The sequence below is a fragment of the Bifidobacterium callimiconis genome, assembly GCF_003952005.1.
GTDB classification, from domain to species: domain Bacteria; phylum Actinomycetota; class Actinomycetes; order Actinomycetales; family Bifidobacteriaceae; genus Galliscardovia; species Galliscardovia callimiconis.
The window spans coordinates 1-57671 of record NZ_QXGJ01000013.1; the positions used below are offsets into that span (position 1 = coordinate 1).

Below are 57671 nucleotides of genomic sequence, written 5' to 3' on the forward strand. Positions count from 1 at the left end.
CCCCCACCCCCACCCCGACACCGTCGTCGGGAAATCATCCCGGGGAACTATGGGGGTGTCGTGTCGAATCGCGATACGCTGAAAACAGTGTCGTCATGCTGCGCGAAATCGTCCGACTCACTCGCCTTGCCGTATCTGACACGGCAGGGGTTGAACTTCGGAGGAGCCCATACGATCCTTGATCGTGCAGCGGCGATCGGCGATGGCTGAACGCCGTCGAGGAAGAGACGATCCGTCGACCGCCATCAACGCCAAGGTGCGTACGGTCGGTGGCAAAGGAGGTGAGCCATGGGCGGATCCGATCACGGACCATCCCGACCCATCATCGAAGTGCGGAACCTGCGCAAGGAATATCCGGTCGGCGACGAGGTCGTCGTGGCGCTCGAACGCGTGAATCTGCGCATACCCAAAGGACAGATCTGCTGCATCTTCGGCGAATCCGGATCCGGCAAAAGCACGCTGCTCAACCAGCTCGCCGGCATGGAGAAACCCACGCGCGGCGGCGTGATGATCGGCGGAGTGCCCATCTCCAAACTCGAGGAGCACGAACTGGCCGAATTCCGCCAGAAGCATCTCGGATTCGTGTTCCAGTCCTACAATCTGCTGCCCAACCTCACCGCCGTGGAGAACGTGGCCATGCCGCTCATGTTCCGCGGAGTCCCCAAGGCGCAGCGCGAGGCCGCGGCCCGGGCCATGCTCAAACGCGTCGGCCTCGAACGCCGCATGAAGCACTTCCCGTACCAGATGTCGGGCGGACAGCAGCAGCGCGTAGGCATCGCCCGCGCGTTCGTGGCCAAGCCGCAGGTGGTGTTTGCCGACGAGCCGACCGGCAACCTCGATTCCAAAACCAAAACCGACGTAATGGAGATGATGTGCTCGTTCGCGCGACGGCTCGACCAGACGATCGTGCTGGTTTCGCACGACGGCAACATGGCCTCCTACGCCGACCGCATCGTCACCCTGCTCGACGGTCGCATCATCGCCGACACCATGAACGCCTGAACCAACTCCGCCCACCCCTGACGCACGATGAAAACCGCACGATGAAACCGGCAGCCGCGGGAAGCCTGAATCGTCTCACATCGGCTTCCCCTTGAGGGGAAGCTGGCAGCCGCAGGCTGACTGATGAGGTGAAAACAGAACACAGCCGCCGAAGGCGACCCAATCCACCATCCGGTAAACGGCGAAGCGGAATCAGCCGATGACGGGTACATGCACGTTGCGACTGGTCGCGGCGTCACCTCATCCGTCGGCTTTGCCGACACCTTCCCCTCAAGGGGAAGGAAATGGTTCATACTGCGCTTCGCGTCAGGCGTGTTCTTCAAACCTTCCCCTCAGGGGGAAGGAGGGAGAGAGGCCGGCCGAACTTGACATCGTACTTGACAACAACGGAACTAGAAGAAGGAAACCCTATGAACGTCATATCCACCAGCCAGGCATCGGCCGCGGCAACGCCGGTGCGCCGACTGCTCGGCATGCTGCTTGCGGTCATGATGAGCCTGATGCTCGGACTGGCCGTCAGCGCGCCTCCCGCGCTCGCCGACGACAACACCGGCGCATCCGCCGCGAACGGCACCGTCGCGACCGCCACGGACAACGGCTCCGGTTCCACGCAGACCGTGATCGCCGGACCCGTGCCGAACATCATCGTCACCGGCTACACGTACGGCGGCAACACCGTGGCCGCGGGCGCCACGTTCCCGCTCAACTTCACGTTCCAGAACAAGGGCAAGGTACGCGTGGAGAACATGGTCGTCACCGTGGACGGAGGCGAGAACTTCACCATCGCCGGCGGCACGAACACGTTCTACTTCGACCGTCTGTCCGCGGGCGGCAGCCTGAGCCAGGAGGTGCAGATGCAGGCGGTGACCGGCGCCAAAAGCGGCGCACAGGGCATCACCGTGAGCTTCCGCTACGAGTACGTGGATCAGGACCAGCGCGGCTCGAACAACACCGACATCAAACTGTCCGTGCCGGTGAGTCAGCCCGACCGCTTCCAGGTGAACGACCCGCAGATCCCCGAGACCGTCAACTCGGGTGAGGAGACCACCGTCACCATGGAATACGTGAACAAGGGCAAGGGCGACATCGCCAACGTGGAGGCCACGGTGGATGGCGACGGCATTGAGGCGGTGACTAAGACCCAGTATCTCGGCAACGTGGCGTCCGGCGCGTCCGGTTCGATCGGATTCGCGTTCACGCCCACCACCACGGGCGAGGTGAACGCCAAGTTCACCGTCACCTACGAGGATTCCGACGGCCATCCGCAGACCAAGGAGTTCCCGGTCACGCTCAACGTGCAGGAGCCGCCGACCCCGGTCGAGTCCGACGCAGCCGCCGACGCGACCGTGCAGGAGCAGCAGGGCGTGCCGTGGTGGGCGTACGCCATCGTCGCAGTCGCTGTGGTGCTGCTGATCGTCGTGATCGTGGTGGTGCGTCGCAGGAGGAAGCGCAAGAAGAAGGCCAGCGTCGACGAGGCTTGGGATGACTGGGAGAAGGGCGCCGACAGCACCTCGGCCACCGGAGAGTCCACCGCCGGCGCGGGTGCGGGCACGGCAGCCGCGGACGGCGCCGCCACCACGGTCATCACGCCCAACGACGACACGATGGACATGCCTGCCGTCGCATCCGTCTCCGACATGCCCGGCACCGGTCTGTCCGGTACGAGCGCGCACGACGCACCGAACGGCGCCCGCCGTCGCGGCCGCTAGACGGGACCTGCCATGCGTTTCGACGATATCCTGCGCCTGTGCGCGCAGAACATGTTCCGACGCAAATCGCGAACGATCCTCACCGTGCTCGGCGTGATCGTCGGCTGCTGTTCGATCGTGCTGATGATCTCGCTCGGCGCGGGCGTGAGCGAGCAGAACCAAGCCATGCTCAAGCAGATGGGCGATCTCAACGTCATCACCGTGTACAAGCCCGGCTCCGGTTACGGCACCGCGTCGAGCACGTCCACGAGCTCGTCCGGCACCGGGGCGGACGGCGAGGTGAAGCTCGACGACGACGCCATCGCGTCGATGAAGGAGATTCCCGGCGTGGTGGGCGCCACCGGGCAGATGACGATCGACTATCCGCTGACGGTCAGCACCGACAATGGGCGCTACTACACGACCTACGTCATGATCGACGCGATCGACATGTCCGAATTCTCGACACTGGGATTGGAACTCACACAGGGCGAGGCACCCAAACGCGCCGACGAAGTGCTCGTCGGACAGTACTTCGCCTACCAGTTCATGGACAAGTACCGGCCCGAAGGCAGCAACATGCGCAATCAGCCGTACGACGCCGGCGACGGTCAGGTGACGCAGTGCGACAACACCGGCAACTGCGAGACCGTGCCCGCGGACGAGGCACAGAAGCCGTTCTTCGACCCGGTCACGTCCACGATCACCGTCACGTTCGGCTCACAGGACGGTTCGTCTTCGGGAGTCGTCGGTTCGGCGTCCGGCACGACGGGCACGACCGACGGCACGAGTACCGGCGACGGCTCGTCCGGTTCGGGGTCGTCCTCGGCGAACACGTTCAAGTTCAAGCCGACCGGCATCCTCAAGGAGGACTACAACAAGGGGCAGGCCACGTCCACCGGCATGCTGCTGGACATCACGCAGGTCAGGGCCATGCTCGCCAAGCTCGACAAGTCGACGGCGCTGAAGGGCACGTCGTACAACCAGGCGATGGTCAAGGTGAGCGACATCTCGCAGGTGCCGGACGTGGAGCAGCAGATCCGTGACATGGGATTCGGCACCACGTCGTACGAGCAGATGCGCAAGGATCTGGAGCAGCAGTCGCGGTTCATCCAGCTCATGCTCGGCGGCATCGGCGCGGTGTCGCTGCTCGTGGCGGCGATCGGCATCACGAACACGATGGTCATGTCCGTGACCGAACGCACGCGCGAGATCGGCATCATGAAGGCGCTCGGTTGCTACGTGCGCGACATCCGCATGATGTTCCTCGGCGAGGCCGGCGCGATCGGATTCATGGGAGGTGTGATCGGCTGCATACTGAGCGGCGTGATTTCGCTGGGCCTCAATCTGCTCGTGCTCGGCGGATTCAGTTGGGAGCATGTGCGGCAGGCGATCATGGGCGGCGACGACGTGACCAGACTGTCGGTGATCCCGCCGTGGCTGTTCGTGTTCGCGATCCTGTTCTCCATGGCGATCGGTCTGATCTCCGGCTTCGGCCCGTCCAACAAGGCCGTGAAGATTCCCGCCCTCGACGCGATCAAGAACGAGCAGTAGGTGCGTGGGAGCGGTTTGTGGAATTGGTGTGTTGGATCGGCCGATGGGGTCGGTGTTCGGTATCGACCTGTTGGATCGGCTGGTGGGATTGGTGTGGGGGAGCGGCTGGTGGAATCGACCTGCGGTCGATATTTCGTTGATGCGGCTTCGCCGCGTCACCTCATCCGTCCGGCTAGCGCCGGCCACCTTCCCCTCAAGGGGAAGGCGGGTGAACCCCGTGAGCCGTACTCGGAAAAGCACAAGCTAATCCATATTCCAGTAAGCGCAAAATGCAAACCAGCCCTTCCTTCCCCTTGAGGGGAAGGTGTCGGCGCAGCTGACGGATGAGGTGACGCCGTTGAGAGGAAGGCGGATAAACCCTGTTTGTCGTACAGGGGTAAGTTTGTCTGCGTTGTGGCGAGAACGGAATACAGACAAACCCCTCCTTCCCCTTGAGGGGAAGGTGTCGGCGCCAGCCGACGGATGAGGTGATGCGGCAAAGCCGCAACAATGCAGTATCGGTCGTAGACCGATACCACTCCTATGAGCGGCCGTCCATCTCTGTTTTTACTAGTTATGCCGAACCTCCGGAAAGCATCTCTCACAGCGCCGCGAGCGCGCGTTCGGCGATGTGCTTCGGCGTCAGTCCGTAGCGTTCGCGCAGCGCGGGCAGTGGCACGCGGTCGGTGACCTCCTTGCGCGCACCGAAGTTGAGCACGCGCATCGGAGTGGTCGGGGTCGCCGACTGAGACGGGGTCGCCGACTGAGACGTCGAAGCCGTCTGGCCAACCCGGCCGTAGTACGAGGCGATCTTCTCGCCCCAGCCGCCTTCAAGCTGACCGTCTTCGATGGTCACGGCCACCGTGTGATCGGCGCGCAGCGCGTCGAGCGTGACGACGTCGATCGTGGAGAACTGATGCGGGTCGATCACCGTGGCTGTAACGCCATGCGCGTCGAGCTCGCGGGCGGTGGCCTCCGCGGTCGGGTAGGCGTCGCCGAGGCCGATCAGCGCGATCCGCGACCCCGAACGCGTGACGGTGTAATGAGCCCACGGGTTGCCGGCGGTCGGCGTGACGGTGATGTCGTGTTCATCATGAGCGCCAACACCGTCGGCACTAGCGGCACTGTCGATGCCAACACTGCCATCGCCGATTGTCGCGCCGATTGTCGTCGTCTCGTCGAACGCCGGATATCCGCCCGACCGTTCGGCGGCAAGTATGTCGTTGCCGGGCATGCGGATCGCCACGGGGCGTGCGGCCGGTCCGGTCGACCAGGCGAGCATGTCGAGCAGTTCGCGACCGCTCGTCGGTGCCAGGCAGGTCAGGCCGGGCACGTTGCCGAACATCATGATGTCGCCCGCACCGGAATGCGTGTTGTCGGTGCCGGAGATGCCGCCGCCGAAGATCAGCAGCGTGCCGGGCGCTTGGTTGAGCGCGAACTCCTGATGGATCTGGTCGTACGCGCGCTGGAAGAACGTGGCGCTCGTGGCGAGCACCGGCGTGCCGCCCGCCCGCGCGACGCCCGCGGCGAACGCGACGGCGTGCTCCTCGGTGATGCCCGTGTCAAGATAGTGCGTTCCGGCCGCGGCGCGCCATTCGCGGGTGATGCCGTTCGAGCCGGGCGTGGCGGGGGAGATGACCAGCAGACCGGGCTCACGGTCGAATCGTGCGGCCAGCGCGTCCATGGCCATCATGCCGTACGTCTTGCGTGCATTAAGGGGGGATCCCGCCGCGGAATCGGGGTTATGCCAGTGGTTGCTCTCCACCGACCCCTCCTCGCTGCCGAGTCCCTTGCCCTTGAGCGTGTGAATGTGCACCACGATCGGATGGTCGATGTCCTTTACGTCGGCGAACGCGCGGACCAGCGTGGCCACGTCGTTGCCGTCCTCCACGTACCGATAGTCAAGTCCCATCGAACGGAACAGATTGCGCTGCGCACGGCCCTTCGACACGCGCAGTTCCGCCAGATCGTCGTACATGCCGCCATGATCCTCGGCGATCGACATCTCGTTGTCGTTGAGCACAATGATCAGATTGGAACGCAGTTCGCCGGCCTCGTTCAGTCCTTCGAACGCCACCGCGCTGCTGAGCGCGCCGTCGCCGATCAGCGCGATCACGTTGCCGTCGCCGCCCATGAGATCGCGCGCCTTCGCCATGCCGCACGCCAGCGAGATCGACGTGCCCGTATGGCCCAAAACGAACGGATCGTGCGCGCTTTCCAACGGATTCGTAAACCCGGTCACATCGCCGAACTTCGACGGATCGGTGAATGCCTCACGGCGTCCGGTAAGCATCTTGTGCACATAACTCTGGTGGGAGACGTCGAAAATGATGCGGTCGCGCGGCGAATCGAACACGTAGTGCAGGGCGATCGTGGCTTCCACCAAGCCAAGATTCGAACCGATGTGCCCGCCATGGGCGTGCGAATACGTGAGGAGCGCGCGGCGGATCTCGTCCGCCAGATCAGGCAGCTGATCCACGGCAAGATGCTTCAGATCGCTCGGACCGTTGATCCCCGCCAGAAAATCGCTCATCCCTGCTCCTTCGCTGCTCGCGCGTCGCTCGTCTTCCAAAGGCGAAAGCATAGCCGAAACCATGCGACCGATGCATCCACTTCGTACGATACCCCCAACATCTCCGTATCACGGGTGTTTCCGGTCATGGGCGTTTGCGGGGCGCGCATGGGCGTGTCTGGCACGGTTTGCCGTGGGCCGGCGTCACAATGAATACGACGACATGCCGAGCGAAAGGGAATGCCAATGAAGGCCGTATACGCGAACGATGTGAACTACGACGATCCGCTGTCCGTACTGGAAGTGGGGGAGAGGCCCGAGCCGACGCCCCGCGAATACTGGTCCACGATCAGCGTGAAATCCGCCACCGTGAACCACCACGACCTGTGGTCGCTGCAGGGCGTGGGACTGTCCGCCGCGCAGACGCCGATGATCCTCGGCACCGACGCCGCCGGCATCCTCGACGACGACATCCCCGTGCGTAAGGGACTCAAGGCCGGCAGCGAAGTCGTGCTGTACACGTTCGTCGGCACCGACGGCAACGGCGTGGCACCGGGCGAGCGCCGCACCATCCTGTCCGAAAAATACGCCGGCACGCTCGCCGAGAAGACCCAGGTGCCCAGCGCCAACGTGTTCGCCAAGCCCACGAACCTCAGCTTCGACGAGGCCGCGGCGCTCGGCACCAGCTGGCTGACCGCCTACTCGCTCGTATTCAGCGCCGCCGGCGTGAAGCCCGGCGACACGATCCTCGTGCAGGGCGCGGGCGGCGGCGTGTCCACCGCGGCCATCCAGCTCGCCCATGCGGCTGGACTCGAAGTGTTCGTCACCTCCCGCAGCGAAGCTAAGCGCGACCGTGCCGTCGCCCTGGGTGCCGACGCCGCATTCGAACCGGGCGTCCGACTGCCGCGCAAGGTGGACGCCGTGATCGAATCCGTGGGCGCGGCCACCTGGTCGCACTCCGTCAAGTCCGTGCGCCCCGGCGGCACGATCGCCGTCTGCGGCGCTACCACCGGCGACCAGCCCGGCGCCGAACTGACCCGCGTGTTCTTCCAGGACATTCGCGTGCAGGGCGTGACCATGGGATCGCGCGACGACTTCGCTCGACTGCTGCGCTTCGTCGAGCACGCCGACATCCACCCCGTCATCGACTCCACGTACGCGCTCGCCGACGCTCCCGCCGCCTTCCGCAAGGTTCTCGACGGCGACGTCTTCGGCAAGGTTGTGCTGCGCGTGTGAGCGTGAGCGTGCGGGCGGCGGCATCGCCTTGCGGCGATACGGTGGTTGTTTTCACTGCGTGAAAACGGGTCACCTCATCAGTCTCGCTTCGCTCGACAGCTTCCCCTTGAGGGGAAGGTGTCGGCGTAGCCGACGGATGAGGTGATCCTCCCTACGCAGCAAGCACACGTTTGCACAGCGAATACACGGCGCCGCATCGTCGCCCCGTCCGCTGCCGGACCTGCTGTTCGTGCCTGCTGCCGGCGTTCGTCGCCCGCGTTCGCTGCCGAATCTGTCGCCGCGTCTACCACCCGCGTCCGCCTCTGCGAACCGCTCTTCATGGCCGGATGACCCGTCATCGGACCGTCGATTACGAATATTTGATCGGTTTCCACAAACGGCGTTTATACCGATCCGGGAGGAAGTCGGGAAATCCTTGCAATCGCAACGGTCATCCATGCAACGTCCAGCGAACTTTCCGGTATCTTCCCGCGACATCCCGCGCGTGCGGCTGGAAACCGGGGACGAAGTTCACTACGATCGCAATCAGCAAACGTGTGTGAAACAAGCTGGACGACGCCTGTATGGCAGGCGACGGCATGACGGGCGATGCCGGATCATGCCAAGCGAAGGCCAGCGATGGACGTCGGTAATGACGGAATGGAAGGGGAACTCCCGATGGTCGATGCGATAGTCTTCTCCTCGGTAACCAAGACGGTGCTGACCGCGGACGGTCCCAAGTCGTTGATCAAGGACGTGAATCTCAACTTTGAGGCCGGCGGCATCTACGGCATCATCGGACTGGGCGGCGCCGGCAAATCCACGCTGCTCAAGCTCGTCGACCACACGCTCACCCCCACCTCCGGCACGATCAGCGTGCTCGGGCAGGACCTCGGCGCGCTCGACGCCACCGGCCTGGCCGCCGTCAAGGCGCAGATCAGCAAGGTGGGCGTGTTCCCCGACTTCGATCCTGACCGCACCATCCTCGAATCCGTGGCCATCGCCGCAGGCGAGGACCCCGAGGCACGCGAACCCGACGAGAAGGCGCGTGCCAAGGCGTTCCGACTGCTGCGGGAAGTGAGCCTGCGCTCGCAGAAGGACACCTACCCGTCGCAGCTGTCCGGCGGCGAACTGCAGCGTGCCGCCGTGGCGCGCGCGTTCGCGTCCAGCCCGCGCATCGTGCTGCTCGACGAGGTGACCGCCGCGCAGGATCATCTCGAAAGCCTCGACATTCTGCGACTCGTTCAGCAGTTCGCCCACGAATCCGAGGCGACCGTGCTGCTCGCCACGCATGAGATCTCCGCGGTCAAGGAGATCTGCGACCACATCGTGGTGCTCGACCGCGGTCTGGTGGTGGAGGAGGGTGCCACGCATGCCGTGCTCGCCGACCCGCAGGCCGCGCAGACGCGCATCTTCACCCAGTCGGCGTCCAGCCTCGGCAAGGTGCAGACCCTGCTCGACGGCCATGATCCGGTGGTGGATCTGCGCCCCGGACAGAAGCTCATCTCCCTGCGCTACGTGCACGAGGACGTCTCCGAGCCGCTGGTCTCGCTGGTCACGCGCAAGTTCGGCATCGACGTGAACATCATGCTCGCCGACGTGCAGATCGTGGGCAAGCATCCGATCGGCGGCATTGTGGCGGTGTTCGAAGGCCCCGAACGCAACATTCGCGACGCGATCACCTTCCTGCGTTCCAAGAAGGTCCGCGTGGAGGTCCTCGCCGAGAACTGATTCGGCGTCGGCCCGCATGCGTTCAGGACCATCGTGCTCCCTAAGCCGTCGGGGCTGCATGTTCGCAGGACGACCAATGTGCGTGTGCTCCCTCCATGGGAGGGAGCTGTCATGCAGGGCATGACTGAGGGAGGGCTACTGGGCGCGCCGACCGTGCCCCTCCCCAATACCCCGTCCCCGTTTTCCCCCGCCGTGCGTACAGTGGTGTCTGTTCTTATGGGTCCTTGAACGGGAGGTTCGACATGGCCGAAAACACGCCGCTGGTAGCGGTCGTTATGGGTTCTTCCAGCGATTGGGAGACGATGAAGCATGCTTGCGAAATGCTCGATCAGTTCGGTGTTCCGTACCACAAGCAGGTGATCTCCGCCCACCGTACGCCGGAGCTCATGGCCGACTTTGCCCACTCCGCGCGTGAGAAGGGCTTCCACGTGATCATCGCCGGCGCAGGCGGCGCCGCCCATCTGCCGGGCATGATCGCCGCGCAGACCACGCTGCCGGTCATCGGTGTGCCGGTGCGTTCCCACGCCCTGTCCGGCTGGGATTCGCTGCTGTCCATCGTGCAGATGCCCGGCGGCATCCCCGTGGCTACCACGGCCGTGGGCAACTCCGGCGCCACGAACGCCGGTCTGCTGGCCGTGAGCATCCTGTCGACCACCGACGAGCGTCTGGCCAAGGAGCTGCAGGAGTACCGCGACGGTCTGAAGAAGAAGGTGGAGGAATCGAATGCCCAGCTTGTCTGAGGAGACCAACGGCGCGGTCAAGATGCTGCAGCCCGGCGCCACCATCGGCATCGTCGGCGGCGGCCAGCTCGGCCGCATGATGGCCATCGTGGCCAAGTACCGCGGCTTCCGCATCGGCGTGCTCGACCCGACCCCCGACTGCCCGACCGCACAGGTGGCCGACTTCCAGGTCGTCGGTGAATACGACGACAAGACCGCCATCCACGACCTGGCCGAGAAGTCCGACGTGCTCACCTACGAGTTCGAGAACGTGGACGCCGACGCCATCGACGAGGTGCGCCACCTGGTCGCCGCCCCGCAGGGCACCGACCTGCTGCGCGTAACGCAGGACCGCATCAACGAGAAGACGTTCATCAACGAGCATGGCATCGAGACCGCCCCGTGGCGCGAGGTCAACGACTTCGACGAGCTCGAGGCCGCCATTGACGACCTGCACTACCCGTGCGTGCTGAAGACCCGTTCCGGCGGCTACGACGGTCACGGTCAGCACGTGCTCCGCAGCGACGCCGACCTTGAGAAGATCCGCGCCCGCGGCGACCGTGGCGGCGGCTTCCCGCCGAGCATTCTCGAGGGATTCGTCGACTTCGCGTTCGAGGCGTCGATCCTGGTCTCCGGCAACGGCAAGGACTACGTGACGTTCCCGATGGTGCGCAACGACCATCGCAACAACATCCTGCACATCACCGTCGCCCCGGCCGAAGTGAGCGACGAGCTGCACCAGCAGGCCCATGATCTTGCGCTGCGTCTGGCGAAGGGCTTCGAGCTGGCGGGTACGCTCGCCATCGAGCTGTTCATCACCAAGGACGGCCGCGTGGTCGTCAACGAGCTGGCGCCGCGTCCGCACAACTCCGGCCACTACACCATCGAGGCCTGCTCGATCGACCAGTTCGACGCGCACATCCGCGGCATCGCCGGCTGGCCGCTGCCCGAGCCGAAGCTGCTCAGCCCCGCCGTCATGGTGAACGTGCTCGGCCAGCATGTGGCGCCCAGCCGCGCGCTGATCGCCGACCACCCCGAGTGGAACGTGCACGACTACGGCAAGGCGCAGGTGCGGCACAACCGCAAGATGGGGCACATCACCGTGCTCACCGACGACACCGCCCGCACCGTGGCCGATCTCGAGGCCACCGGCGTGTGGGACGACCTAAAGTAGCCGAAACAGACGGAATAGTCAGGTCTGATACCGTTCGCCCGGTTTCAGGTACGTTTGGTTTCCTCGTCGAAACGCAACGTACCCGGAGCCGGGCGTTCGCGTACGTTCCGCTGTCGTTGGCAGGCATGACGTAATCGGATCCTCGATTACGGTTACGTTATGGTGTATATGGGTGACGGATCGTAATCGAGCCTGTTCCCACGGTTACGTTCCGTCACGGGAGCGAAGCGGATCGTACCCGCAGGCCGGCCGCACGGGCGCGGGACACGCTGGATGTCGTGTTCGACGCGAAAGGCCCCGGAGCGCAATGGATAGCACATTGCGCTCCGGGGCCTTTCGCGTAGGAAACAAGAATGGATGGTGTTCCGCTCAGCCGCGCTTCTTGACGAGGTCCTCGGAATCCTTGTCCAGCGTGGCCATGATGGCGTGCTGGGCGTCTTTCACGTAGCCGAAGCCGCCGGCCTTGGAGAACGCGGTCTTGGCGGCCTCGTCCTCGGAGACGGAACGGGTCACGCGGGCGATGGCGACCAGCACGTTCGGCAGCTGTGAGTCGGGCGCATCGTTGCCCAGCTCACCGTAGAACCGGATGGTCTCCACGTCGTTCGGATTGGCGCCATTGGTGGGAGCGGCCTTCAGTGCTTCCACGATGCCGCCGAGATACTGCTTCATTGGATACTCTGTTGGAATGCTCATGGCTCCCATGGTAGGAGCGTGTCCGCCGGCTGTTAAGCGTGGATCGCCACTGTTTTACCAATGGCAAACCACCGTTCACGTGCCATTGATCCGGGGTAAAATTCCAATGGGTTCTATATTCCTCCTCGTCTTTCTCTTTTCTGGATGTATCCCGTGCCGTCGGACGCCTATCTTCGAGTTCTGAAGTAATATTCGCTGTTCCCGGACATCAATCTCCAAGTTCTGAAGTTTCCGGCACCGGAAACCGGGGTACGGTCGTTGCAATTTCGTCGGCCATACTTCGTGACTCGGCGCTGGAAACTTCAGAACTCGGAGATTGATGTCTGCAACGGGGTCAAATGACTTCAGAACTTGGAGATTGCCTGTCCGGCTGTTGCGAGGAAGTCTCGTTCCGGCAGTGCGACTAAGCGAAGCCGAGCATATCCTGGCCCGATTCTCTGATGGAACGAATGTAACTTGTTACAGAAAAACATGGTGCCCGTTGTTGACCATGAAGCTGATTTTTGTTGCAATTCCAATGGTTTTCTCGTGTTTTGAAACTTTTTTGAAATCGGTTTCTTAATGATATTGTTCTGAATTGTCACCGAACGACGATGTCGTCGGACTCCCGTCGGGGAAGACGGGTGGGAAATGAGCATGAAGGAGTGTCGTCATGGCTGCACAATATGTAAGCAACGGTTCCGGGGTATCCCCGCACCGCGGAATAGTGGATGAGGATCAGCCGAAGTTCCCGTGGAAGCCTGGCCTTGGCCTGCTCTTCGGAGGAGCGGGATGGTATTGGGCGGGCCAGGCCGTCAACGCCGTGCTGCTGCCCGCCAAGATCGGGCAGATCGACCCGCAGGGCAAGGTGGCCATGGTGGCCATCGTGTCCACGGTGACCATGGTGATCTCCATCTTCGCCGGCATCATCGGCGGCGCGCTCTCCGACATGACCCGCACCCGCTTCGGCTCCCGTACCCCGTGGATCGTCGGCGGCGTGATCCTGGGCACCATCGCGCTGCTATGCTTCGCGTTCACCAGCCATGTGGCCGTGGTGCTGGTGTCGTGGTGGGTGTACGCGGCCGTGTACAACGCCATGCTGGCGGCCGGCTGCGCATGGCAGCCCGACCAGGTGGCTCCCCGCTGGCGAGGCACCGCGTCGTCGCTGTACGGCGTGGGACACCAGGCCGCCCTGCAGGGCGCTCAGGTGGTGGCCGCCCTGTTCGTGACCAACATCCCCACCGGCGTGATCATCTCGCTGGTCATCGGCGACGTGCTGTCGCTGCTGTCCGTGGCCGTGTGCCGTGAACCCTCCAACACGGACGTCCCTCGCGAGAAGTTCACGATCAGCGCCGCGCTCACCAACTTCCTGCCGCCCAAGGATGGCGGCCGCGACTACTGGCTGGCCGCGCTCGCCCGCTTCCTGTGGATGGTCCCCGGCGGCATCGGCACCTACCGTCTGTACACGCTGACCGACTACATGGGCCAGTCCGAGGCCGATGCCGGCAAGTGGATGAGCTTCATGGCTTTGCTGGCCGTGATCGCCGCCGTGAGCTGCGGCATCATCGCCGGCCCGATCGCCGATAAGTTCCGTAGCATCAAGATCCCGCTGGGCGTGGCGATCCTCACCGTGGGCCTGCCCTGCTGGCTGCCGTTCTTCATCCCGACCACGGTGATGTACACCATCTACGTGGCCGTCTCTTCGCTGGGCTCCGGCGTGTTCAGCTCCCTCGACCAGGCGATCATGACCACCGTGCTGCCCAACCCGAAGAACGCCGCCAAGGATCTCGCGTTCCTCAACTCCTGCGGCGTGGTCGGCAACCTGTGCGCCCCGCTGCTCGCCGGCTGGGTGATCCACACCTTCGGCTACGCGGGTCTGTTCCCGATGGGCTTCATCGTGCTGACGCTCGCCGCCATCTGCGTGTTCTTCATCAAGAAGGTGCACTGATCCGTCTGATTGAGCCGATGGTTCGATAATCGATTCCGTGGCTGATGGCCGTGGGGTGCCTGGAAACAGGCGCCTTGCGGCCATTGTTGTTTTTGGGGCGGAGAGAGAGGGAGGGTTCTGTTGTGGGGTGGGGCCCTCCCTCTGTCATGACGTGCGTCATGACATCTCCCTCCCATGGAGGGAGAACTCCGGAGAGGAACGTGCTCCCTCCTGGGGAGGGAGCTGTCAGACGAAGTCTGACTGAGGGAGGGCTCTGGCGCTGCTCGCCGTTTTCCCCGCGAAGCGCCTCCATTCCGTTCTGCCTACTCTTTTTTCTTACCCCCTACCGCCTTCCCGCCGGCGGAGCGATCGAATCGCGGAGTATGAACCGCGACTCGAAGGTGGTGTGCAGGTCGGGATTACCGGGCTCCGGCCGTTTGAAGACCAGTTCGGCGGCGCGTTGCCCCACGGCCCGGAACGACGGTCGGATCGTCGTCAATGATGGCGTGATGTCGGCGGCGAACGGAATGTCGTCGAATCCCACGACGGACAGATCATCCGGAATGCGCAGGCCGAGCCGTCGCGCGGCCCGATACACGCCGATCGCGATGTCGTCGGAGAACGTCATCACGGCGGTCGGCCGCTCATCCGGCCGCTCAACGAACCGTCCCAGCAGCTGTTCCGCGGCCCGGCACCCGTCCGCGGTGATGTTTGGACATCGAATGATCAGCGAGGGGTCCACGGGAATTCCCTCGCTCTCAAGACCCCGTCGATACCCGTCCACGCGCCGGTGCGCCGAATCCTGATCCCAGTCGCCGATGAACGCGATCCGCCGATGGCCGAGCATCACCAGATTGCGTGTGGCGCGGCTCACCGCCATGGTCTGCTCGTATGAGACCGTGGCGACCTGCGGCAGCTGCGGAATCTCCGGTCTGCACAGCACCAGATACGAGCCGATCGACCGCAGCGCCTCGTCATACCGGCGGATCCGCTCGACGTATTCGGCGGAGCCGTCCCCCGATTTGCCGAAGATCATGCCCGTGGCGCGCTGCTGCATGTACATGCGGACAAGCGCGCGCTCCTGATGGATATCCGGCCCCACGGTATTGGCCGTAAACATCGCCCCGTGCCTGGTGGCCACCTGCTCCATGCCGTCGATCACATCGCTCTGTGTGCCGGCCCGCGCGAACGTGATGTAGACCAACAGCCGCGGCCCGATGCCCATCATCGACTTCGCCAGCGTGTTGACGGTGTAATGCAGATCTTCAGCCGCCTGCAGCACGCGTTCCCGGGTCCGATCGCTGACGGATCCCTTGCCGTTGAACACCCGCGACGCCGTGGCAACCGACACCCCGGCCGCCCGCGCCACATCCCGCAGCGTCACGCCCTCGGTGCGGCTGGGACCGGGGGAGGTCTCCCGCCGAGGGCCCTGATGCCCCGCGCGGCTCATCGCGGCACCGGTCCCATGGATTCACGCACGATGGGCGTGGACGCGAACGTGGCGTGCAGATTCGTGCCGTTCGCCGACTGCGGGTCGAAGCAGAATCGCGCCGCCTGCCGGCCAAGCGTGAGGAACGGCGCGGCCACGGTGGTGAGCGTCGGCGTGACGTCGAGACATGAGGGGATGTCGCCGAACCCGACGACCGACAGATCGTCGGGGATGCGCAGACCAAGACGCCGGGCCGCACGATAGGCGCCGAGCGCGATGTAGTCGGAGTGGGCGACGATCGCCGTCGGACGTTCCCCGTCCGGCAGTGACAGCAGCCGTTCGATGACCGGCTGCGATTCGGCCTGCGAATTGCGGCAGTGCACCATCCATGCGGGGTTCGGCTCAAGCCCGGACTCTCGCATGCCCTGCTCGAATCCACGCATGCGCAGCTGCGCCGGCATGTTGGTTTCCGCGCCCACGAACGCGATGCGCGTATGCCCCAGATCGGTCAGCGCCCGTGTGAGTCGGCGGCCCGGCCCGGTCTGCTCGTAGTCGACGGTGGGGATGTTCGGCTCACCGGGGATCTCCGGTCGCCCGCAGAACACCAGCGGCGAGCCGATGGACCGCAGATGATCGCGGTAGCGCCGCACGTTGGCGAGAAATTCGGGGGAGTCGTCGCCCGACCGGCCGATCACCACGCCGGCCGCACGCTGCTGGGTGAAGAAGTCGATCAGATCCGAGGTTCGATCATCCGCGCTGACGGTGGTGCTTACGATCAGCATGGAGTCATGCTGTTTCGCCACGGATTCGAGTCCCATGATGATGTCGCCCTGCGCGTCGTCGCGCACCTGATACGTGAGATAGACGAGCGGCCGCGGTCCGGCTCCCGACATGGATCGGGCGAGTCCGTTGATCGTGTAGTTGAGTCGTTGCGCCGCGTCGACCACCCGGGCCCGGGTCTCATCCGAAATGTGCGTGTTGCCGGACAGCGCGCGTGACGCCGTGCTGACCGACACTCCTGCCTCCCGCGCCACGTCGCGCAGATTGGCTCCCGTGCCCGCGCGGGGACCGGGACTGTTCCGTCTTGTCATGGTTGCGATTGTATCGCGTCCCACTATGTGCGACGCCGGCGGCACGACAGTCCATGAAACCAGTTGCATAAACTCGTTGCGCAATGAATGTCCTATAAACACCTTGATTTGATTGCAATATCAACGATTGTTCGGCGTGTCGCACGATTGTATGAAACCGATATCAACCATTTATGGTTAGAGCTATCGCAACGCCGAGAAAACGGTTGATGAACTGCACAAGCGCAGGATGAACACCGTTCCGGCCCGTTGCCCAACGACCACATCCGATCCGCATGGCAGGGGATCGGTCGCGGCCACCGCCTATGTATGCATTGACCATAAAGGAGTGTCTTCAATGTCGAACACCGTAGCCAAGGAGAAGGAGGGGACGACGATCGTCTCCAAGATCTCCGATGAGGACCAGCCCAAGTTCCCATGGCGCCCCGCGCTGGCGCTGCTGATCGGCCCCGCCGGATGGGCCGCCCCGTTCACTGCGCTCAACGCCGTGCTGCTGCCCGCCAAGGTGGCGAACATCGCCCCCGGTCAGAAGGTCGCCATCGTGGCACTCGTCACGTCCGTCACCATGATCGTCTCGCTGATCTCCGGCATCATCTTCGGCGCGCTCTCCGACATGACCCGATCTCGCTTCGGCTCGCGAACCCCGTGGGTGATCGGCGGCGCCGTCGCCGGCTCGCTGTGTCTGATCGTGTTCGCCATGACCGACAGCCTGCCCGTCATGCTGGTGTCCTGGTGGGCGTACGACGCGTTCTTCCACGCCATCACCGCAGCCGGCACCGCCTGGCTGCCCGACCGCGTGGCACCGCGTTGGCGCGGCTCCGCATCCGCCATGTTCGGCGTGGCCGGACAGATCGGCAACCTCGGCGTGCAGGCCGTGGCCGCCCAGTTCATGAACAACATCCCCGCCGGTGTGATCTTCGCACTCGTCGCCGCCGACATCTGCGTGCTCGTCGCCTGCGTGATCTGCAAGGAGCCGTCCAACAAGCACGAGGACCCGGTCAAGTTCGACCTGTCCGCGTTCCGCAACTTCCTGCCCCCGCTGCACGGCAGCCGTGACTACTACCTCGCCGCGCTCGCCCGCATGCTGTGGATGATGCCCGGCGGCATTGGCACCTACCGTCTGTTCACGCTCACCGACTACATGCACCAGACCAAGGCGCAGGCCGCCGACTGGATGAGCCTCATGGCCTCGCTGAGCCTGGTCATCGGCATCGTGTTCTGCCTGATCTCCGGCCCGCTTGCCGACCGTTTCCACACCGTCAAGATCCCGTGCGTGATCGCCGTGTTCGTGGTCTGCGTGCCCTGCTGGCTGCCGTTCTTCGACCCCACGCCCATGACGTACACCATCTACGTGGCCATCTCCGCCATCGGCGGCGGCATCTTCAACGCGCTTGACCAGACGATCATGACCAGCGTGCTGCCCGACGCCAAGACCGCGGCCAAGGATCTCGCGTTCATCAACGTGGCCGGCACCATCGGCAACCTGCTTGCCCCGATCGTGGCGGCGGCCGTGATCGGCGCGTTCGGCTACCGCGGACTGTTCCCGATGGGCTTCATCATCCTCAGCTGCGCCGCCCTGTGCATCCTCGCCATCAAGCGCGTCCACTGATTTCTCCCTCACTCGTGCTCCCTCCTCGGAGGGAGCCATCGCGCAATGTGCGCCTGGCAATCTCACTCGTGCTCCCTCCATGGGAGGGAGCTGTCGTGCAGCGAGCGCCTGGCAATCTCACTTGTGCTCCCCCCCAAGGGAGCTGTCACGCAACGCGTCTGGCAATCTCACTTGTCCCCCCCCAAGGGAGCTGTCACGCAACGCGTCTGGCAATCTTGCTTGTGCTCCCTCCGTGGGAGGGAGCTGTCGCGCGAAGCGTGACTGAGGGAGGGATCCCATCCCCATCTCCATCCACCCAAACGAGGCGAATCCAATGAGTGCCGAATCCATCATGCGGCTGCAGCGGCTGGCCGCCCACACCAAAGCCGTGATGAACGACCCCGACGCGGTCTACCCGCAGGGCGCGCTCGACGGCGTGGCCGACATGCTCGACCTGGCCGAACGCGTGATCGACGGCACGTATCGTCGTCCGTTCAGCCACAGTCACCATTTCCTGCCCGACATCGACGCCGCCGACTTCGTCACGCGATTCCACACCATGATCACCGGCTGGCAGACGCCCGGCGACATGGAACGCACCTATGGTCTTGCCGACGCCGCCGACTGGCTCTCCACGCAGGATCTGGCCGCCCTGCCGCTGCCGGAGCTGCGCGACCGTGTGGACACGACGACGGCGCGCGCCCGTCAGGTTCTGGACTCGGTGAAGTCGGGCACTGCCCTCGGCAACGTGAACCCGGAACGGTATCGCGATCTGGAGACTGCGTTGGCGGCGTGCGAAACCACCGTCAACGCCGTGTCCCCCGATCATCGTGCGCTCGCCCGCCGCGTGGCCGACTGCATGGACGCGATCCGCAACTGCCTGGCATCGCGCGTGCTGGCCTGCGATCTGACCGACGGTGATGATCTCCCGGCACTGTTCTTCTCCTCCGCGGACGAACGGGCGGCCCTGATCGAACGCATCCGTTCCGACGAATTCCTGAGCGCCCGCTATCGGGACATCAAGGCCATCGCCGACGAATGGAGGCCGTCCGACGCCGACGCCATGGCCGGTCTGTGCCGCGACGACGTGGATTATGCCGCGGCCGACCGCAGATTCCGCATGTGGGCGAGTTCGGAAAGCGAATACAATTTCGTCACTCCGGCGGATGCCGTCTCGGCGACCATCGAGATCGCACTTCCGGCGACCGAACGGTACGCCGACGGCCGCAGTTTCGCGTGGATCGATCAGCTGCGCATCGCCTCCGCGCAGGAGGGCGACTGGGCGCTGCTGAATCCCGGATTCGACGGGGCGGCAGACCATGCCGATAGCCCCGAAGAAGCCGCCGACGTTCCCGCGCACTGGGTCTCCCGTTCCACCGCCGGATCGCTGATCCGCCGCGATGCGCGCGAACTGTATCGCATCGGCGAGGGTGCATCGCTGTATCTGGAGAATCCCGATCTGACGGACGGCGCCGTCGGCACTGACGTTGCGGGTACTGACGTTGCGGGCACAGACATTGTCGACGCCGGCGCCACCGCCATTCCCGACGCCTCCGGTTTCGTCGGCGCCCGCGCGGTCAACGATCAGCCCATCTCCGTGCCGGCGAACACCGCGTGCACGCTCGCGTTCATGGGCAAACTCGACGGCGTGATGCCGCACGGTCTGCACATCCGCTTGCGCTTCCTCAACGCCGACTGCGAGGAATGCGGCGCCGAGGACTGGGATTTCAATCGCGCCGCCGCACTCTGGCAGGTCAAGGGCCCTGGCCGTGGCCCCGCCCTGAGCGCGCAGACCGACGCGATCGTCGCGTTCATGGAATCCGATCGCGATCCCGCAGCCGCACGCGTCTACGCGATCAAGGCGAAGAACGAGATCATGCTCGAACTCGACGACTTCTGCCAGGGTGCCGAACATTGGATGGTCAACAACGCCCGCCCATACGGCTGCGACTCCTACGGCGCCGTGCAGGCCGGCCGCATCCTCTGCTCGGTGGCCGCCACGCTTACGCTGATCCAATCGTTCCACGTGTTCTCGGACAGTGAGACCGCACGGTTCCTCGACCTCATCGACGTCATGCTGCTGTACGTCACCGACGCGCGCGACCGTACGGCGTACCCGGCCGACGAAATACTGCTCGGCGCGACCAACTGGCAAACCGACATGATGGCCGGAGCCGCCGTGATCTCGCTCGCCCTGCTCGACGCCGGCATCCTCGACCCCGCACGCGCCCTGCGCGCCCGCCGCATGATCGCCGACGGCACATGGTTTCTCAAGGCACAGGTCGACGATCACGTGAACCCGGACGGGGCGTTCCCCGAATCGCTGCGCTACCATATGGCCGCATTGAGCCGCTACACGTTCGTCGCCGGCGTGCTCGGTCGCGGCACCGGCGACGACTGGTACCGGTCCACCCGACTGCGCGACATGTTCCGCTACTACGCGGACATGGTCACCCCGCCCTACGCGTACAAGAAAGGCCGCCGATCCACGCCCACGTTCGGCGACCATCAGCTTGGCGACGGCACCGAATTCGCACAGCTCGGCCTGCACGCCAGCGACGTGGCCGCGGTGGATCCCGCGCTCGCCCAGCAGATGCGGGACCTGTGGCTGGAGGCCGGCCGGCCCGTGCCGCCGTTCAGCACCGAGGCCGTGGCGTTCGAGCATCTGCTGCCGAACATGGATCCGGTGCCCGGCCACGAACCGTACGATTGGGCGCCGCTGCATTCGACCGCCGCCTACCCGGATTCCGGCATCGCCCTGTTCCGCAAGGCGTTCGGCACGCCGCATGAACAGTTCCTCGCCGTCATGTCGAGTCCGCGGCCGATCGGACACGGGCATTTCGATCAGGGATCGTTCATCTACTACAAGGACTGCGTGCCGATCGTGGTCGACCCCGGCATCATCGGTTACTTCGACACCTCCAAGGACTGGCTGTACAGTTCCTCCGCGCACGCCACCATGCAGTTCGCGTCACGGTATGGGCGTCTGGAGCAGGCGGCGGTCACCGTGGAACGGCTCGACGAAAGCCTGTACAGTCGTCAGTTCGGATACGTGGATACGCCGCGATCGTCACGCGTGCTGGACGTGCATGTTGGGGGAGTGGATGTGAGTGGTGTCGATGGTGGCGCTGCCGATGGTGGCGTTGCCGATGGCAGTGCTGCCGATGGCGCCGCTGAGGAGTCGATCACGATCGCCATCGACAATCCGGAAGGCGCGGGCACGCAGATCCGCACGATCACCTGGTTCCCCGAACCCGAACTGATTCTGGTGCACGACCGCGTGCGCGACTTCGACGGCACGGTCCGCTTCACCCTGCCGCTGGCAGCCACGACGACCGAGGAGACCTCGTCGCGTGGGGCGGTATCGTCTGCGGGCGGTGTTCGTGAATTCACATCCGCGTGCGACTATGGTCTGCGTTTGCAGACCTTGTTCCTCACGCCGGTCGACACCGTGACCTGCGAATGGGGAACCTCCTCGCCGGTCGCGCCGCCGGTGAACGGCCGCGACCAGCTGCAGTTCCTCCGTGCGGAGACCCAGGCCTCCCAGGGATTCACCGTACTGCTCAACGCCATGCACGACGGCGAACCGAAGGCGCACGCGGCGTGGAGTCCCGACGGTGCCCTCTACCTCACCAAAGGCCCCTGGACCCACACCCTCCATCCAGACTCCTCTCTCTGAGGCTGAGTCCGTAACGGTAAACGCCTCCGTAAACGTCATCAGATTCCCGAAAGGAATGATGCACTATGAACACCACCATCGACCTGCTTGCCGACTGGACCGCCACCCCCACCGGCCAGGCCGGGGGAGGCGTGCGTTTCGACTACCCGGTACCCGCCGACGCGTGCGGCTTCTTCACCCGCGGATTCATGCCATGCTGCGATACCGCGTTCGATGCCACGGACTATTTGGGCATCGCGCTGCGCGTACGGACGACCTTGCCGAACACAGCCGTGTTCGTCGTCGTGACGTGCCTGAAGAATCCGGCCGGCGGCAACGGTGCGGTGGGCGGCGCAGACCCCAGCGAAACACACGCCGCCGCATGCACGATAGCCATGCCGGGCGATCATGATCTGGTCATCCCATGGTCGGACTTCGACATCGAGACGGCGAACCGACTCGCATGGCAGTACGTGAGCGCCGTGACGGTCGAGGCCAGTACCGGTGTCGAGGCCAATGCTGCTGGTGTCGGCGTCGAATCCGACAAAGCCGAACCCAAGCGCAATGATGCCAATGCCAAACGAGACGACGGATTCGTCGTGCTCTCCGCGCGGCTGCTGCGCGCTCGAGGACTCGTCGCCGAATGCGCGATCAGGGGACGGGCCGTGGAATCCGGACACAACGCCATCTACACCGTCGACGTGCTCAACTGTCTTGATCATGCCGTGGCCGTCAGCTCACGGCAGATCTTCGACGGATGGGAATCCACGCGTGCGATCGTCGAACCCGTCAGCGCGGTCGTCGAATCGAACGCCACCACGACCTTCACCGTACGCATTCCCGTGCATGACGGTTTCGTGCCCGGCGGCAGCGAGCATACACGCATCCGATTCACGCCCGACGGGGACGACATCGCTTCGGACACCGTGGAACTCGTCACCATGCGCACGCTGCCGCACCCCTATCTGGTCCACACGGCAGCCGGCTGGCGTGACGTGGCCGCACGCATCCGCGACTATCTGAAATTCACGCCGGAACACGACCGCTGGCACGCACTCGCCGACCAGTGGGAGTCGCAGCCCACGGCCGACGGCAAACCATACTGCTACTTCACCGACGTGGAGGATCACCTCATGGCGTGCGCGTATCTGCACATGCTCGGCGAGGATGTAAGCACTGGCGAGGATGCGGGCGCCAATGAGGTCACCGAGTCGAACGCGTACGCGCGCAGGATCATCGAGTTCTTCCGATACTTCACCGATCCGGAGAACGGCTACCCGGCACGCCGACGTGGCTGCCATCAGAGCTTCGTGCAGGAGGGACAGTTCTTCCAACATCTGGCCATCGCCTACGACGCAGTCGCCGGATGCGGACCCGACCTGCTGACCGACGCCGATCGCACAGCCGTGGAACACACATTCCGCCTGTACATGACCGACATTGACCGGCACATCCGCGGCGGCGAGATCTCCAACTGGCTGCTCGCCGAGATCGTCGGCGCATTCGACTGCGCGCTCGCCCTCGGGGACATGGAACGCGCCGACCGGTTCCTCAACGGTCCCGGCGGCATCATCGAACAGTTCCGCTACGGTACGCTCAACGACGGCTGGTGGCATGAATGCTCCATCGGCTACAACACGTGGGTGTCCGGCCTGTTCCTGCACGTCTGTCACGCGCTTGAACCGTTCGGCATCCGGCTCGCCCACACGCGCTTCCCCGTGCCGTTCAACCGCGGCGTCAACAGCACGTACGCGTGCGAGCCACGCGCCGGCGCCGAACCGGCCACCTGGGTGCGCGAGAAGTGGGGCGGAAACCTGCACGCCACGCTCGGATTCAAGGACCTGTTCGACGCGTCGCTCAAGTTCCTCGACTATCGCGGCGTGATGATCGGCATCAACGACTCCGACGAAAAGAAGATCACCGCCGAACACTGGACGTCCACCTACGATCTGGCCTACCGGTACTATCGCGACCCCGAATACCTGCCGATCATCGCACGACAGGATGTGGCCGATCCCGTTTTCGGATTCGGTGAAATACCCGATGCGGATGCGGCGCGTGCGGCGGTTGCGGTATTGGACGGGCGACGTGCGGACGATGCCGGGACCGGGATCGACAACAAGCCCGCCTACCTGCGCAACGCCTACTCCGACAACGTGGGCATCGCCATGCTGCGCAGCCAGACGTCCGACCGCGAACCGCGTGAACAGATCCAGGCCGTACTGCATTACGGCTCCCACGGCGGTGCGCACGGACACTTCGACATCACCGACCTGCTCAGCGTGATGCGTTACGGGCGTAGCCTGTTCAATCCGGAAAACAACTGGTGGGGCTACCGCAACTTCATGTACAAGTGGCACGTGCAGAACTCGCTGACCAAGAACATGGTCAACGTGGACGACAAGATGCAGCTGCCCGCCGACTCCACGCGCACACTGTTCCACACCGGACGCGCATTGCAGGCGGCGGCGATCGACACCACCTGCACGTGGGCGTATCCGCCCTACTGCGGCATGGACTACGACGATTCGGCCGGCGACTTCGCCAAGCGACTGCGCATGAATTATCTGTCGTTCCCCGTGGATCCCGACCTGACGTATGCAGCCACGTCCGGCGAGACCGAGCCGATCCGGCAGCGTCGCGTGATGGCTGTGACCGACGACTACATCGTGCTGTTCGACTTGGTGCAGGGTGAGCGGGCGCATCAGTATGAGACGACGTGGCAGTTCAAAGGATTCCGCGGACTGACGGGGGTCGGCGGTGATATGGACGGTGATGGCGAGGGCGACGGTGTTGGCGTGACGGCGACCGGTCACACCGACCAGTACACCACCGAATCCGCGTCCGACGGGCAGATGATCACCGACTGTACGTGGTATCGCGTTGCCGGCGCGTCCCGGGCGAGCTTCCGCAACGAATTCACCGCCGACGAATACGAGCCAGAACTGCGCTCCGACCGTTCCTTCTACAACGAGCCCGGAGTGCTGAACACCGACGTGTACACGGCATGGCCCAAGAGCACCACGCAGGTGGTGGGCAACACCGCCATGTACTTCGGATGGGCTACCGACTACGACGGATACAACGTGCCGTTCGACTGGGCGGTGCTCGGTGACGGGACGGCCGACACGGTTGATGCGGGCGCTGGTGTTGTGGGCGAGGGGATGCGTGAACTCGCGCATGGCAGCCTCAACGGCTGGATTCTCGGACGCGACGAGACGAACGTGAGGCTCGACGGTGTGCACCGGCTGACGCTGCGCGTGTGCCAGCATGACGTGGCCAACGAGAAGGGCGAGCCGGTACGCACCCCGCAGTCGGTGTTCTGGGGGAGTGCGGTGCTGGAGCTGGCGGATGGCAGCACGGTCGCGCTCGCTGACCTGCCATACGAGACGTCGAACATCGATGCCGGGCATGGCGTCGGCAGGGATTACGAGGGTGGTCGCGTGACCATCCAGGGACGTGAGTTCCCGCAGGCGATTCCCTCCAGCACGGTGGATCATGGAGAGCCGGGTGAGCTGGTATGGAATCTGGATGCGCTGCGGGCGTCGGGGACTTTGGCCTCGGAGCCGGAGCGACTGCGCGCATGTGTGGGCGTGGACGCGTTCCCGGGCTCCGAAGATCAGGTTCGCCGGTTCTACGCGGTGCGAGCCGCGGAACCATCGGTGTCCGCGCAATTCATCACCGTTCTGGAGCCATATGAGACCGAGCGCCGGGTGCTGAAGGTGCATGCGGATTCCGCAACCTCGGTGGCAGTGACCCTCACCGATGGCCGCGTGCAGCGAATCTCCCTGTCCGAGGGGTCGGAGGATGGTTCACAGCCGCAGCTCGACTTCACCGAAACCCTCAATGGCCGGGTGCTGAGGCGGGAGACTGCCTCCGGATGTTCGGTTTGAGATCCGAGTGTGGGGAAGTCTCGGGGATGAGCGGTTCACAAATCGAAGATACCGGCGATGAAGGGTTGAAATTCAAGCCTGTGCAGCGGGTATCTTCGATTTGTGAACCATCGCTTTCCGAGACCTATGCGCGAAGTGCGCAAAACCTCACGGTATTGCGATGAATAACGACAAAAGACATAAAAAAGAACATTCGAACCACGCTGTTCGAATATTCCTCGAAATTGTGCTCGAACGGATCGGGAACCGAGTTGGAGTCCCGCTATCGAGCCGATGCTTGTTTGATGCTGGAGAACGGTTCTCAGCGGTTCCGGGCGATGTCGATGATCGCGTCGTTCATCTTCTCGCTGCCGACGCCCATCGTGCTCGACATCTTGGCGGTTCCGTAGAGAGCCATTCCGCGCATCATGGAGTTCATCAGAGTCATGGTCAGTCCTTTCCTAGAGTGTGAAATCTTTTTCGTGCTGGTGTGAATCGAGGGGGATCGTTAGGCTTCGAGCACTCTGATTTTGGTGGACTTTCAGCCTTTTCGAATCCCTGTTATTCGTCCCAACGTCTTCACCATAACGCATGAAACCGATTTCAGCAAGTGGTGTGTTGAAGTTCGCCTGTCCGCTCATGCCGCACTATCAAGTCCGGGTGTTGAACCAGAAGCTGTCATGGCTGTGTCTGTGGGCGGCGTCATCGGGCTGCTTAGGCCGACCGGGCTGGCTTGTCTGTGGAATGAAGGGGTGGCTGCGCCGGAATGACCGCGCTGGCGCGACTGCATCGGGATGCCCGACCCGGGATGACCACGCTTTCGGTCATACTGGCGGCAGTCCTGATGCGTGAAAGGGGAATGTCATGTCGGAAACGGAACGCGCGCTGTACATCGGCTCACATCTGTCCACGGCCGGCGGCTGGAGCAAGTTGCTCGACCGTTCGCACAAGGAAGGTGGCACGACGTTCGCGTTCTTCCCGCGCTCGCCATACGGCAAGCGGTCGAAATCGCTGACGACGGAAGGCGCGGCTGAACTTGCCGCGCGACTCGTGGACGAACAGTACGGCCCGTTGGTGGCCCATGCGCCGTACGTGTACAACTTCGCGGCCAAAGACGAGGCCAAGCGCGAGTTCGCGGTCAACGCGATGATCGAGGATCTGCGACTGCTGTCGGCGATTCGCAAGGCCGGCCAGCCGATCTATCTCAACGTGCATCCCGGTGCGCACGTGGGGCAGGGGAGCGAGACCGGATGCCGGCTGATCGCCGAGAGTCTGAGCCGCGTGCTGATCGAACTCGGAGAGGATAGTGCCTCGGTGCCGATCCTGCTGGAGACCATGGCCGGCAAGGGCACCGAATGCGGCCGCACCTTCGAGGAGGTCGCCACCATCATCGCCGGCATCGAGGAGCGTCTTGCCGAGGCGGGCGTTTCCTCCATGTCGCGGGAGTTCGGCGAGCCGCTCATCGGCGTCACGCTCGACACCTGCCATGTGCTCGACGCCGGTTATGATCTGGTGAACGACTTCGACGGTGTTCTCGCCGAATTCGATCGCGTCGTCGGGCTCGACCGGCTCAAGGCCATCCATGCGAACGATTCGATCAACGGACTGGGCTCGCACAAGGACCGTCACGAGAACATCGGCGACGGAGCGCTCGGCCTGCCGTTCTTCGAGCGCATGATCAACGATCCGAGGCTTTCGAAGCTCCCGATGATCCTCGAAACCAAGGAGCTCACCCCGCAGACCCACCACGACGAGATCACCCTCCTTCGCAGCCTGCGGCACTAGCGGCGTCGACTCCCCTCAGTCGGCTGGCGCCGACAGCTCCCCTCAGAGAGGGGAGCCGAAGGGGTGTGGCGTGCATCGCGTGGCTCCCCTCCCTGAGGGGAGCTGTCAGACGAAGTCTGACTGAGGGGAGCTGAAGATTAGAGCCGAGACTTTGCCGTCGCCGCCGTGATCGTCAGGTCGGCTGCCATGATCGCCAGCATCAGTCCGGTTCCGATAAGGGCGAGAACGCTCCCGCTGCCCGAACCCTGCAGCCCGCTTTGCTCTTGGTCGTACAGCGGCCACGTGACGGTGGCGTTGCTCGCGCCAGGCCCCGGTCCATACGCGCACTGCACCTCACCCACGGCGTTGACTTTCGGATGAATGTATCGGGCTCCGAGCGCCTGCGCCTGTTCCGATGTCACGTCGTCGGCCGTCGATGTGGCATTCCCGTCGCCCGCCACGGCGTCTTCCAATGCCGCCAGCACTGCGGTCTTCTCCGCTGTGTGTGAAACAACGGGCGACGAATCCTTGTCGAGAACGGTTTCGCCCCGCCATGAGGTCAGACACGTGCCACCGGCCTGCGAGGGCAGCATTGCGTAGGCGTTCACGCCTATCAGCATGATCAGCGTCACTGCAGCGAAGAACAGGCAATGGCACATGCGCCCGAGGAACGTCATTGTTTCACGCAGTGCGTGTGTATCCGAACCGGAAGAAACCTGAGCGCCCCGCGAGTCTGAGTCCTGAACATCCCAAATCGTCGATCGGCGAGCCCACACCATCCGACACAACGTCACGAACAGCACGACCGAGGCAATGACGACCACCCCGGACGCGACCATGGACGCCACCGGTATCCACCGTCCCGCATTCGACGCGAACGTCACGATAGTCCCATCGCCGGAGTGAACTACGCAATCCACATCGACTCGCGGTGATGGCGACGAGAACAGTTTCCCGCCGCCGATCATGTCGCCGATCCGCGTCACGCGCACCTGCGATTCGTCCCATCGTGTCACCATCAGCGCGCCGGAATCGCCCTGAGCGATGGTCGTGAAACTCGACTCCCCGCACGCCTCGAGATTAGAGACGTTCACCGCGCTCAGCACCGCCGCCGCATAGGCGATCAGTCCCAGAACCAGCGCCGCGAACGCGCCCAGGGCCGCTATGCCGCCGCCCGTGAGATATTTGCTGCGCCGGGTGCGTGTTGGCTGCACCTTATTCGTGAAATTTGTTGCCATGCTGCCCCCGCTCCGCAACATTGCCGCCCGTCATATCGATGTGGTGCCGATTGTAATGCGGTGGAAGAAGGGAATTGCGTTTCGGACGGGCATTACAAAATAATCAATACAAAATAATCAATGAGGGGTAGAAAACCTGTCTGGATTCCAGTCTCTGGGACTCCGCGTCAGTTGCTGAACATAACAAAAAAGCGACCTCATCGGTCGCCTGCTTGGTAAATAGGAGCCGTACGCGGACGCCGTTGGCCGCATACTGTCTCTGTTCTTCTTCTCTGTTTTCGGATTTTGTTGATAAGGTTCCGAAGTTCCTCAGCTAGCCCGGATCAGCGCTCGTCGTTGCTCATGGCAGATTCGGCGATCTGCTGGTAGGTGCGGCCGTTGTAGGCGGTCAGCGAGGCGGCGCCCATGAGGGCCATGGTCTTCTTCATGCTGTCCTTGAAGCTCATTGTTACTCCTTGATTGATTTGATTGACGTTTGGTTGTGTTTGGTATGCGTTGTTCGCGTTTGTGCGGGAAGAGGCGTTACCGCTGGGGTCAGCGGGCGTCGTTCTCGAGGCTGCGCAGGGTGGCGAAGATTTCCTTGCTGGCGGACTGGGTGGCGGTCATGGTGGAAGCGCCGTACAGGGCGAGGCCGCGGATCATGCTGTTCTTGAAGCTCATTGTTGTTCCTTACTTGAGAAGTGTGATTGGTGATTGATGATGCCGATTGATCGGCTATCGGAGGCTACCGGTCGTCGTGGACGCCGCGGTTGCTGTTGGCTCAGCGGGCGTCGTTCTGCAGGTCGGCCAGGGTGTCGGCGATGGCCTTGCCGGCGACCGGGTTGGCAGCCAGGGTGGAAGCGCCGTAGAGGGCCATACCGCGCAGAATGCTCTTCTTGATGTTCATGATGTTCTCCTTGTTGTGAAGTATTCGATGTATTCGGTTATTCGGTTGTAAGTCTTTGATGTCCTGTGGTCTGCGGCTGATTGATTATCCGTGACGCTGCAGGAGCGAGGGTGCTCAGCGGGTCTCGGCCTCGCGAGCCAGATCGATGACCGTCTGGTTGGCCTTGCTGTAGGAACCGGCCATCACGGAAGCGCCGTAGAGAGCCAGACCACGCATCATGCTGTTCTTCATGTTCATTGCTGTCTCCTTTTTGCTTTTGTTGTCCGCCTTGCTTGGCTGACATGATTAACCATAGACCACCTGCGCAATTTGCGCAAGCGCTGGCGCAAAGAAACCTACCAAGTGGTTGGTATTCTGCCGTTTTGTCGGCGTGTTGCGGATTGATGTCGGTGTTTCCTTTGTGTTTCAAGGGATTTGAGGGAATTGTGATGATGGTTGTGGATGGGATGTGAAGGCTCACATGAGATCTCACATCTGCGATGTTCGGTTTCGTTGGTGTGATTGGTGGTGGTGCTTGAGACAGCGTTGTCGCTCTTGCTGCGCTTGGGCGATCCGGAACGTGCGTGAGATAGGGCCATGGGTCGGTGGTTTGGTCGAAGGGCGTGGGCCCTAGATGATCCGGAACGTGCGTGAAATGGGGCGGTGGGGCTGTCGGGGCCCGATTTGCGACAATGACCTGGAGCGCGCGTGGGGATGAGGTGATGGGCGCGTGGATCACGTTTGTGCGGAAGCTGATCCGGAGTGCGCGGAGAATGGGGTGGCCGGGGGATTCTGGGTTGTAGAGGGCGTGGTGTTGTTGCCGGAGCTGGTCTTGCGGGTGGGTGATATGGGTGGCTGCCGTTGGCTGCTCCTGCCGTCGGATGTAGCCGTGTGCCGGGTTTCTGCGGTTCGTTTTGGTGGTGTGGCGTATGGATGGGCCGTTGACTTGCTGCCGTTGGCGTGCGGTATGGGGTGACGTGGTCTTGGGATGTTCGATTGTTTTGTGAGATCGGCCTGTGATGTGTGTGGAGGCGGGGGCGTCGGTTCCACCGATCATTGCGATGTATGTGAATGGAAAACGGGTGCATGTGGAATGCTAAAAGGCGGAGATGCGGAAAGGCGGACGCCGTTGTCCGTTTCCTGATTCGAGATATTCCCGGGGTTTGCTCGATTCCGAGTCCTATGACCGTGCCGGATGACAAGGAGCGAAAAACATCAAACGGTCGAAGGGTTCATATGGCATTCGGAAGAGCGTCGGTCGATTGACCTGATCGGTCGGTTCGATCGATACTGGCCGCGATTCGTGGCCGCTGCGGACTGATGCCGATTCCGGCGTCAGCGCTGGTCTTCGTGGGCCAGGTCGATGACGGTGTCCATGAGGTGGCGGTTGGCCATGCCCGCGTGTGCGGTGGCGATGGAGGATCCGTACATGGCGAGTCCGTGCAGCATGCTCTTAGCGATGTTCATAATGTTCTCCCTGTGATGATCGGTGTTGTTGAGGTTGCCGGAGTGTGTCTCTCGGCTGAGGAATCGTCCTCAACTTTGTTAGCGCTCACAATTATATGACGACAGCATGACGTCCGGGACAGAATCTGGGTATTCGGTATGGGACCCTGACGGTCGAACGTTTTCGGCGCCGTCGAGGCTTCGCCTTATCGGTTCAGTCGGGAGCGGCCTGATACTTCGGTCAGAGCAGCTTCCCTTGCGCGTGCGCAAAGGATGGCGGCAGGAGGAGACAGGCGCCTTGCGGCTAAAGCGCTCTTGTTGATCTCGTGCGGGGCTGCTGACGGGCTGTGGGATCGCCGGGCTGCGGGGTCGCTGACGGGCTGCGGGGCCCGGCGGCACCCCCGTAGTGTGCACGATGGGAGGCAATCTCCAAGTTCTGAATGGATTTTGCGGGTTGCAGACATCAATCTCCAAGTTCTGACGTTCCAAAAGCTCATATGCGAAGTAGGAGCCTTGGGATTGCAGTCGTTCTACTCCGGGTATGGGGGATTTTCACTTCAGAACTTGGGGATTGATGTCCGCAGGACCCCGAAATCACTTCAGAACTTGAAGAATGCTCTTCAGCGGAGGTGTGTCATACGGAATTTCGGGCGTCAATGCTTTGCCGGCAGGGGCAATCTGCGAGTTCTGAGCGGATTCCCATGGATCGCAGACACCAATCTCCGAGTTCTGTGCGGAATATTCCCCGTATCTGGAGTAGCACGGTTGAAATTTCAAGGCTTCTACTTTGGGAATAGGCCTTGGGACGCTCAGAACTCGAAGATTGGTGTTCGCAAGCCCCCAGAATCCGCTCAGAACTCGAAGATAGCCTCCGTGGAGGCATGTGTCCGCGCGGAGTCCCGATGTCGGATTCCGCGCGGCGCCAGAATTGCGGGTTTCGACATCGATGGAAGCCTCTCGGATGAGGAGCTCGTCTCTTAGTGTGATCACACCAAGAAAACAGGGCTATGGGGTGTGACGTGCAAGGAGTGGGGGTGGCACCTGGTTTGGGGATGATGGCCAGCCGAACCAGGTACCAATCAACTCATGACAAGATCGATTCGATAATCACTCGGGATCTGCGGTGGTACGAACCGCTTCGACCGTTTCCGCTGCCGCAACCGTCTCCGCATCGACTGTCGTCTTCCTCCGCTTCTCCACGATGCCAGGCTGCTTCGGATGCAGCGTGTAGGTCAGCAGGATTCCCGCCGCATACAGGATCGCGTACGCCCAGCAGATGCCGTCGATGCCGAGCACGGTGAGCAGGATCGTGGCGATTCCGGGCCCCACGAACGTGGCCAGACCGGCCGACAGATTGTAGACGGACAGCGCCGCGCCTCGCTCATCCGGAGCCAACGCGTTCATAATCGAAGGAATGGAGGCGAACGCGCTCGTGCCCACGCCGATCAGAATGGCCGCGATCACCATGAGCGGCGCATTCGCACCAAACCAGCGCGGAATGTAGTAGAACGACAGCGAGCACGCGCCAAGCAGCGCGCACCCGAACCACCGCATGGGCCATACCCAGCCGAAATGATCAAGGAACCATCCCCAGAACACGTTGAAGCCGAGCATCACGATGAACACGCATCCCCAGATACGCATCCAGTCCTCAATGCGGAACCAGTTCTCGCCGCCATACTGCCTGCCGCACAGGTACAGTGGCATGATCACGGGGAATCCGTACAGCAGCAGACTGTTGATGATACGGATCGCGGCGCAGACGGCGATGTCGCGGTTGCGGAAGATGATCGTGGCTCCCGATGCCAGCCGTTCCAGCCGCTGCATATGCGTCAGATTCGCGGACTGCGCGCTGCGGGTCTTGGGTACGAGCGCAAAGCACATGATCAGGCCGGCCACAGAGAACGGGATGGCGAACCAGAAGGTGCGATACTCGCCCACGACGGGGATGAGGAAGCTCGGAATGTAGGCGCCGAACACCCCGAGGCCCATGGAGAAACAGGTCCAGAACAGTCCCATGGCGCTGGAGAGTCGGTCCGGACGTACGGTCTGCGACAGCAGCACGACGAACGAGTAGATGAACAGCGGGTACCCGAATCCCCTCAGCGCGTAGACCGCCAGAATGAGCGGATAGATGCCGCTGGGCAGCGCCACGCCTAGAAAGATCAGATGGATGCCGATCCACCAGCCGGCGCCGATCAGCATGATGCGTCGGGCGCCGAACATTTCGGCGAGCATGCCCGCCGTCCAGCCGGCGAGTGCGGCGAACAGTCCGTAGACGGTGATGAGCAGTGAGCCCTGCGAGGCCGAGAATCCCTGATCCACCATGTATTTGGTGAGGAAGGTGAGCTCGAATCCGTCGCCCGTCATGAAGATGGCGATGGTGAGAAATCCGACGATGAGTGTGCGTGGAATGCCGAATCGTTCCATGGCGTTGAGAGCGCGGATGAACATGATGATCCTCTCTGATGAAATGTTCTTCCGCAACTGAATGTAATTAGTTACATTAATGAATTCAAGTGGTTAACAATTACGCTGAAACGCGATATGAAGGATGATTTTCGTTGAAAACGCGAAGGTTGTTGGTGATGCTCGCATGGTGTGGTGAAAGATGTATGACTGGTCACATTTCGGTGATCGGCACATTGATGGCGTTTGATTCAGGTACTGAAGGCCTAGCACGGTGCGGGGGCGGACTGGCGGATTAGGCCGGGGAAGTCCACCTCCGGGAGCATTGGCTGCGCGGGGGCGGGCGGACGGGTTAGGCGGACCTTGTCTGATGTCGGTGGATAGCTCCACCACGAAGATGGGAAGGCTCACGACAGCCTCGTGCGGATACTGCCGCTCTGGAAGCTGTGATAGGGGCGTGCCGCGTGGGTGGGCTATATGGCGCGTGGTGGGGAATGGTGAATGGGGGCCGATTGGTGTTGGAGGTGGCGTCACCTCATCAGTCGGCTGCGCCGACAGCTTCCCCTCGAGGGGAAGCCCGCCTTCGGCGGAAGAATGCGGTGGATACTCGGCAGGTCGGTGGGAGGTCTGCTTTTTGCGGAAGAGACTGGTCGGCATCGCCTACGAGCGGGCTGGGCGCAGAGGAAGCACCGCCTTTGGCGGAAGAGGTCCCGACGGTCGTAGAGATGTGGTTTCCCTTAGGAGCCACGCCTTTTGGTGGAAGAGGTCGTTGAGCACTCGGTGGGCTGGCTATGCGTGGCCGGGAAGCTTGCTTCGGCGGAAGAGGATGTCATCCTTGATGATCGTCTTTGCCGAGGAGCCGCCTCCGGGTGGAGGTTCGTTTATGGCGGAAGTGAGTTATGAAGTGGGGTATACGGAAATAGTCCGGTTGGGGGAGATGCCGCGTTTGGCATTGTCTCCCCAACCGGACTATTGCTCGGTGCCGGGGGCGTTGCGTTTTTTATCTAGCTCCGGCACCGGCTGGTCCTGCCGGTGCACGGGCTTTGCCAAGCGCCTACGCGGGGCGAAGCATGGGACTGCGGTCCTGCCGGCGCATGGTCCTTGTTCTGTTACGCCGGGGTCTCGTCCGTCATGCCTTAGCGCAACGAAAACCAGCAATCAGCGAGGTGGAGAGGACCCTTCCCGTCAATGCCTTGGCATGACTTGAGGAGTAGGGATGGTTGCAGTGAGTTGTACCGTTCTCTCCCCACACCTCCATTTCTTAGTGTGATCACACTAAGAAATCACACCAAGAAATGGAGGGGCTGCGCTGGTTTCTTCCTCCGTCACGCTGGGCGTGACGCCTCCCTCGTCAGAGGGAGGCGAGGGGGTAGAGCTCAGGCGCGGCGCCTGCGCAGGATCAGGGCGGCTCCCGCTCCGACCAGCGCGATCGCTGTGATGGCGATGCCGGCCACGGCGCTGCCGGTGCGGCTCAGCTTGGAGACGTTCGTCTTGGTGCCGGAGACGCTCCTGTTCGCATTGCCGCCGCTGACGGTACCGGTGTTGCTGCCATTACCGTTCGTGGAACCATTGGCACCGTTGCCGTTAGTGCCGGCGTTGCCGTTGGAACCGTTAGAACCGGCGTTGCCGGCGGTATTGCCGCCATTGCCATTGCCGGAACCGTTCTCTCCGGAACCGCCGTTCTCCGAACCGTTGCCATTGCTACCGTTGCCGCCATTGTCCTTGTGCTTCAGACCATCCTTGGCGGTCTTCAGCGCGGCGGTCGCGGCATCCACCTGCTCCTGCGTGGAGTTCTCGTCGTCGCGCACCTGACGAGCGGCGCCGAGCGCGGTCTGGAACGCCTTCCAGCTGGCGTCGGTGTAATCGCCCTGACCGTTGCCGTCAACACCTTCGGCGTCGGTGATCGCGGCGATCAGACCGGCCTTGTCCACGCCGGCGACCTGCTTGGTCCATCCGGCGTACAGCGTCACGTTGCCGGTCACGGCGTCGGCGTCGAAGTCCCACGCGTGGGTCAGTGCCTCGTCGGAGTACCAGCCGGTGAACGTGTAGCCGTCACGGGTCGGGTCGGCCGGCTTGGTGGCCTTGTCGTGCCACTCCACGGTCTGCGCGGCCACGTCGGAGCCGCCGTTCGCGTTGAAAGTCACGGTCATGTCGCCCACCTGGCGCATCAGGCCGAACGAGCCCTTCACGCCGTCCGCGCCGAGCACGAGCCTAGGGGAGGTGTTGGCCGGGTCGCCGCTGGTCTTCGGGTCGATGGTCAGCTGACGGTTGCCGTGCGAGGGCGAGGTGATCGTGGCGCCCGGAGCGCCGATTGCGGAGACCTTGAACTTCTCGTTGTCGCCGATCTTGGAGGCGCTCGCCTTCACGACCAGCGTGCCGGCGTCGTCGGCCTTCTCATCGGTCACGGACAGGTACTTGCCGTTCTGCGTGGCGAGCAGCGAGACGGTGCCGTCGTCGTTGCTCACGACCTCGAACACCGGTGCGCCCTCCCAGCGGGAGGTGATGGACACGGTGCCGTCGTCGGCCACGGAGAAGAACGAGTCGAGCGTCTGATCCACGCCGCTGGGCAGCTCGTTGGTGTCGGGACGGTACTTGTTCACCTCGTCCCAGGTGTTCTGGTACCAGGGCTTCTCGGAGGTGCGCAGCTGGATGAACGTGCGCTGCTTGCCGGCCTTGCCGTTGTAGTTGGTCAGCGTGGAGTAGTTGAGGAAGTCGAGCGTGGTGTAGCCTTCGGGACGCATGGCGCGCGCGGCCTTCTCCATCCACGTGGTGTCCACGCCGTCCACGGTGCCGTAGTGGGCGAGCGCGGTCTCGAACGTGGGGGCGAGGAATCCGCGGTAGCTCACGTTGATCCACGTGTTGATCTTGTCCCAGTAGGCGAACGGCCCACGGGCGTGGTAGATGTTGTCGACGATCTCGTAGGGCACGTCGTCGTGACCGAGGTTGTACTTGGCATACCAGTTCATGGCCTTGGCGAGACGGTTGTCGTACAGGCCCCACAGGTCGGCGTCGCCCTGTTTCTCGGCGGTCAGGCAGATCTGCGCCATCCATGCGATGGGCAGCTGCGCGTGGTCCATGTCGCGGCCGGCCTCCTGCGTCACGCCGTCGTCGTTGATGTATGCGGCGATGGATCCGTTGACGTGGATGTCCTGGTACATGGTGATCGCACGGTTGTAGATGTGCGCGTTCTCGGTGTAGATGCCGATGGCCATCATGGTCATAATGGAGCTGTCATCCCAGCTGCCGTTGGCGATCATGGGGGCGCTGCCGTCGCGGATGACGGGGTAGAACACGTCGAGCATCTCGTTCTTGAGCGCGGTCTGCGCGTCCTTGGCGAAGCCGTCGTATCCGCCGTTGTAGTAGGTCACGATCTCGGCGGCGGCGAGCAGCCGGTAGGTGCCGATGCTGGCACCGAGGATGCGGTCGCGGCCGTTGAACGCCTTGAGGTGCGTCCAGTTGGTGATGGTCTCGGCGGCGCGGTCGCCGTATTTGGTGTCACCGGTCACGGCCCAGGCGAGCGCGTTGTTGTAGGCGGTCTGCGCGTCCTTGTCGAACTGGTCGCGGCGCGGCGCATCCCAGCTGGTGTAGGAGCCGCGGCCGATTTCGGTGTAGTTCTGGCCGAGCGGTCCGCTGGTGGTCAGCGGGTCGGAGACGAGCTTGTCGAAGTCGGCCTTCCACGGCTGTTCGCCCTTGGCCACGTGCGCCTTCATGGTGTCGAGGTCGGCGGCGGCCAGTGCGATGCCGGGGTGGGTGAAGTCGCGCGTCTCGTTGTCCTTGACGATCGTCGACTGCGGATCGGCCTTTTCGAAGCTCACGCGGTAGGGGGCCTTGTCGGGGGTGGAGACCTCGGTGTTGAACGTGACGAAGCGGTCGCTGGCGATCTTGGTCTGGTACTTGGCGAACGACTTGCCGTCGCTTTCGTCGCCGGGCTTGATGTCGCGCTCGGAGTTCATGTGGGTGCTCACCGCGTAGCTGCTGTCGGCCTCGTTTTGGTCGAGGTAGAAGCGTTCGTTGTAGCTCACGTAGTCGGCGGTGGCGTCGATGCTGTACACGGTGGAGCCCCAGGTGGGCACGTCGTTGTAGTACTTCTCGGCCACCGTGTTCTTCTGCGTGTAGTTCTGGATGGTCAGGTACTTGCCGGAGCGGGTGTCTTGGATGGCGTACGTGGTGACCATGGATCCGAACGTCTCGGCGGGGATCGTGTCGGTGCCGGTGACGTAGTCCTGATACTTGTATTCGTATTTGATCACGTTGAACACGGACGCCTCGTCCGCGTTGTCGGTGGGGTAGACCGCGCCATCGTTGGTGCGCACGGCCAGGTATTTGCCGTCGCTGCCCTTGATCCTGGCGGTCTGCCAGACCACACCGTCCGGATCGGGCGTGACGGTGCTCACGGGTGCGGCGAGCGGTTCGATGGCCTCTTCTGCGTTGGCCGCGCTGGCGCCCACGCCGAACATGGAGAACGCCATGGCGCCGGCGATGGCGGCGGCCAGGCCCGTCCTTCCCAGTCGGCGCAGCCATGACGGCCGCGTGGTTGACGACGATGTCGACAATGTCATTCCTAGGTCCCTTCCTCGGGAGTTCTCAGACGACGATCATGCGGCGGGACGCGTACGCATTCCGTGCGTCGCGGATATCGATGCGCGTGGGGATGCGTGCGGCGGATGCCGTGGCGATCGTTCGTCCGATGATCGGTTCGCCGTTGCGCGCGGCGAATGAATACTGCCTTGTATGTGTGACTGTTGATGATTTGCCCGGCCGTTCGGCATTGGTTGGCGGATGCCGAATGGCCGGATATGGGTTGGCGTTGGCGGGCTGGATTGCCCGGTCCGTAAGCCGCCTGCCGACCTCCGTTCCATACGTTGAGCGGGAGTCTATCTCACACTGAAAACCTCACAAATCCAGCATGATGTGTAAGCGGTTACAGGCTTGATCTGCACTATACAAGTCGTTTCTCGGAATTATCAATGTAACGAAACGCCGGAAATTTCAACGAAATTGACAGTTTGCCATAGTTTGCTTTATTCTGTAGTTGTTTCGCAGTTGAAACTAGTTACACAAACTACAACAACACAGAACTGAACATCGACATGATCGATTGAACGGACTCGGTGGTCTGCGATCGGCATGCCGATAGATCAAGACCAACCCGGTCGGCGACGATCGGGCAACAGCCAAACCAAGGAGGGTTCGGATGAACAAGCGTTGGATGAAGATCGCGATCAGCGCGGTCGCGGCCGTGGGCATGCTCGCCCCGCTGGCCGCCTGCGGCGGCTCCTCGAGCGGCAGCTCCAGCTCCAGCAACGGCACCACCACGATCGAATGGTGGGGTTGGGATCAGGGTCAGAAGGCCCAGGCCGAAGCGTTCAACAAGTCGCAGAACAAGATCAAGGTCGTCTACAAGCAGCAGGCCTCGCAGGAGAAGGCCGAGCAGGCCCTCGTCAACGCCGTCAAGGCCGGCAACGCCCCGGATCTGACCCAGGTCAACATGGACTCCACGATCTCGCTGCTCGCCGACGGCACGCTGCAGGATCTCAACCAGTACAAGCCCGACACCTCCAAGATCTCCAAGCAGGCCATCGAATCCTTCACCGTGGGCAACAACCTCGCCGTGATCCCCTACAAGGTCAGCCCGCAGTTCATGATCGTCAACCAGAAGACCTTCAACGACAACGGCGTGCAGGTGCCCACCACCTGGGACGAGATGATCCAGGCTGGCAAGGATCTCAAGGCCAAGAACCCCGACGTCAAGCTGATCAACCTGCCCGGTGAGGATCCGTCGCAGCTGGTGCTCATGGCCCAGCAGTTCGGCGCCAAGTGGTACTCCACCAAGGGCGACAAGTGGATCATCGACATCAACGGCCCGGAGACCAAGAAGGCCGCCGAATACCTGCAGCAGATCGTCGACAACGACATGTACTCCCAGAAGACCTACGTCGAATGGGACGCCCTGATGCAGTTCTTCCAGTCCGGCAACCTCGCCACGGTCGGCACCTCCACCTGGCAGCTGTCCGCCTACCAGTCCAACTTCTCGCAGTCCCTCGGCGACTGGCACGCGGTGGCATGGCCCAAGGAGTCCGCTGACTCCAAGGTCGTCACCCCGCTGAACGCCCAGGGCAACGGTGTTCCGAAGGGCGCCAAGAACCCGCAGGCCGCCGTCGAGTTCGCCACCTGGCTCGCCACCAACGACGAGGCCATCAAGATCGCCGCCAACGCCCAGACCGGTTCCGGCGCCTTCCCGGCAGTCGCCGACGCCTCCAAGTACGTGGCCGACTCCCTGCCCGACAAGCTGCTCGACAACAAGGACGACGCCGCCAAGGTGGTTGAAGAAGCCGACCAGACCCTCGCCCCGTACACCACCGGCGTGAACTGGAGCTCCATGTTCAAGCAGCTGCAGGACCAGTGGGCCCAGTTCACCGAGCACAAGATCACCGCCGATCAGATGCTTGACAACGTCCAGGCCTGGACCGTCAAGGACCTCAAGGACAAGGGCGTCAGCGTCGAGTCCGCGAACTGATCGCGCTGATCGCAGTACGCAAACAACGATAACTGAGTCCCTCCCTCAGACGGGCTGACGCCCGCCAGCTCCCTCCCAAGGAGGGAGCACGAGCTCGGAACCCTGTGTTCTCCCTCCAAGGGAGGGAGATGTCGTGACGAAGTCACGACAGAGGGAGGGATCCAACCCCGCACCCGCCAATTCCTTAACCGCCATCCGCCAAACGAAAGGAGCACAGCCCAACACCAGCGCGCAACCTCCACACAGCACTATCACTCACAGCACGCAATTCATATTGCACATACTTCTCTTCTTCCTTTTATTTCCTCTTCCCCAATGCAACGCCGTCGGGCTTTTTCTTCTTCCTTCCGGCTCGACGGCTTTGCTTTGCCCGAAAAGAACGGGCGCTACGGGCCGCGGTGCATTCCGATCCCGCACAAGTCCCGCATTCAAGATTTTCAATCCCACACAATCACACACATATTCCCCATCCCCGATCGTTAGGAGTTCGATCATGAGTGCCGTCAGCACATCGGTGCCAGCGTCTTCAACGGCGAAGCCTGTAGCGAAGACTCCGGCCGCGGCTCGTGAGAACAAGACCCCGTCATGGCAGAAGCGCCTCGGCTACAAGGGCGCCCTGTTCGGAGTCCCGTTCTTCGTGGGCTTCCTCTTCGTCTTCATCATCCCGCTGTTCTACGCGATCTACGAAAGCCTCTTCAAGCGCCAGTCCAGCGGTCTGGGCATCGGAGAGCCGACGCTGCACTTCTCCGGCCTCGCCCAGTACGCGCGAGTGATGCAGGATCACGACTTCTGGGTGGGCATGGGCCGCGTGGCCATCTACTCGGTCGTCGTGGTGCCGATCATCATGGGCTTCGCCCTCGCCGAGGCACTGCTCATCGACAGCGCCAAGGCCCGCGCCAAGAAGTCCTTCCGCTTCATCCTGCTCATCCCGTACATGGTCCCGACCATCGTCTCCACGCTGATGTGGGTGTACCTCTACTCTCCCGACATCGGCCCGCTGCGTAAGTTCTTCCTGCTCTTCGGACTCGACGTCAACTTCTTCAGCGCCGGCATGCTGTGGGTCTCCATGGCCAACCTGCTGCTGTGGACTCAGGTCGGTTTCAACATGCTGATCCTCTACGGCTCCCTCACCGCACTCGACCCGGCACTGCTCGAGGCCGCCCGCGTGGACGGCGCCAGCGAGCTGCGCATCGCATGGTCCATCAAGATCCCGCAGATCAGGGGCTCCATGCTCCTGACTGGCCTGCTCTCCTTCATCGGCATGCTCCAGCTGTTCGACCAGCCGCTGCTCTTCCGGTCCGCGTCGCCGCAGACCGTGACGGCCAACTTCACGCCGATCATGACCATTTACAACTACACGTTCACCGCCGGCGGCGACTACAACTACGCGGCCGCGCTCTCCGTGGTCCTCGCCATCGTCATCGGCATCCTTTCCGCACTCATCTACGGCTTCTCGAACAGGAAGAAGTGATCATCATGACCTCCGCAACAGCATCTCGACACGGTGCCAACAAGGGCATCAAGGGACTGAGCAACAAGCGCACCCGCACCAGCGTGCTCGTGGTCCTCGTCCTCATGGCGTTCTACGCATGCGCCCCGCTCTGGTGGCTCGTGGTCTCTGTCACCAAGACCCGCGTGGACCTCTACAACACCAACGGCCTGTGGTTCGGCCACAGCAACAACCTGATCCAGAACTTCCAGCAGCTGTTCCAGTACGAGAACGGCCTGTTCTTCAAGTGGATGTGGAACTCCATCCTCTACGCGGGCCTCGGCTCCCTGGTCTGCATGGTCATCTCCCTGGCCGCCGGCTACTCGCTGAGCAAGTACAAGTACCCCGGCCGCAGCATCGGCATGGGACTGGTCATGTGCTCCTTCCTGATCCCCGCCGCACTGCTCACCATGCCGATGTACCTCATGTTCTCCGCCGTGCACATGACCGACACCATCTGGGCCGTGCTCGTGCCGTTCTTCATCAACGCGTTCGACGTGTACCTCGCCAAGGTGTACATCGACGGATCCGTGCCCGACGAACTGCTCGAGGCCGCACGCGTGGACGGCGCCGGCGAGTTCTACATCTTCAGCAAGATCGTACTGCCGCTGCTCTCCACCCCGGCCGCCACCATCTTCATCTTGACCTTCGTGCTCAACTGGAACAACTTCTACCTGCCGATCGTGATGCTGCGCGGCTCCGATAAGTGGACCCTGTCGCTCGGCCTCTACAGCTTCATGCAGACCAAGCAGAACGCCCTGTTCGACCCGACCACCATCGCGCTCGCCGGCGCCGTGCTCTCCATCGTGCCGCTGGCCGTGGTGATGATCGCCATGCAGCGCTACTGGAAGTCCGGCGTGGCGCTCGGTTCCGTCAAGGGGTGATCGATCCGATGTCTTCCTCCACCACATACGCCGTCCTCGTCCACGGATGGGGCGGCTCCCCGAAAGCCTGGGATACGGTTCGCTTCCCGGCCACCTGGACGACGTTCGCCTACACGCTTCCCGGCCATGGCGACCGCGCCCAGGAGGGTCCGTGGACCATCCGTGAGACCGCCGAGGATCTGGCCGACTACGTGCGGTCGGTCGTGCCGGCCGGCGTGAAGCCGCTCATCATCGCGCACTCGATGGGCGGACAGCTGTCCATGCTGCTCAACGCCGAACATCCCGAACTCGTGTCCGGCGAAGTGGTGATCGACCCCGCCTACAACGGCGGCGACTCGCCAGAGGAGCTGGCCGAGACCCATCGGAACCTCGCCGAGCTGCACTGCGACCCGCATGCCATGATGCGCGAGTTCGTCAAGGGCGCGTTCGGTCCGTACCTCAACAACGACGCCCGCCGCGTGATCCTCGACGACATCGAACGCACCAACGGCCAGGCACTGGTCGACTACTTCGCCTCCGAATACCTCGATCCTGGCGCCTTCGGACTGAAGCGTGACACCCCGAACGTGGCGAAAAGGCGCACCCGTCCGGTGCTCGGCTTCTACATGACCGACGCCCGCGGCAACGCCGAACGCGAATGCAACCCGGAGGGGCTCGACGTGAGCATCTCCCTGTGGAAGGAGGCCGGCCATCGGCACTTCATGCACATGGAGGATCCGGAGCGCTTCTCCCGCGAGGTCGTGGAATGGGCCGTGCAGCACGGACTCGCCGACGCCGGCGACCTGCTCTCCGCTCCGGTCGAAACCGCCGCGGTGCGCGCCTAGCTTCCAGCTTTCAAGGCATTGGCTCCCCTCAGTCCGCTTCGCGGACAGCTCCCCTCTCCGAGGGGAGCCAAAGCAGCCCGACCAACTTCCCCCACACCCCCTGTCCGCACATCAGACGACAGTGGGTATGGTCTGCGAATACGGATTCCGCGATCGATCGCAGTCCGCAACCGCCATCATCTTTCAACACCTACCGGTAAGGAGCCGAACGTGAATCAGCAGCAGTCATTTGATGCACAGTCAGGCTCACAGTCCGGAACGGCCGGCGGCAGATCCTCCGGCACATCCAACACCAACACAGCCGTCCGCCATCGCGGCCACTCCGGTCCGGCCCGCACCAGCAGCGTCAACATCCGCGACATCGCCGCCGCGGCAGGTGTCTCCACCGCAACCGTCTCGCGCGTGATGCGCGGCAACTCCAAGGTCTCCGACGCCACCCGAGAGAAGGTGCAGGAGGCCATCGAACGACTCGGCTACGTGCCCAACGCCCACGCGCTCGCCCTCACCACGCCCCCCAACTCCGTCACCTTGGTGGTCGACCATATCTCCGGCGGTACGTACAGCGAAATGACCGCCGGCGTGGAACGCGAGACGTCCGACCGCAAGATGATGTTCCGCATCGCCTCCACCGGCGGCAAATGGGACGAGCCCAAGCCGATTCTCGACGATCTGCTCTCGCAACGTCCGCGTCTGGCCGTGCTCACCGCCAGCGACGTGATCGACGATCCGATCGACGACGTGCTCAACGACTACGTGGACAAATTCAAATCCGTCGGCACCAGTCTGGTCGTGCTCGCCCGCCCGCGCATGCGGCTGTCGCCCGAGATCGCCGTGGTGGACTATGCCAACGAATCCGGCATGTACGAACTGACGAAATACATGATCTCGCTCGGCCATCGTCGGTTCATGTTCGCCGGACTGCGCCGCAACTCCAGCGTCTTCATGGCCCGATACCACGGCTTCCTGCGTGCGCTGCGCGAAGCCGGCATCGAGTTCGACCCGCGGTGCACCATTCCGCTCGACGGTGACCGCGCCGCCACCATCGCCAATACCATGGCCATGTTCCCCACCGTGCGCGACTGCACCGCCGTGGTGGCCGTCACCGATGAGATGGCGCTGTACGTGATCGCCGCGCTGCGCAAACTCGGCAAGTCCGTGCCCGGCGACGTGTCGGTCGGCGGATTCGACGACATGCCGTATGCGGAGGATCTGGTGGTGCCGCTCACCACCGTGCACGCGCCCTTCGGCAACATGGGACACATGGCCGTCAAGATCGGTCTGGATGACTTCGGCCACGACGTGACCATGCCCACGCAGCTGGTGGTGCGCGGATCGGTCGCCCCGGTGCGGTGAGCTTGCTAAAACAAACGGGAACATCAACAAACGATAGGAAAAGAAAAGGCGGTCCGTCTCGCACCTGCGTTGTGCGAAGCGGACCGCCTTTTCGTCTACGCGTCCTTGCGTAGCGCGCGCGTCATGAGCAGGCCGATCACGGCCACGATCACGGCCATCACCAGATAGTCCAGACGGGCGCCGGACTGCGTGGCCAGACGGTACGTTGTCGAACCGGCTGCGCCCGCGCCGGACTGAAACACCGACACGATCGTCGCCACCACGGTGGTGCCGGCCGCGCCCGCGAACTGCTGCAGCGTGCTGAACATCGCATTGCCGTCGGCCCTGCGATCGGCGTCGATCATCGACAGGCCGCTCGTCATGATGTTCGCGTAGCACAGCGAGAACCCGAACATGTACACCACGTACAGGCCGGCCAGCAGCATCGGGGTCATGCGGTCGCCGAGCACGACCAGTCCGATCAGAACGGCCAGCGCGGCCACGGTCGCGCCCAGAATCGGGCGACGGGCGCCGAACCGGTCGAGCAGCATGCCGCCGACGGGGGAGAACATCGCGCCGATCAGCGAACCGGGCAGGATCAGCAGGCCGGCGGTGAGCATCGACGTGCCCATGCTCATCTGCGGGATGTTCGGAATCAGATAGCCGAAGCCGATCGTCACGCCCTGATACATCATGTAGGCGAACAGATGCGCGCGGAATCCGCCGTTGCGCAGCACGCCCAGATGCAGCAACGGATCGGCCGAACGCTTCGCCAGCACGCCGAAGACGATCAGACCGCCGATGCCAACGACCGCTCCCGCGACGGCAAGCAGGACGGGCATCATCGCCGTTGCCGGGGTGTTGCCGGATGGTCTGCTCAGCGCGCTGACCGCCTCCGCGCCCTGGTTGATGCCGACGATCAGACCGGTGAAACCGGCCGCCACGCACAGGAACTGGCCGAACGCGAACGGCCTGGCGGCGGTGGCGTGCGGCTGTTCGATGCTGATCACGCCGATGACGAGACTCACGACCAGCACGGGGATCACCGCGACGAAGATCGTCTGCCACGGCGCATGCGCGGAGACGAAGCCGCCGAACGCCGGACCGAGGGCGGGCGCGGTGCCCACGACCAGCGTGCCGAGACCCATCAGGCTGCCGATCCTCGACTTCGGCGCGCGCTCCAGAATGATGTTGAACATGAGCGGCAGCGCCAGACCGGCGCCCACGCCCTGCAGCACGCGCGCGGCCAGCAGCATCGGGAAGGACGACGCGAGGATGGTGACCACGCAGCCGGCGATGGAGACCAGATTCGCGGTCACGAAGGTGTGTTTTTGCTGGAAGCGGCCGTTGAGATACGTGGAGGCGGGTACCGTGGCCGACACGACCAGCAGGTAGCCGGTGGTGAGCCACTGGATGGTGGACGCGTTCACGTGCAGCATGCCCATGAGCTGTGGGAACAGCACGTTCATCACGGTTTCGGTGAGAATGCCGATGAACGCGAGCGAGCCCACGGAGACGATGGATCCGATCAGGTCGGGGGAGACGACGTCGGTGGGGGTTGCGGTGGTGGGTGCGATGGTGGCTGTGCGGGTGGTTGCGCGGACGGTCGTGCGGGTGGGGGAGGTCGTGGCGTTGTCGGTGGAATGGGCGGCAGTCGTCGTCGTGTTGGGGCTGCGGCGCTCGTGGTCGTAGCGTTCGTGATTGCGAATGCCGTGATGACGGCTGTCATGGTTGCCGGTGATGGCGGGTATGGCCCGTGCTGCCTGTGTCATGTCTGTACGTCCCCTTTCCTGTGTCGTTCCGTATCGTCGTGCGGTCGTCGTGAGAGCCGACGCCGTCTGCGCGTGTGCGACGTGTGTATGGCGTGTGTGGCATGTGCGTGTGCGGTGTACTCGTGTATGGGTGTGTACCGCGTGCACATACGTGTATATGTGCGGCGTGTGCGCAGCCGTGGCGCGTTGCGTTCCCGTTCTTGCGCATTCGTTGTCGATGATCTGCACAATCCTTGGTAAGCGCTTTCCATAATAGCAGTACCGTGGACGATGATTCTGTGAGATACGAGATACTTTTACGTATTTGTAACCATATGTTATGAAGGAAAATATGTCTGATGCCGCGTCATGAGAAAATTGGAAAACGTTTACCAAATGATTGCCGTAGTAGACTTCATGATGATTCGACGACGATCGGAAGGGGCGGATGGTGACTGAACGGATGACCACACGTGCGATCGATCCCGAAGCCGGCGGGGACGGTCGCGGGGATGATCGGGATGGTTTCGGAACCGTCTTCGGAAACGGCCGTGGGGGAGATGCTTCCGATAGGCAGAGTGGGCGCGCCGCCGGTCGAGGGAACGGCGCTCCGGCCACGCTGTCCGACGTGGCGCGTGAGGCGGGCGTGTCCATCGCCACCGCGTCGCGCGTGCTCAACGGCGGCACCCGCAAAGTGCGCGACGACCTGCGCGGCAAGGTCATGCAGGCCGCCGAACGACTCAACTATCATGCGAACGCCTACGCGCAGGCCGTGGCCAAAGGCGGATCGTCGAACATCGCGCTGCTCGTCTCCGACATCTCCGACCCGTACTTCGCCGGCGTCTCGCAGGGCGTGGTCAAGGCCGCATCGCAGCGCGGGGTGACGGTGAGCATCGCCGTGGCGTCGAACGGCGAGGATGAACTCGACCGCGTGCGCGGACTGGTGGCGACCCGGCCGCGCGGCATCATCATCTCCGAAAGCGAGAACGTCAACGACTCCGCACGCCAGGAACTGCAGGAGGAGCTGGAACGGTACCGGTCATCCGGCGGACGCGTGGTGTTCATTCTCGACCGTGGGCTGCCGTTCCCCGCCGTGGATGTGGCGAACGAGGCCGGCGGACGCGCCATCGGGCGGCTGCTGGTCGAATCCGGGTATCGCCGGCCGGTGATTCTCAAGGGCAACGACGGATATCGGTCGTCCGCCCAGCGATATCGCGGCGTGGTCGGCGCGCTCGCCGAGGCGGGGATCATGGTGGACCCGCGTGCTGTGGCCAACGGACAGTTCAATCGGACGAAGGGTTTCTCCGCCATCATGCAGATGGCCGGCGCCGGCGGCATGCTCACGCCCGGCGAGGGGGCTGTGTATGGGGGAGCGGGTGCGGACTCGATCGTCGCGCTGAACGACGTGATGGCGATCGGTGCCATGACCGCGCTGCGCAACGCCGGAATCGTGCCGGGGCGTGACATCGGCGTGACCGGATTCGGCGACATTCCGTACGCCGTGGATGTGCATCCGGCGCTCACCACCGTGCACCTGCCGCTGACCGACATGGGGCGTGCCGCCGTGGAAAGCGTGCTGTCCGACGACGAATACGTGGCCGACGATTCGGGCCGGCGCCTGATCTTCCTGCAAGGGCGTCCCGACGTGATCCTGCGCGACTCCCTGCCGCGGAGGTAAGGTTCGGGCTTGGGGTGTGTCGGGTCGCTTTCGGGTGGCCTGGCGCCCCTTTTCCTGTGAAGATGGGTGGATGCGACCTCGTTGGTCATGCTGCTGAGCGCGCGTGGATGTCCTCCGTACCGTGCCGGCGATGGACTCTGCTATGTCGCTGAGTGTGCTTGGGTGCTCTGCTGGATGCATCTCACGGGCACATGGGCGACGGAGCATCGCTGGATGCGCTCAAGTACCCTTCCTCCTGAGAAGATTGGGCGGATCTAGTCGCTCTGGATGCGTATTTCGGGTGTGTGCGCGTTCGGTATGTGACCGAGCTGGAATTTGGGGCGCGAAATACCCGTTTTCCGTTCTTTGGGGCGTCGACTTCCCGTTTTTGGCCCGATTTTCGGGAAGTTGACGCCCCAAATCACGGATTTTCTCGCATCGCGGACGTTGGTGGCCGAAATGCGAGAACATCCGCGATTCACAGCGTCAAACGGAAGTCGAGGCTAGGCTGTCGCGGGTGTTTGGCGCTGCGAATTGCCCGACACGGGTGTTTGGCGCTGTGAATCGTCTGCGGCAGGTGCAGGTGCGTGCCCGATGGTGCTGGTTCGGCTTCCTGTAGGTTGCCGGAGGCGGGCGGACTGGGGTATATTGGAAATCGCTTGTTTGTGAAACCGGTTACATTGGTTGGCTTTTTCGTGGCCGAGGAACGGCAGGTGCAATCCAAAGTCGGATGCGCGCAAGCGCCATATGAGCGACGGTGATGTCGCCGTCGCCGGGAAGGGAGATCGTTCGCATGGCGATCTTATCTGCAGTCAAACGAATAGGCGGCGTGATGGCCGCGGGAGCCATGATGCTCGCCGCGGGACTCACGGCCGCCGCGGTCACGTCCACCACGGCATACGCCGACACGGTGGACAACGTCATCAAGGACAACGCATGGGTCTGGGGATCCGACGCCGGCAACGCCCACGCCGACGGTGCCCTCATCGTCAAGAACGACATCGACTCGTATATGCGTCTCGACATCTCCGGCATCAGGGCCGACGCCAAGTCAGTCACCCTGAATCTGTCGAAGAAGAACGCCGCCAACACGCTCAAGGTGCAGCGCGCCAGCGAAAACCTGAGCAAGGACGGCAAGGACACCGACACTGCCTGGAACGAAAGCAACATCACCTGGTCCACGAAACCGATTGCAAGCGATACTGACGCGGTGAGCGTGGACATGGAGTCCGGCAACGTCTCCTTCGGAGTGGACATCACCAAACTCGTCAACGATGCCAAGGCGGCCGGCGACGCGACCATGACCCTGCGTCTGTCCACCGAAGGCACCACCGGCTCCGACCTGTACTCCACCCGCGCCGACGGTAGTCTCCAGCCCTACGTGGACGCCGCATATGCCGACGACGAAAAGCCCGTCGACTTCGCCGTGAAGACGCCGTTCGCGTCGTACATCGCCAACGGCGAGACCGCGCAGAAGATCGTGAACATCAGAACCGACGATGGCAAGTACCTCACGGTGAACAAGAACACCGGTGCGATCACCACCGTCGATTCCAAGGACAACGCCGGACTGTTCGTCATCTACGGCTACGACTACACCGCGTCCGACTACGACGGCAAGGGCGGCGCCCAGCAGACCACCTACGCCATTAAGTCGCTCGTCAACGGCAAGTACCTGACCATCCAGAACTACGGCACCGAAAAGAACCAGCCGTACTACAACATGTCCGGCAGCGCCTACGAAGTCAAGGCCACCGCCGACTCCGTGCTGTGGAACGAACGCTTCTACCTGAGCGAATACGCCAAGGCCGGCAAGATCGCCATCGCCACGCACCTCAACTCGCTGCGCGACGGCGCCGAGGGCGCGCAGTCCCCGGTGCAGGCCACCGACAAGGGCATGACCGCCGTCGCCGGCGATCACCACGTGTACAAGTACGCATTCGAGGACGCCTCGGCCAACCTGCTCGAAGCTCACGCCACCGTGAACGGCACCAGCGCCGTTGTGCAGTGGGCGCCCGTGAACGGCGACGCCGACGCCAGCCACTACAGTGTGCAGGGCGCCACCGTGACCAGCGCCGACGGCGTGCTGTCCGCCACCGTCGACGGACTGAAGACCGGCAGCCGCAAGATCACCGTCAACTACGCCAACGGCAACGTCAAGGCCAGCGACGACGTGACCGTACGCGTGTTCAACCACCCCGGCGTGACGCTGAGCGAGAAGCAGCTCGACGCCATGAAGGAGCACGTGGCCAAGAAGGAGGACCCCTGGTACTCCGACTACCTGCGTCTGAAGAACACCGCGCCCGACAACACCGCATCCGCAGACTTCGTCGACACCCCGCAGGAGGGCGTCGGCCGCGGCGACCAGCCCGGACACGGCAACATCGCCTACTACGAGAAGGCCAGTGCCGCTGCGTACTTCAACGCGCTCGAGTGGGTGATCACCGGCGAAAGCAAGTACGCCGACAAGACCGTTGAGATCCTCAGCGGCTGGTCCGACAAGCTCAGCATCCTCGACGGCCGCGACCAGATCCTCGGCGCATCCCTCTCCACCGACAAGCTCATCAACGCGGCCGAGATCGTGCGCTACTACGACGGCGGATACAGCGGCTACTCCACCGCCGACTTCGCCAAGTTCCAGACGCTCATGCTCAACGTCGTCTACCCGGTGATCCAGGACGGCGGAGCGCCCATGAACGCCAACGGCAACTGGGACGTGATCCCGATCAACACCATGATCGCCATCGGCGTGGTCACCGACAACGCCGAGATCTACGACAATGCCGTGAACATGTACAAGAGCCCGTACATCAACGGATCCATCGTCAACTACGTGAGCGACTGGGGCCAGACCGCCGAATCCGCGCGCGACCAGGCGCACGGACAGCTCGGTGTGGGCGCCATGGGCGACATCTGCGCCATCGCCGAACAGCAGGGCGACGACCTGTGGAGCCTGGAGAACAACAAGCTCGCCAAGGCCTACAACTGGGCCGCCCAGTACAACATGTTCAGCGGTGAAGGCGAGCTCAAGGCGCAGCCGATCGACAACATCTTCGGCCGCACCGACAACTGGGCCAAGTGGAGCACCATGGAGGAGCAGGGCGTGTACCGCGGCCAGCTCCGCCCGATCTACGAAACCGCGCTCGCGCACTACTCCAAGGTGCCCGGCGTGGACGTGACCTGGATGGCCAAGGCCGCGGAGGCGAGCCGCCCCGAAGGATTCGTGCACTACGACAACCTCAACTTCGACACGCTCACCTCATACAACGGTGAGGCGGATACGTCGAAGACTGGCACCACGCCGTACTTCCAGATCCGCACGCGCATCGCACCCTGGTACCAGACCGCATGGAACGCGATCGCCCAGTACGGTGAGATCCCCGAGGGCTCCAACTCCATCACCGGCGGCGTGCTGCCCAAGAACTACACCACCGAGACCACGGACTCCTACTTCACCACGCAGTCCGACGGCACGGTGAAGGTGGCCGCCAAGCAGAAGGACGCCACCGTGTACCGACTGGTGACCAACAGCGACGAGACCTACTCCGTGCAGGACGCGACGACCGGCAAGTACCTGAGCGTGGGCGCCAAGGCCGACGATGGCACCAACCCGATCACCGCCACCGCCGACAAGGTGGGCGACAACGAGAAGTTCACCATGACCAGCTGGATCGGCATCAGCTACCTGAGCCACGACGGCCGCATGGTGGAGCAGACGGTCGTCGGATCCGACGCCTCGTGCACGACCGACAACCCTGACGTGACCAAGTGCGCGCCGGCGCTGCGACTCGGCACCGCGGCCACTCCCGCCGCCGCGGCGGACACCAAGACCACCAACTGGCTGCAGTTCACCTACCACGACGCGGTCAGCGTGCCGGGGGATGGTGATAACGGCGGTAACGGTTCCGGTGATAATGGTTCGGGCAACAATGGCGGTTCCGATAACAGTGGCTCCGATAACGGTTCGGACAATGGCAATGGTTCCGGCAACGGCGGTTCCAACGGTTCGGGCAATGGTGCTGGCAGCGGTAATGCCGGTAACGGTGGTGCCGGTTCCGACAACGGTGCCACGAACGGTTCCGGCAGCGGCAATGGGTCCAGCAATGGCAATGGCTCCAACGGATCCGGAGTCACCGGACAGCAGACCGGCAAGCCTTCCGCCAACGCCGTCAAGACCACGAATGGCAATGCCAAGCTGTCCCGCACCGGAGCCTCGGTCGCTGCCGTGACGGTCCTTGCCGTCATCGCGCTCGCCGCCGGCGTGACCCTGACCCTCCGTCGCAAGGCGAAGTAGGGGGCCAATTCAGGGCGCGAAAATCCCGAAATCCGCTCTTTGGGGCGTCAACATCCCGAAAATCGGGGTGAAAACGGGAAGTTGACGCCCCAAAGAGCGGATTCTCTCGCATGCTGGGCACCAGCGGCCATCATGCGAGAGAATCCGCGATTCGCAGCGTCAAACGGAAGCCAAAGCCAGTCTGGCACGGGTGTTTGGCGCTGTGAATCGCCGGATACGGGTGTTTGGCGCTGTGAATTCTGGATCCTCGTGGGGCGTATGTTCTCGTCGTCTTGCTTTGACTGCGGTGTTCGGCCGGGCTGCCGGGTGTGTCGGTCTTGCGTGCTGCCGGTTTTGGCTGACCTGTCGGGCTTGGGATCTATCGAATCTGGCTGAATTGGTGGGGCTTTGGCTCTGGGTGGAGCGCTGGGTCTGGTTTGGCTCATTGGATCTGGTGGGATTGCCGGGCTTGGCTTTGGATGGGAGTTGGGTCTGGTTGCATCGGCGGGCTTGGCCGGGCTGATGAATCTGGTTATCGGGGTGTGGGCGGACTGTCAAGTCTGGCCGGGCCGCTGAGGTTGGGCGGATTGCCGGATTCGGCCATGCCTTCGCGCTCGGCTCGGCCTGTTGCGTGTGGGGCGGTTCGAAAATGCCGTGGCTGTCGGTCGAATCTTGCCCCTCGTCGCGTCCGGGATGGCCGTGCGGCGGCAATCCGCGCATCCGTGCTCGACGTGTCGGGGTTGCGGATTTGAAACCGATTTCATATAATCAATCTTGAAAACGGCAATCGTACTGATTTCAAGGATTCTGTGATCGTGAAATTAGGAAACCAATTTCACGATGAGCCTTCGCGATAAGTCTTCGCGATGAATCCTCGTGGTGATTCGGACGACTGCCGTGCGCGAAACGTCTGACCATTGCAAAGGAGCGTCATGTCCGAGAAATTCAACGTCGTTATGTCCATCAAGCCCGGCCTGCCGGAGCAGCTGCTCACCGAGTCGATGTGGAGGCGTCTGCATGAGATCGCCAACATCGAACAGCACACCGAGATCACCGACTTCTCCGATCCGGCCGCACTCGAGCGCATGAAGGACGCCGACTACTTGTGGTACGGCTGGGAGGCCCCGCAGATCACCGCCGAGGCGCTGAACGCCATGCCGAAGCTCAAGGGCATCATCGCCGCCCAGGGAAGCGCCTACAAGGCTCTGGCCGACGAGGCCCGCCAGATCGCCAAGGATCGCGGCATCTTCGCCACCAACGTGCAGGCCGCCAACTCCATCCCCGTGGCCGAGTACTGCCTCGGCGTGGCGCTGCTCGAAAGCAAGGACTACACGCTGTCGCAGCGCCAGTACGGCGAGAAGCGCGCCTACATCAACCGTGAGGTCAACTACGCCGACGCCGGCACCTACGGCAAGACCATCGGCATCGTGACCGCCACCGCGCAGATCGCGCGCGACTTCATGCAGATGCTCAAGCCGTTCGACTTCAACGTGCTTGCCTGGAGCCGTCATCTCACCGACGAGGAGGCCGCCGAGTACGGCGCCAAGAAGGTGGACCTCGACACCGTGTTCCGCGAGTCCGACATCGTGTCCATCCACACGCCCGGCATCCCGCAGACCGCCGGCATGATCGGCGCGCACGAACTCGGTCTGATGAAGGACGGCGCCCTGCTGCTCAACTCCGCCCGCGGCATCGTGATCGACCACAAGGCGCTTGAGAAGGAGCTCGTCTCCGGCCGCATCCGCGCCGTGCTCGACGTGACCGACCCGGAGGAGCCGCTGCCTGCCGACAGCCCGCTGTGGGATCTGCCGAACGTGGTGCTCACTCCGCACATCGCCGGCTCCATGGGCTGCGACCTCAACCGCATGGGTGCTTCCGTGCTCGCCGAGTTCGAGCACATCGCCGCCGGTGAGCCGCCGGTGCACTTCGAGGCCAACCCGCTGGACTGACGGAACGCCCGACAGGACAACAGGACATAGGACAGGAGCGTTTCATGGACAAGAAGTACGAATACGGCACCGAGGAGAACCGTGCCCTCCTCAAGCGCGAAACCGAGAACCTGCTCGGCTTCGGCCACAAGTTCCCAGCGCCCGGCGGCGGCTCCGCCTGGCTCGACAACGAAGGCAACCCCGACCCGTCGCGCGGCATCCAGACGTGGATCACCTGCCGCATGGCGCACGTGTACTCGCTGGGCACCCTGCTTGGCCACCCCGGTTCCGAGGAGCTGGTCGACGCCGCGGTGGAGGGTCTGCTCGGCCATCTGCACGACGACGAGAACGGCGGCTGGTACCCCGAGATCACGTGGGACGGCAAGCCCGCCCCCGACAAGATCTGCTACGCCCACGCCTTCGTGATCCTCGCCGGCACGTCCGCCACGCTGATCGGCCGCCCGAAGGGCCCCGAACTGCTGGAGAAGGCGCTGGACGCCTACAACAAGCACTTCTGGGATGACGAGATCGGTCTGGCCGTGGACACGTGGAACACCGAGTTCACCAAGCTCGACCCGTACCGTGGCCTCAATGCCAACATGCACACCACCGAGGCCTTCCTCGCCGTGGCCGACGTGACCGGCGACGAGGAGTACCGCCGTCGCGCGGGCCGCATCATCGACCACGTGGTGGGCTGGGCCGCCAACAACGAATGGCGAATCCCCGAGCATTTCAACGAGGACTGGACCCCGGACCTCGAATGCAACCGTGACAAGCCCGACGACCAGTTCAAGCCGTTCGGCGCCACCCCCGGCCACGGCATCGAATGGGCGCGTCTCATCACCCAGTACGCGCTCAGCTCCGATCGCCCGCAGGCCGAGAAGGATCGCCTGATCGCCGCCGCCGAGCACCTGTTCGCCCGGGCGCTCGAGGACGGCTGGAACCGCAACGGCACCGTCGGACTTGCCTACACCACCGACTGGGACGGCAACCCCGTGGTCACCGACCGCATGCATTGGACGCTCGCCGAGTCGGTGAACACGTCCGCCACGCTCGCCAAGGTGACCGGCAAGCAGGTGTACAAGGACTGGTACGCCAAGTTCTGGCAGTACATCGACGAGCATCTGGTCGACCACGACAAGGGTTCGTGGTTCCACCAGCTCGACAAGGACAACAACGTGCTCGACACGGTGTGGCCCGGCAAGTCCGACCTGTACCATGCCACGCAGTGCACGCTGATTCCGCTGCTCGATCCGGCCGTGTCCGTGGCGCCGGCGCTCAAGGCCGCCAGGGCCGAATCCGCCAAGGAAGCGTGAGGCAATCGCTTACAGGCCGTGGTGGATGTCATCGCGGCCTGAAATAATCGGCAATTAGTCGCGTATCGGCATGAAGTCTGAAACGATTTCATGCCGATACTTGTACGCGTGATATGTGTAGGTTCGTATGTGCGGGTCGGTTTGCACGTGCACGTACGCGCATACACATATACGCGCAGTAGTACCACTCAAGGAGTCCATATGTCTAGGAACGCGCAACGCAGCACGCCGGTGATCAAGGACGTCGCCAAGCTGGCAGGAGTGTCCGCGCCCACCGTATCGCGGTATCTCAACGGCACCGCCAACGTGAATGAGGAGAAGCGCGAGCGCATCGCGCAGGCCATCAAACTGCTGGGATACAAGCCGAGTATCGTCGCCCGCGCGCTGGCCAACAAGGAGATGGACTCCGTGATGGTGTTCGCCGCCAACTCCGGCACGTTCTCCACCAACATGACCAACATCGGCGTGGAACGCGGCGCGCAGTCGAAGAACTACCTGTTCGCCGTCACCTCGCTGAGCGAGAACCGTCTCGACGACGTGCAGCAGATGGTGCAGATGGCGCTCGGCGCGAATCCGGCCGGCGTGATCGTGTACGAGTACGACCGTGCCGGCGCCGAGGCGCTGCGCTACATTCCCGACGACATGCCGCTGGTCATCGTGGGCGGCAACGCGGGGGAGGGGCCGTATCAGGTCATCAACTCCGAGCGTGACGGCGGTCGCGCCATGACCGAATACCTGCTCAAGCTCGGCCACAGGACGGTGTTCCACGTGGCCCGAGCCGAAGGTCCGAGCGGCAATACGCGTACCAACGGCTGGCGTGACGCGCTTACCGCGGCCGGTGCGCCGATTCCCGAGATCGTCCGTGTGTCCGCAACGGACCTTGAGGAGGCCGTGGAGGCTGGCCGCGCACTCGGACGACGTAGCGACGTGACCGCGATCTTCGCCGGCAACGACGAGACTGCGATCGCCGTGATCAACGGTCTGCGCGAGGTGGGTCGTCGTGTGCCCGAGGACGTGAGCGTGGTCGGCTTCGACGATCGTCAGTTCGCGCCGTTGTGGAGGCCTGCGCTGACGAGTTATCGGCAGAATTTCAACGATATGGGCGAGCGCGCGTTCGCCATGCTCTACGAGCAGATCCAGGCCAAGCGTGCCGGCGAGGAGCCGCCGCAGTCGCGTCTGGAGACCGTGCAGGGCGCCATGGTCGTGCGTGATTCCGCCAGCGAGCTGGCGTAGCGAGTCCGCACCGGTCGTACATCGATTGCGCGGCTGCTTGCCGAGCATAATGGCACCAAGCTGCCCAATGCCCAGCGGTGGATTGCCACTGCCCGCAAGCGTGGATTCCTTGCGCCGGTGGCCAGGGGACAGCGCAAGCGGTAGGGGGCTCTTTGCGCCGGCGAGCGCGGGGCTGTGATGGGTTCACGGCCTCGCGCCTTCTCCTCGTTGATCTTGGGACGGAGATTGATTTTTGGGGCAATCGTTGAGTTCTGCGCGGAAAATGGGGGAGTGCAGACATCTATCCTCGAGTTCTGTGCGCTGAAATGCCGAGAGACGGAGTATAAGCGTTGGAATTTCAGCGGCCATACTTCGAATTGCGCTGTTTGGGTGCACAGAACTCGAGGATAGATGTCTGCAGGGGGATGGAATCCGCACAGAACTCGCAGTTAGGTGGGGTTCTCGTGATTCGTTTCCGTGTTTCGACGCATGAGGCTCCTATAGTGGTGGCCCGAAGACGCCGATGTGCGGGGTGCCGGAGGGGAGTCATGTGCCGAGCGTTCTGGGTCGTCGACGTGATGATGGGAGCCGCAGTGGGGGACATGGGGGACCGTGGCCGGATCCATTGGGGCGCATGACAAAAGGGGGATGCCATGGAATTCATGGATGTTGTTCGTGCTCGTTATGCATGCCGCAAGTATGAGGACCGGCCGGTCGACCAGTCCGATCTTGACGCGATTCTGGAGGCGGGCCGTCTGGCTCCGACCTCCACCGATCAGCAGGAGCAGCATGTGTACGTCATCCGGTTCGAATCTGGTCTGGAGAAGATCGACGCGCTGAGCGAATGCCGGTACGGCGCGCCGCTGGTGCTGCTGATTACATACGACAAGACCGATGTGTACGAGTATCCGGGCGGCAAGTACGACTCCGGCGTGGAGGACGCGTCCATCGCCGT

37 protein-coding genes (1 of these 37 running past the window's edge) are annotated in these 57671 nt (G+C 63.2%); 23 read left to right on the forward strand and 14 right to left on the reverse strand.

What is annotated here, in order from left to right; genetic code table 11:
* Positions 1-288 precede the first annotated feature (288 nt).
* The 3 genes from D2E23_RS10100 to D2E23_RS10110 all read left to right on the forward strand — a co-directional run bounded on the left by D2E23_RS10100 (position 289) and on the right by D2E23_RS10110 (position 4244).
* Entirely contained in the window at positions 289-1002 is a 714-nt protein-coding gene (locus D2E23_RS10100) for an ABC transporter ATP-binding protein (RefSeq protein ID WP_126030785.1), read from the forward strand.
* Between the two features lie 410 nt (positions 1003-1412).
* Positions 1413-2711, forward strand: coding sequence for a COG1361 S-layer family protein (locus tag D2E23_RS10105; protein WP_164520782.1), 1299 nt, complete (start codon positions 1413-1415; stop codon positions 2709-2711).
* A gap of 12 nt (positions 2712-2723) precedes the next feature.
* Entirely contained in the window at positions 2724-4244 is a 1521-nt protein-coding gene (locus tag D2E23_RS10110) for an ABC transporter permease (RefSeq protein WP_126030786.1), read from the forward strand.
* A gap of 580 nt (positions 4245-4824) precedes the next feature.
* Here the strand turns inward: D2E23_RS10110 and D2E23_RS10115 are convergent.
* Entirely contained in the window at positions 4825-6756 is a 1932-nt protein-coding gene (locus D2E23_RS10115; RefSeq protein WP_126030787.1) for a 1-deoxy-D-xylulose-5-phosphate synthase, read from the reverse strand.
* 225 nt (positions 6757-6981) lie between these two features.
* Between D2E23_RS10115 and D2E23_RS10120 the strand changes: the two genes are divergently transcribed.
* From D2E23_RS10120 to purK, 4 genes are all read left to right on the forward strand, one after another.
* Entirely contained in the window at positions 6982-7971 is a 990-nt protein-coding gene (locus D2E23_RS10120; protein WP_126030788.1) for a zinc-binding dehydrogenase, read from the forward strand.
* Positions 7972-8628: 657 nt separating this feature from the next.
* Entirely contained in the window at positions 8629-9681 is a 1053-nt protein-coding gene (locus D2E23_RS10125) for an ATP-binding cassette domain-containing protein (RefSeq protein ID WP_164520783.1), read from the forward strand.
* A 242-nt stretch (positions 9682-9923) separates the two neighbouring features.
* Positions 9924-10421 carry a 5-(carboxyamino)imidazole ribonucleotide mutase gene (purE, locus tag D2E23_RS10130; protein WP_093959957.1) on the forward strand — a complete coding sequence of 166 codons (498 nt, stop codon included), beginning with the start codon at positions 9924-9926 and terminating at the stop codon, positions 10419-10421.
* Positions 10405-11574 carry a 5-(carboxyamino)imidazole ribonucleotide synthase gene (purK, locus tag D2E23_RS10135; protein ID WP_126030790.1) on the forward strand — a complete coding sequence of 390 codons (1170 nt, stop codon included), beginning with the start codon at positions 10405-10407 and terminating at the stop codon, positions 11572-11574. The genes purE and purK overlap by 17 nt, the downstream gene beginning before the upstream one ends.
* Positions 11575-11943: 369 nt before the next feature.
* On the opposite strand, the gene D2E23_RS10140 is transcribed toward purK, so the two are convergent.
* A complete protein-coding gene (locus D2E23_RS10140) occupies positions 11944-12267 on the reverse strand; it encodes a hypothetical protein (protein WP_126030791.1) in 324 nt (107 codons plus the stop codon).
* A gap of 652 nt (positions 12268-12919) precedes the next feature.
* On the opposite strand from D2E23_RS10140, the gene D2E23_RS10145 reads away from it, so the two are divergent.
* Positions 12920-14194, forward strand: a complete 1275-nt coding sequence (locus tag D2E23_RS10145; protein ID WP_126030792.1) for an MFS transporter — start codon at positions 12920-12922, stop codon at positions 14192-14194.
* A 322-nt stretch (positions 14195-14516) separates the two neighbouring features.
* Here the strand turns inward: D2E23_RS10145 and D2E23_RS10150 are convergent, their stop codons facing one another.
* Both D2E23_RS10150 and D2E23_RS10155 read right to left on the reverse strand, forming a co-directional pair.
* A complete protein-coding gene (locus tag D2E23_RS10150) occupies positions 14517-15557 on the reverse strand; it encodes a LacI family DNA-binding transcriptional regulator (RefSeq protein WP_164520784.1) in 1041 nt (346 codons plus the stop codon).
* Positions 15558-15619: 62 nt separating this feature from the next.
* Positions 15620-16693: a LacI family DNA-binding transcriptional regulator gene (locus D2E23_RS10155; RefSeq protein ID WP_164520785.1), complete on the reverse strand. Its 1074-nt coding sequence runs from the start codon at positions 16691-16693 to the stop codon at positions 15620-15622.
* Between the two features lie 337 nt (positions 16694-17030).
* Between D2E23_RS10155 and D2E23_RS10160 the strand changes: the two genes are divergently transcribed.
* The 3 genes from D2E23_RS10160 to D2E23_RS10170 all read left to right on the forward strand — a co-directional run bounded on the left by D2E23_RS10160 (position 17031) and on the right by D2E23_RS10170 (position 25832).
* Positions 17031-18302 (forward strand): MFS transporter, encoded by a 1272-nt coding sequence (locus tag D2E23_RS10160; protein WP_164520786.1) that lies wholly within the window; start codon positions 17031-17033, stop codon positions 18300-18302.
* Positions 18303-18615: 313 nt separating this feature from the next.
* Positions 18616-21960 carry a heparinase II/III domain-containing protein gene (locus tag D2E23_RS10165; RefSeq protein WP_126030796.1) on the forward strand — a complete coding sequence of 1115 codons (3345 nt, stop codon included), beginning with the start codon at positions 18616-18618 and terminating at the stop codon, positions 21958-21960.
* Between the two features lie 65 nt (positions 21961-22025).
* Complete coding sequence (locus D2E23_RS10170; protein ID WP_126030797.1) at positions 22026-25832, forward strand: hypothetical protein; 3807 nt, start codon at positions 22026-22028, stop codon at positions 25830-25832.
* Between the two features lie 301 nt (positions 25833-26133).
* Here D2E23_RS10170 and D2E23_RS11970 read toward each other — a convergent pair whose 3' ends face one another.
* Positions 26134-26259 (reverse strand): hypothetical protein, encoded by a 126-nt coding sequence (locus D2E23_RS11970; RefSeq protein ID WP_276313567.1) that lies wholly within the window; start codon positions 26257-26259, stop codon positions 26134-26136.
* A gap of 416 nt (positions 26260-26675) precedes the next feature.
* Here D2E23_RS11970 and D2E23_RS10175 point away from each other — a divergent pair, with 416 nt between their 5' ends.
* Positions 26676-27596 (forward strand): deoxyribonuclease IV, encoded by a 921-nt coding sequence (locus tag D2E23_RS10175; protein ID WP_126030798.1) that lies wholly within the window; start codon positions 26676-26678, stop codon positions 27594-27596.
* 137 nt (positions 27597-27733) lie between these two features.
* Here D2E23_RS10175 and D2E23_RS10180 read toward each other — a convergent pair whose 3' ends face one another.
* From D2E23_RS10180 to D2E23_RS10190, 8 genes are all read right to left on the reverse strand, one after another.
* The gene (locus D2E23_RS10180) at positions 27734-28789 is read right to left on the reverse strand and encodes a hypothetical protein (protein WP_126030799.1); all 1056 of its coding nucleotides are present in this window, start codon (positions 28787-28789) and stop codon (positions 27734-27736) included.
* Between the two features lie 347 nt (positions 28790-29136).
* Positions 29137-29259: a hypothetical protein gene (locus D2E23_RS11975; RefSeq protein WP_269843567.1), complete on the reverse strand. Its 123-nt coding sequence runs from the start codon at positions 29257-29259 to the stop codon at positions 29137-29139.
* 88 nt (positions 29260-29347) lie between these two features.
* Complete coding sequence (locus D2E23_RS11980) at positions 29348-29473, reverse strand: hypothetical protein (protein WP_277596786.1); 126 nt, start codon at positions 29471-29473, stop codon at positions 29348-29350.
* A 100-nt stretch (positions 29474-29573) separates the two neighbouring features.
* Complete coding sequence (locus D2E23_RS11985; protein WP_269843602.1) at positions 29574-29699, reverse strand: hypothetical protein; 126 nt, start codon at positions 29697-29699, stop codon at positions 29574-29576.
* Between the two features lie 114 nt (positions 29700-29813).
* Complete coding sequence (locus tag D2E23_RS11990) at positions 29814-29936, reverse strand: hypothetical protein (protein ID WP_276313568.1); 123 nt, start codon at positions 29934-29936, stop codon at positions 29814-29816.
* Between the two features lie 1077 nt (positions 29937-31013).
* The gene (locus D2E23_RS11995) at positions 31014-31145 is read right to left on the reverse strand and encodes a hypothetical protein (RefSeq protein ID WP_276313569.1); all 132 of its coding nucleotides are present in this window, start codon (positions 31143-31145) and stop codon (positions 31014-31016) included.
* A 1086-nt stretch (positions 31146-32231) separates the two neighbouring features.
* Positions 32232-33578, reverse strand: coding sequence for an MFS transporter (locus D2E23_RS10185; protein ID WP_126030800.1), 1347 nt, complete (start codon positions 33576-33578; stop codon positions 32232-32234).
* 1331 nt (positions 33579-34909) lie between these two features.
* On the reverse strand, positions 34910-38092 hold the full coding sequence (locus tag D2E23_RS10190) for an InlB B-repeat-containing protein (RefSeq protein WP_126030801.1): 3183 nt from the start codon (positions 38090-38092) through the stop codon (positions 34910-34912).
* Positions 38093-38727: 635 nt separating this feature from the next.
* On the opposite strand from D2E23_RS10190, the gene D2E23_RS10195 reads away from it, so the two are divergent.
* The 5 genes from D2E23_RS10195 to D2E23_RS10215 all read left to right on the forward strand — a co-directional run bounded on the left by D2E23_RS10195 (position 38728) and on the right by D2E23_RS10215 (position 44600).
* Positions 38728-40050, forward strand: coding sequence for an ABC transporter substrate-binding protein (locus D2E23_RS10195; RefSeq protein WP_126030802.1), 1323 nt, complete (start codon positions 38728-38730; stop codon positions 40048-40050).
* A gap of 493 nt (positions 40051-40543) precedes the next feature.
* A complete protein-coding gene (locus D2E23_RS10200; protein WP_126030803.1) occupies positions 40544-41521 on the forward strand; it encodes a carbohydrate ABC transporter permease in 978 nt (325 codons plus the stop codon).
* 5 nt (positions 41522-41526) lie between these two features.
* Positions 41527-42423, forward strand: coding sequence for a carbohydrate ABC transporter permease (locus tag D2E23_RS10205; RefSeq protein WP_126030804.1), 897 nt, complete (start codon positions 41527-41529; stop codon positions 42421-42423).
* 8 nt (positions 42424-42431) lie between these two features.
* Complete coding sequence (locus D2E23_RS10210; protein WP_126030805.1) at positions 42432-43247, forward strand: alpha/beta fold hydrolase; 816 nt, start codon at positions 42432-42434, stop codon at positions 43245-43247.
* Between the two features lie 210 nt (positions 43248-43457).
* A complete protein-coding gene (locus tag D2E23_RS10215) occupies positions 43458-44600 on the forward strand; it encodes a LacI family DNA-binding transcriptional regulator (RefSeq protein WP_164520787.1) in 1143 nt (380 codons plus the stop codon).
* Positions 44601-44695: 95 nt separating this feature from the next.
* Here D2E23_RS10215 and D2E23_RS10220 read toward each other — a convergent pair whose 3' ends face one another.
* A complete protein-coding gene (locus tag D2E23_RS10220; protein ID WP_126030807.1) occupies positions 44696-46351 on the reverse strand; it encodes an MFS transporter in 1656 nt (551 codons plus the stop codon).
* 427 nt (positions 46352-46778) lie between these two features.
* Between D2E23_RS10220 and D2E23_RS10225 the strand changes: the two genes are divergently transcribed.
* The 6 genes from D2E23_RS10225 to D2E23_RS10250 form a co-directional block, all read left to right on the forward strand.
* Positions 46779-48008, forward strand: coding sequence for a LacI family DNA-binding transcriptional regulator (locus D2E23_RS10225; protein WP_240541481.1), 1230 nt, complete (start codon positions 46779-46781; stop codon positions 48006-48008).
* Between the two features lie 772 nt (positions 48009-48780).
* A complete protein-coding gene (locus D2E23_RS10230) occupies positions 48781-52281 on the forward strand; it encodes an alginate lyase family protein (protein ID WP_126030808.1) in 3501 nt (1166 codons plus the stop codon).
* A gap of 911 nt (positions 52282-53192) precedes the next feature.
* Positions 53193-54209: a hydroxyacid dehydrogenase gene (locus D2E23_RS10235; protein WP_126030809.1), complete on the forward strand. Its 1017-nt coding sequence runs from the start codon at positions 53193-53195 to the stop codon at positions 54207-54209.
* 44 nt (positions 54210-54253) lie between these two features.
* Positions 54254-55504 carry an AGE family epimerase/isomerase gene (locus D2E23_RS10240; RefSeq protein WP_126030810.1) on the forward strand — a complete coding sequence of 417 codons (1251 nt, stop codon included), beginning with the start codon at positions 54254-54256 and terminating at the stop codon, positions 55502-55504.
* Between the two features lie 201 nt (positions 55505-55705).
* Positions 55706-56737 (forward strand): LacI family DNA-binding transcriptional regulator, encoded by a 1032-nt coding sequence (locus tag D2E23_RS10245; RefSeq protein ID WP_126030811.1) that lies wholly within the window; start codon positions 55706-55708, stop codon positions 56735-56737.
* Between the two features lie 632 nt (positions 56738-57369).
* On the forward strand, positions 57370-57671 hold the 5' portion of the coding sequence (locus D2E23_RS10250; RefSeq protein ID WP_126030812.1) for a nitroreductase family protein. It continues 211 nt past the right edge of the window; only the first 302 of its 513 coding nucleotides appear in the window; the start codon lies at positions 57370-57372; its stop codon lies beyond the right edge, outside the window.

What these genes read in the sequence shown, in the direction of transcription:
- D2E23_RS10170 (WP_126030797.1), top strand. Translation starts at nt 22,026, where the DNA reads ATGAACACCACCATCGACCTGCTTGCCGACTGGACCGCCACCCCCACC.
- D2E23_RS10165 (WP_126030796.1), top strand. Translation starts at nt 18,616, where the DNA reads ATGAGTGCCGAATCCATCATGCGGCTGCAGCGGCTGGCCGCCCACACC.
- D2E23_RS10245 (WP_126030811.1), top strand. Translation starts at nt 55,706, where the DNA reads ATGTCTAGGAACGCGCAACGCAGCACGCCGGTGATCAAGGACGTCGCC.
- purK (WP_126030790.1), top strand. Translation starts at nt 10,405, where the DNA reads ATGCCCAGCTTGTCTGAGGAGACCAACGGCGCGGTCAAGATGCTGCAG.
- purE (WP_093959957.1), top strand. Translation starts at nt 9,924, where the DNA reads ATGGCCGAAAACACGCCGCTGGTAGCGGTCGTTATGGGTTCTTCCAGC.
- D2E23_RS10200 (WP_126030803.1), top strand. Translation starts at nt 40,544, where the DNA reads ATGAGTGCCGTCAGCACATCGGTGCCAGCGTCTTCAACGGCGAAGCCT.
- D2E23_RS10100 (WP_126030785.1), top strand. Translation starts at nt 289, where the DNA reads ATGGGCGGATCCGATCACGGACCATCCCGACCCATCATCGAAGTGCGG.
- D2E23_RS11980 (WP_277596786.1), bottom strand. Translation starts at nt 29,473, where the DNA reads ATGAGCTTCAAGAACAGCATGATCCGCGGCCTCGCCCTGTACGGCGCT.
- D2E23_RS10115 (WP_126030787.1), bottom strand. Translation starts at nt 6,756, where the DNA reads ATGAGCGATTTTCTGGCGGGGATCAACGGTCCGAGCGATCTGAAGCAT.
- D2E23_RS10225 (WP_240541481.1), top strand. Translation starts at nt 46,779, where the DNA reads ATGGTGACTGAACGGATGACCACACGTGCGATCGATCCCGAAGCCGGC.
- D2E23_RS10155 (WP_164520785.1), bottom strand. Translation starts at nt 16,693, where the DNA reads ATGACAAGACGGAACAGTCCCGGTCCCCGCGCGGGCACGGGAGCCAAT.
- D2E23_RS11990 (WP_276313568.1), bottom strand. Translation starts at nt 29,936, where the DNA reads ATGAACATGAAGAACAGCATGATGCGTGGTCTGGCTCTCTACGGCGCT.
- D2E23_RS10190 (WP_126030801.1), bottom strand. Translation starts at nt 38,092, where the DNA reads ATGACATTGTCGACATCGTCGTCAACCACGCGGCCGTCATGGCTGCGC.
- D2E23_RS10210 (WP_126030805.1), top strand. Translation starts at nt 42,432, where the DNA reads ATGTCTTCCTCCACCACATACGCCGTCCTCGTCCACGGATGGGGCGGC.
- D2E23_RS10120 (WP_126030788.1), top strand. Translation starts at nt 6,982, where the DNA reads ATGAAGGCCGTATACGCGAACGATGTGAACTACGACGATCCGCTGTCC.
- D2E23_RS10160 (WP_164520786.1), top strand. Translation starts at nt 17,031, where the DNA reads ATGTCGAACACCGTAGCCAAGGAGAAGGAGGGGACGACGATCGTCTCC.
- D2E23_RS10235 (WP_126030809.1), top strand. Translation starts at nt 53,193, where the DNA reads ATGTCCGAGAAATTCAACGTCGTTATGTCCATCAAGCCCGGCCTGCCG.
- D2E23_RS11995 (WP_276313569.1), bottom strand. Translation starts at nt 31,145, where the DNA reads ATGAACATCGCTAAGAGCATGCTGCACGGACTCGCCATGTACGGATCC.
- D2E23_RS10205 (WP_126030804.1), top strand. Translation starts at nt 41,527, where the DNA reads ATGACCTCCGCAACAGCATCTCGACACGGTGCCAACAAGGGCATCAAG.
- D2E23_RS11970 (WP_276313567.1), bottom strand. Translation starts at nt 26,259, where the DNA reads ATGACTCTGATGAACTCCATGATGCGCGGAATGGCTCTCTACGGAACC.
- D2E23_RS10145 (WP_126030792.1), top strand. Translation starts at nt 12,920, where the DNA reads ATGGCTGCACAATATGTAAGCAACGGTTCCGGGGTATCCCCGCACCGC.
- D2E23_RS10230 (WP_126030808.1), top strand. Translation starts at nt 48,781, where the DNA reads ATGGCGATCTTATCTGCAGTCAAACGAATAGGCGGCGTGATGGCCGCG.
- D2E23_RS10185 (WP_126030800.1), bottom strand. Translation starts at nt 33,578, where the DNA reads ATGTTCATCCGCGCTCTCAACGCCATGGAACGATTCGGCATTCCACGC.
- D2E23_RS10195 (WP_126030802.1), top strand. Translation starts at nt 38,728, where the DNA reads ATGAACAAGCGTTGGATGAAGATCGCGATCAGCGCGGTCGCGGCCGTG.
- D2E23_RS10220 (WP_126030807.1), bottom strand. Translation starts at nt 46,351, where the DNA reads ATGACACAGGCAGCACGGGCCATACCCGCCATCACCGGCAACCATGAC.
- D2E23_RS10125 (WP_164520783.1), top strand. Translation starts at nt 8,629, where the DNA reads ATGGTCGATGCGATAGTCTTCTCCTCGGTAACCAAGACGGTGCTGACC.
- D2E23_RS10240 (WP_126030810.1), top strand. Translation starts at nt 54,254, where the DNA reads ATGGACAAGAAGTACGAATACGGCACCGAGGAGAACCGTGCCCTCCTC.
- D2E23_RS10105 (WP_164520782.1), top strand. Translation starts at nt 1,413, where the DNA reads ATGAACGTCATATCCACCAGCCAGGCATCGGCCGCGGCAACGCCGGTG.
- D2E23_RS10140 (WP_126030791.1), bottom strand. Translation starts at nt 12,267, where the DNA reads ATGAGCATTCCAACAGAGTATCCAATGAAGCAGTATCTCGGCGGCATC.
- D2E23_RS11985 (WP_269843602.1), bottom strand. Translation starts at nt 29,699, where the DNA reads ATGAACATCAAGAAGAGCATTCTGCGCGGTATGGCCCTCTACGGCGCT.
- D2E23_RS10175 (WP_126030798.1), top strand. Translation starts at nt 26,676, where the DNA reads ATGTCGGAAACGGAACGCGCGCTGTACATCGGCTCACATCTGTCCACG.
- D2E23_RS10110 (WP_126030786.1), top strand. Translation starts at nt 2,724, where the DNA reads ATGCGTTTCGACGATATCCTGCGCCTGTGCGCGCAGAACATGTTCCGA.
- D2E23_RS11975 (WP_269843567.1), bottom strand. Translation starts at nt 29,259, where the DNA reads ATGAGCTTCAAGGACAGCATGAAGAAGACCATGGCCCTCATGGGCGCC.